The sequence below is a fragment of the Clostridium beijerinckii genome (assembly GCF_036699995.1).
GTDB classification, from domain to species: Bacteria; Bacillota; Clostridia; order Clostridiales; family Clostridiaceae; genus Clostridium; species Clostridium helianthi.
The window spans coordinates 2,083,426-2,141,096 of the sequence record NZ_CP144906.1 but is presented as its reverse complement, the minus strand read 5'-3'; the positions used below and the strand labels follow the sequence as shown (position 1 = coordinate 2,141,096).

52 protein-coding genes, 2 other RNA genes and 2 riboswitches (2 of these 56 only partly in view) are annotated in these 57,671 nt (G+C 29.7%); of the genes, 15 read left to right on the top strand and 39 right to left on the bottom strand.

The genetic code is table 11. The features are described from left to right. Window positions 1-676 carry the 3' portion of a Stk1 family PASTA domain-containing Ser/Thr kinase gene (gene pknB, locus PZA12_RS10000; protein WP_103698932.1) on the top strand. It extends 812 nt beyond the left edge of the window, so the window shows 676 of its 1,488 coding nt (coding positions 813-1,488); its start codon lies beyond the left edge, outside the window; its stop codon occupies window positions 674-676. 34 nt (window positions 677-710) lie between these two features. Here the strand turns inward: pknB and PZA12_RS09995 are convergent, their stop codons facing one another. Beyond that, window positions 711-1,817 (bottom strand): DUF3810 domain-containing protein, encoded by a 1,107-nt coding sequence (locus PZA12_RS09995; protein WP_103698933.1) that lies wholly within the window; start codon window positions 1,815-1,817, stop codon window positions 711-713. A gap of 273 nt (window positions 1,818-2,090) precedes the next feature. After that, on the bottom strand, window positions 2,091-4,085 hold the full coding sequence (locus tag PZA12_RS09990; RefSeq protein ID WP_103698934.1) for an FAD-dependent oxidoreductase: 1,995 nt from the start codon (window positions 4,083-4,085) through the stop codon (window positions 2,091-2,093). Between the two features lie 209 nt (window positions 4,086-4,294). On the opposite strand from PZA12_RS09990, the gene PZA12_RS09985 reads away from it, so the two are divergent. Both PZA12_RS09985 and PZA12_RS09980 read left to right on the top strand, forming a co-directional pair. Next, entirely contained in the window at window positions 4,295-4,840 is a 546-nt protein-coding gene (locus PZA12_RS09985) for a PadR family transcriptional regulator (protein ID WP_078117000.1), read from the top strand. Window positions 4,841-5,115: 275 nt separating this feature from the next. Beyond that, window positions 5,116-5,634 (top strand): hypothetical protein, encoded by a 519-nt coding sequence (locus PZA12_RS09980; protein ID WP_103698935.1) that lies wholly within the window; start codon window positions 5,116-5,118, stop codon window positions 5,632-5,634. A 49-nt stretch (window positions 5,635-5,683) separates the two neighbouring features. Here PZA12_RS09980 and aspD read toward each other — a convergent pair whose 3' ends face one another. Beyond that, window positions 5,684-7,321 (bottom strand): aspartate 4-decarboxylase, encoded by a 1,638-nt coding sequence (gene aspD / locus PZA12_RS09975; protein WP_103698936.1) that lies wholly within the window; start codon window positions 7,319-7,321, stop codon window positions 5,684-5,686. 230 nt (window positions 7,322-7,551) lie between these two features. Between aspD and ffs the strand changes: the two genes are divergently transcribed. After that, window positions 7,552-7,817, top strand: an RNA gene (ffs, locus tag PZA12_RS09970) — signal recognition particle sRNA large type. Window positions 7,818-8,094: 277 nt separating this feature from the next. Here the strand turns inward: ffs and PZA12_RS09960 are convergent. Then, window positions 8,095-9,300 (bottom strand): MFS transporter, encoded by a 1,206-nt coding sequence (locus PZA12_RS09960; protein ID WP_103698937.1) that lies wholly within the window; start codon window positions 9,298-9,300, stop codon window positions 8,095-8,097. Between the two features lie 332 nt (window positions 9,301-9,632). Here PZA12_RS09960 and PZA12_RS09955 point away from each other — a divergent pair, with 332 nt between their 5' ends. Next, the gene (locus tag PZA12_RS09955) at window positions 9,633-10,676 is read left to right on the top strand and encodes an agmatine deiminase family protein (protein ID WP_103698938.1); all 1,044 of its coding nucleotides are present in this window, start codon (window positions 9,633-9,635) and stop codon (window positions 10,674-10,676) included. A gap of 22 nt (window positions 10,677-10,698) precedes the next feature. Continuing rightward, on the top strand, window positions 10,699-11,577 hold the full coding sequence (aguB, locus tag PZA12_RS09950; RefSeq protein WP_077844143.1) for an N-carbamoylputrescine amidase: 879 nt from the start codon (window positions 10,699-10,701) through the stop codon (window positions 11,575-11,577). 493 nt (window positions 11,578-12,070) lie between these two features. On the opposite strand, the gene PZA12_RS09945 is transcribed toward aguB, so the two are convergent. The 4 genes from PZA12_RS09945 to murQ form a co-directional block, all read right to left on the bottom strand. Then, complete coding sequence (locus PZA12_RS09945; RefSeq protein ID WP_017209592.1) at window positions 12,071-12,916, bottom strand: MurR/RpiR family transcriptional regulator; 846 nt, start codon at window positions 12,914-12,916, stop codon at window positions 12,071-12,073. A gap of 38 nt (window positions 12,917-12,954) precedes the next feature. Beyond that, the gene (locus PZA12_RS09940) at window positions 12,955-14,028 is read right to left on the bottom strand and encodes a DUF871 domain-containing protein (RefSeq protein ID WP_103698939.1); all 1,074 of its coding nucleotides are present in this window, start codon (window positions 14,026-14,028) and stop codon (window positions 12,955-12,957) included. 144 nt (window positions 14,029-14,172) lie between these two features. After that, window positions 14,173-15,534: a PTS transporter subunit EIIC gene (locus PZA12_RS09935; RefSeq protein WP_078117005.1), complete on the bottom strand. Its 1,362-nt coding sequence runs from the start codon at window positions 15,532-15,534 to the stop codon at window positions 14,173-14,175. A 14-nt stretch (window positions 15,535-15,548) separates the two neighbouring features. After that, window positions 15,549-16,469 (bottom strand): N-acetylmuramic acid 6-phosphate etherase, encoded by a 921-nt coding sequence (murQ, locus tag PZA12_RS09930; protein WP_207716591.1) that lies wholly within the window; start codon window positions 16,467-16,469, stop codon window positions 15,549-15,551. A gap of 374 nt (window positions 16,470-16,843) precedes the next feature. Between murQ and ssrS the strand changes: the two genes are divergently transcribed. Further along, a non-coding RNA gene (gene ssrS, locus PZA12_RS09925) (6S RNA) lies at window positions 16,844-17,036 on the top strand. A 119-nt stretch (window positions 17,037-17,155) separates the two neighbouring features. On the opposite strand, the gene PZA12_RS09920 is transcribed toward ssrS, so the two are convergent. Both PZA12_RS09920 and PZA12_RS09915 read right to left on the bottom strand, forming a co-directional pair. After that, window positions 17,156-17,833 carry an SIMPL domain-containing protein gene (locus tag PZA12_RS09920; protein ID WP_078117007.1) on the bottom strand — a complete coding sequence of 226 codons (678 nt, stop codon included), beginning with the start codon at window positions 17,831-17,833 and terminating at the stop codon, window positions 17,156-17,158. Between the two features lie 164 nt (window positions 17,834-17,997). Then, on the bottom strand, window positions 17,998-18,462 hold the full coding sequence (locus PZA12_RS09915) for a hypothetical protein (protein ID WP_078117008.1): 465 nt from the start codon (window positions 18,460-18,462) through the stop codon (window positions 17,998-18,000). Between the two features lie 344 nt (window positions 18,463-18,806). Here PZA12_RS09915 and PZA12_RS09910 point away from each other — a divergent pair, with 344 nt between their 5' ends. The 3 genes from PZA12_RS09910 (at window position 18,807) to PZA12_RS09900 (ending at window position 21,773) form a co-directional block, all read left to right on the top strand. After that, window positions 18,807-20,009: an IS701 family transposase gene (locus tag PZA12_RS09910; RefSeq protein WP_078116200.1), complete on the top strand. Its 1,203-nt coding sequence runs from the start codon at window positions 18,807-18,809 to the stop codon at window positions 20,007-20,009. Between the two features lie 220 nt (window positions 20,010-20,229). Then, complete coding sequence (gene bioB / locus PZA12_RS09905; protein ID WP_103698332.1) at window positions 20,230-21,192, top strand: biotin synthase BioB; 963 nt, start codon at window positions 20,230-20,232, stop codon at window positions 21,190-21,192. Between the two features lie 35 nt (window positions 21,193-21,227). Then, complete coding sequence (locus tag PZA12_RS09900) at window positions 21,228-21,773, top strand: biotin transporter BioY (protein WP_103698331.1); 546 nt, start codon at window positions 21,228-21,230, stop codon at window positions 21,771-21,773. A gap of 92 nt (window positions 21,774-21,865) precedes the next feature. On the opposite strand, the gene PZA12_RS09895 is transcribed toward PZA12_RS09900, so the two are convergent. The 9 genes from PZA12_RS09895 to PZA12_RS09855 form a co-directional block, all read right to left on the bottom strand. After that, window positions 21,866-22,039 carry a hypothetical protein gene (locus PZA12_RS09895; protein ID WP_012058143.1) on the bottom strand — a complete coding sequence of 58 codons (174 nt, stop codon included), beginning with the start codon at window positions 22,037-22,039 and terminating at the stop codon, window positions 21,866-21,868. 211 nt (window positions 22,040-22,250) lie between these two features. After that, complete coding sequence (locus tag PZA12_RS09890) at window positions 22,251-22,454, bottom strand: hypothetical protein (protein WP_026887434.1); 204 nt, start codon at window positions 22,452-22,454, stop codon at window positions 22,251-22,253. Between the two features lie 115 nt (window positions 22,455-22,569). After that, window positions 22,570-22,653: riboswitch (cyclic di-GMP riboswitch) on the bottom strand. Between the two features lie 909 nt (window positions 22,654-23,562). Then, entirely contained in the window at window positions 23,563-24,957 is a 1,395-nt protein-coding gene (locus tag PZA12_RS09885; protein ID WP_103698330.1) for an NAD(P)/FAD-dependent oxidoreductase, read from the bottom strand. A 26-nt stretch (window positions 24,958-24,983) separates the two neighbouring features. Continuing rightward, window positions 24,984-25,088, bottom strand: a riboswitch (purine riboswitch). A 247-nt stretch (window positions 25,089-25,335) separates the two neighbouring features. Next, complete coding sequence (locus tag PZA12_RS09880) at window positions 25,336-25,947, bottom strand: ECF transporter S component (protein ID WP_103698329.1); 612 nt, start codon at window positions 25,945-25,947, stop codon at window positions 25,336-25,338. A 332-nt stretch (window positions 25,948-26,279) separates the two neighbouring features. After that, on the bottom strand, window positions 26,280-27,680 hold the full coding sequence (locus PZA12_RS09875; RefSeq protein WP_181005998.1) for a hypothetical protein: 1,401 nt from the start codon (window positions 27,678-27,680) through the stop codon (window positions 26,280-26,282). 127 nt (window positions 27,681-27,807) lie between these two features. Next, the gene (locus tag PZA12_RS09870; RefSeq protein ID WP_103698328.1) at window positions 27,808-28,107 is read right to left on the bottom strand and encodes a SoxR reducing system RseC family protein; all 300 of its coding nucleotides are present in this window, start codon (window positions 28,105-28,107) and stop codon (window positions 27,808-27,810) included. 222 nt (window positions 28,108-28,329) lie between these two features. Next, window positions 28,330-30,816 carry a CoA-disulfide reductase gene (locus tag PZA12_RS09865; protein ID WP_103698327.1) on the bottom strand — a complete coding sequence of 829 codons (2,487 nt, stop codon included), beginning with the start codon at window positions 30,814-30,816 and terminating at the stop codon, window positions 28,330-28,332. A 300-nt stretch (window positions 30,817-31,116) separates the two neighbouring features. Next, the gene (locus PZA12_RS09860; protein WP_012058137.1) at window positions 31,117-31,272 is read right to left on the bottom strand and encodes a zinc-ribbon domain-containing protein; all 156 of its coding nucleotides are present in this window, start codon (window positions 31,270-31,272) and stop codon (window positions 31,117-31,119) included. A gap of 133 nt (window positions 31,273-31,405) precedes the next feature. Further along, on the bottom strand, window positions 31,406-31,909 hold the full coding sequence (locus tag PZA12_RS09855; protein WP_103698326.1) for a CarD family transcriptional regulator: 504 nt from the start codon (window positions 31,907-31,909) through the stop codon (window positions 31,406-31,408). A gap of 342 nt (window positions 31,910-32,251) precedes the next feature. Between PZA12_RS09855 and fba the strand changes: the two genes are divergently transcribed. Continuing rightward, the gene (fba, locus tag PZA12_RS09850) at window positions 32,252-33,118 is read left to right on the top strand and encodes a class II fructose-1,6-bisphosphate aldolase (protein ID WP_103698325.1); all 867 of its coding nucleotides are present in this window, start codon (window positions 32,252-32,254) and stop codon (window positions 33,116-33,118) included. Between the two features lie 80 nt (window positions 33,119-33,198). Here the strand turns inward: fba and PZA12_RS09845 are convergent, their stop codons facing one another. Then, the gene (locus tag PZA12_RS09845; protein WP_103698324.1) at window positions 33,199-33,555 is read right to left on the bottom strand and encodes a hypothetical protein; all 357 of its coding nucleotides are present in this window, start codon (window positions 33,553-33,555) and stop codon (window positions 33,199-33,201) included. A 247-nt stretch (window positions 33,556-33,802) separates the two neighbouring features. On the opposite strand from PZA12_RS09845, the gene PZA12_RS09840 reads away from it, so the two are divergent. Next, window positions 33,803-35,152 carry a [Fe-Fe] hydrogenase large subunit C-terminal domain-containing protein gene (locus PZA12_RS09840; RefSeq protein WP_103698323.1) on the top strand — a complete coding sequence of 450 codons (1,350 nt, stop codon included), beginning with the start codon at window positions 33,803-33,805 and terminating at the stop codon, window positions 35,150-35,152. A gap of 140 nt (window positions 35,153-35,292) precedes the next feature. On the opposite strand, the gene PZA12_RS09835 is transcribed toward PZA12_RS09840, so the two are convergent. Both PZA12_RS09835 and PZA12_RS09830 read right to left on the bottom strand, forming a co-directional pair. After that, window positions 35,293-37,326, bottom strand: a complete 2,034-nt coding sequence (locus PZA12_RS09835) for a penicillin-binding transpeptidase domain-containing protein (RefSeq protein ID WP_103698322.1) — start codon at window positions 37,324-37,326, stop codon at window positions 35,293-35,295. Window positions 37,327-37,493: 167 nt separating this feature from the next. Further along, window positions 37,494-37,871 carry a VOC family protein gene (locus PZA12_RS09830; protein ID WP_012058131.1) on the bottom strand — a complete coding sequence of 126 codons (378 nt, stop codon included), beginning with the start codon at window positions 37,869-37,871 and terminating at the stop codon, window positions 37,494-37,496. A gap of 330 nt (window positions 37,872-38,201) precedes the next feature. Between PZA12_RS09830 and cax the strand changes: the two genes are divergently transcribed. After that, window positions 38,202-39,248, top strand: a complete 1,047-nt coding sequence (cax, locus tag PZA12_RS09825) for a calcium/proton exchanger (RefSeq protein WP_017209612.1) — start codon at window positions 38,202-38,204, stop codon at window positions 39,246-39,248. A 78-nt stretch (window positions 39,249-39,326) separates the two neighbouring features. On the opposite strand, the gene PZA12_RS09820 is transcribed toward cax, so the two are convergent. Beyond that, a complete protein-coding gene (locus tag PZA12_RS09820; protein WP_103698321.1) occupies window positions 39,327-40,247 on the bottom strand; it encodes a CorA family divalent cation transporter in 921 nt (306 codons plus the stop codon). A 291-nt stretch (window positions 40,248-40,538) separates the two neighbouring features. Between PZA12_RS09820 and PZA12_RS09815 the strand changes: the two genes are divergently transcribed. Then, window positions 40,539-41,105, top strand: coding sequence for a LemA family protein (locus PZA12_RS09815; protein WP_103698320.1), 567 nt, complete (start codon window positions 40,539-40,541; stop codon window positions 41,103-41,105). Further along, window positions 41,102-41,896, top strand: a complete 795-nt coding sequence (locus PZA12_RS09810) for a TPM domain-containing protein (RefSeq protein ID WP_078117019.1) — start codon at window positions 41,102-41,104, stop codon at window positions 41,894-41,896. The genes PZA12_RS09815 and PZA12_RS09810 overlap by 4 nt, the downstream gene beginning before the upstream one ends. A gap of 87 nt (window positions 41,897-41,983) precedes the next feature. On the opposite strand, the gene PZA12_RS09805 is transcribed toward PZA12_RS09810, so the two are convergent. The 16 genes from PZA12_RS09805 to PZA12_RS09730 form a co-directional block, all read right to left on the bottom strand. Next, window positions 41,984-42,253 carry a late competence development ComFB family protein gene (locus tag PZA12_RS09805; protein ID WP_012058126.1) on the bottom strand — a complete coding sequence of 90 codons (270 nt, stop codon included), beginning with the start codon at window positions 42,251-42,253 and terminating at the stop codon, window positions 41,984-41,986. A gap of 235 nt (window positions 42,254-42,488) precedes the next feature. Continuing rightward, the gene (locus PZA12_RS09800; protein WP_077843700.1) at window positions 42,489-43,448 is read right to left on the bottom strand and encodes a methyl-accepting chemotaxis protein; all 960 of its coding nucleotides are present in this window, start codon (window positions 43,446-43,448) and stop codon (window positions 42,489-42,491) included. A 15-nt stretch (window positions 43,449-43,463) separates the two neighbouring features. Beyond that, window positions 43,464-44,495 (bottom strand): FIST signal transduction protein, encoded by a 1,032-nt coding sequence (locus tag PZA12_RS09795; protein WP_103698319.1) that lies wholly within the window; start codon window positions 44,493-44,495, stop codon window positions 43,464-43,466. A gap of 265 nt (window positions 44,496-44,760) precedes the next feature. Further along, the gene (locus tag PZA12_RS09790; protein ID WP_103698318.1) at window positions 44,761-46,092 is read right to left on the bottom strand and encodes a CCA tRNA nucleotidyltransferase; all 1,332 of its coding nucleotides are present in this window, start codon (window positions 46,090-46,092) and stop codon (window positions 44,761-44,763) included. A 107-nt stretch (window positions 46,093-46,199) separates the two neighbouring features. Next, complete coding sequence (locus PZA12_RS09785) at window positions 46,200-47,096, bottom strand: MurR/RpiR family transcriptional regulator (protein WP_012058122.1); 897 nt, start codon at window positions 47,094-47,096, stop codon at window positions 46,200-46,202. 227 nt (window positions 47,097-47,323) lie between these two features. Beyond that, entirely contained in the window at window positions 47,324-48,034 is a 711-nt protein-coding gene (locus PZA12_RS09780) for a pseudouridine synthase (RefSeq protein WP_077839509.1), read from the bottom strand. Window positions 48,035-48,226: 192 nt separating this feature from the next. Next, window positions 48,227-48,481, bottom strand: a complete 255-nt coding sequence (locus tag PZA12_RS09775) for a ground-like protein (RefSeq protein ID WP_077839510.1) — start codon at window positions 48,479-48,481, stop codon at window positions 48,227-48,229. Window positions 48,482-48,651: 170 nt separating this feature from the next. After that, complete coding sequence (locus tag PZA12_RS09770; RefSeq protein WP_103698317.1) at window positions 48,652-49,716, bottom strand: hypothetical protein; 1,065 nt, start codon at window positions 49,714-49,716, stop codon at window positions 48,652-48,654. Beyond that, window positions 49,697-50,593, bottom strand: a complete 897-nt coding sequence (locus tag PZA12_RS09765; protein ID WP_103698316.1) for an ABC transporter ATP-binding protein — start codon at window positions 50,591-50,593, stop codon at window positions 49,697-49,699. Before PZA12_RS09765 ends, PZA12_RS09770 begins: the two co-directional genes overlap by 20 nt. Then, window positions 50,577-50,975, bottom strand: coding sequence for a GntR family transcriptional regulator (locus PZA12_RS09760; RefSeq protein WP_103698315.1), 399 nt, complete (start codon window positions 50,973-50,975; stop codon window positions 50,577-50,579). Before PZA12_RS09760 ends, PZA12_RS09765 begins: the two co-directional genes overlap by 17 nt. Then, window positions 50,968-51,495: a hypothetical protein gene (locus tag PZA12_RS09755; RefSeq protein WP_181005997.1), complete on the bottom strand. Its 528-nt coding sequence runs from the start codon at window positions 51,493-51,495 to the stop codon at window positions 50,968-50,970. Before PZA12_RS09755 ends, PZA12_RS09760 begins: the two co-directional genes overlap by 8 nt. Before the next feature lie 206 nt (window positions 51,496-51,701). After that, entirely contained in the window at window positions 51,702-53,198 is a 1,497-nt protein-coding gene (gene yjeM / locus PZA12_RS09750; protein WP_103698313.1) for a glutamate/gamma-aminobutyrate family transporter YjeM, read from the bottom strand. A 621-nt stretch (window positions 53,199-53,819) separates the two neighbouring features. Continuing rightward, complete coding sequence (locus tag PZA12_RS09745) at window positions 53,820-54,224, bottom strand: YmaF family protein (RefSeq protein ID WP_103698312.1); 405 nt, start codon at window positions 54,222-54,224, stop codon at window positions 53,820-53,822. Between the two features lie 247 nt (window positions 54,225-54,471). Next, window positions 54,472-55,749 (bottom strand): FAD-dependent oxidoreductase, encoded by a 1,278-nt coding sequence (locus PZA12_RS09740; protein ID WP_078117027.1) that lies wholly within the window; start codon window positions 55,747-55,749, stop codon window positions 54,472-54,474. Next, a complete protein-coding gene (locus PZA12_RS09735) occupies window positions 55,746-56,735 on the bottom strand; it encodes a sulfide/dihydroorotate dehydrogenase-like FAD/NAD-binding protein (RefSeq protein ID WP_103698311.1) in 990 nt (329 codons plus the stop codon). Before PZA12_RS09735 ends, PZA12_RS09740 begins: the two co-directional genes overlap by 4 nt. 202 nt (window positions 56,736-56,937) lie before the next feature. Further along, a protein-coding gene (locus PZA12_RS09730; protein ID WP_078117029.1) for a D-alanyl-D-alanine carboxypeptidase family protein crosses the window boundary here: on the bottom strand, window positions 56,938-57,671 show its 3' portion. 121 nt of this gene lie beyond the right edge of the window; the window shows 734 of its 855 coding nt (coding positions 122-855); its start codon lies beyond the right edge, outside the window; the stop codon is at window positions 56,938-56,940.

The window sequence follows — 57,671 nt, the reverse complement described above, 5'->3', positions numbered from 1 at the left end:
AAATCCTAACTTAAAAATAGACTTTGATAGCACATTAATAGAAGATTCAACTGTCATGATTGATACCCATAAAGAAATTGATCCCACTGTGATTATGAGCAAAGAGCCAATACAAGAAACTGTGCTATTAAAGAACGTTACTAATACTTTACATATAAACAACCTAAAAAGTAAATCCAAAAAATTTATTTTACCAATTGGGATGATTGCGTTTTGCATTGCTGCCTTTGCCTTAGGCGAATATTTCTATGGAGGATTCTCTAAAAGTACAGGATATAAAGATTCTCCTATAAATAGCAGCATCGAAGAAAATACTTTAGGAACCACTAGTAAAGAAAATAATGACAAGTTGCAACCAAGTGAAGAAAGGCAAGTACCACTATTAGTTGGAAAATCTCAAGATACTGCTGAATCTATTATAAATAGTAATGAATTTTTACTTGGAAATATAAGTTATGAATACAGCGATAATGTAGCAAATGGTCTAGTTATAAGTCAATCTCCTACTGTTGGTACCTCTTATGAAAAAAGTGGAAAGATAGATTTGATTATAAGCCAAGGACAAAAAGTTACTCAACCTGCACCAGAAACAAGAAAAAATAATAGCAATAATAATAATAATGGCAATGGTAACGGTAATGGAAAAGAAAAAGAGAAAAAGCAAAAAAATAAATGACCAAAGGAAAGTTTATCTCCTTGGTCATTTCTTATTAAAATTGAACTTTATACCCTGATATGAGTAGTTTCACGACAGCATTATAACTTTTAATTCCTTCTGTTTGACCACCAGCTTTTAATATCTTATCATATACATTATCATACAGCTTTGATATTTTACCTCTATAATTGCTCCAGTATAACGAATCATTTTTTAATTCTAATTTCACATTATCTGAAAGTTCATTATTTATTCTTTTAAAGGCTTCTTGATTGAAATAATATAAATCATTCATGCAGTAAGAATACGCCATAAGATATCCGCTATATTGATATTCATAATTTTTAGAGTTAGTGCATGCTAGAAAACTTATATAATTTGCTTCATCTTCACTATTAAAACCTCTTACATGGCTCAATTCATGACAAATTGTACTTGGAACATTCCATTTGGGCATATCATTATTATAATTAGCTTCAATGGTAAAAGTTGTTTCTCCTTCCAACAATTGATATGACATAAGTTTTGAAAAAACAACTGGCTTTGGATTTGGATAAAAACCTTGCAAAGACGGATAAATTTCTCCTATATGTTCCATACTAATTATTCCTTCTTTTTTTGCATCATAATCTAGCTTTAATAGTCCATCTTCATCTCTTTTTATCTTTCCATCTAACTCATTCAATCTAACTTTTAAATAGTCACAAAGTTCTATTAATTTTTCTTCTGAATTATCCTGCACTTTTAATCCAGTTAATTCAACAAAATTTGATCTGAATGAGTTTATCCCTAGAGTCATTATATTTAAAAATACAAATGCTGATATATATATAAGCACATTTGAAGTAGCTCTTATTATTATTTTTTTTAATGAATGTTGTTTTGAAAAGAGTAGATATGTATAATTTAATATTCTTACAAGAATATATATAAGGAAAGCATATAATATTATTTCGTATACTGAAAATGGTATTAATGACAAACATCTTGAAAGTGTATTTACCAGTGTTAAATAAATATACTTGTAATAGAAATTTGAAAATCCATATATATACCGTGCCATTGCAAATAAAATGATGCTGAATCCAAGTAGTAATCCACTTATTATAAACTTAGTTTTAATTGATATATTCTTTTTTCTTTTTAGTAAATTTCCCATTCTCAATGTTCCTTTCTTACTAAGAAACTAACCTTCTAATATTGTAAATCAGTTCCAATATCATTATAATATCACTTTTTATTTTTACATTCTATACAAAAAAAAACAGTAAATTTATAAATACAAATTCACTGCCTTTTTATAATTCCTATACATATATTACAATATTGATTTTGTAAATAAAATTTACTCCTAAAATACTATATGAAAAACCTTCTAAATATAAAGTGCCATATAAATAGCTTATATGACACTTTGCTAACATTAGATTAATTATATATGATTTGTGACCTCATATGCATCCCAGATAGCATACATAATATTCGAAACCTTACGTGCATCTCCTAATAGATAAATTTCTGGAATCTCAAATTCCAATTCTCTATATAAAGAATTTTCTTCCTTATATCCTACTGAAAGTATTACTGAATCACATTTAATTTTTTCTACTCCGTTTTCTGTTTCTATCTCAAGATTTCCATCCTTATAAGCTTTAACTTTTGAATTTACTTTTACTTCAATACCGTTAAATGGTATTAATCTTTCAAGCATTTCACTATTTGCAGAACACAAAGGACCATTTAGTGCAAGAATCTTATGCAATGCTTCTACTATAGTAACTTTCTTACCCTTCTTAGCTAGATGAAGTGCTAATTCACAGCCAACTAATCCACCACCAACTACTACAGTATTATTACCTGACTCTTTCTTTCCTAATAATACATCTGCTGCTGTAAATACTTTCTCATCATCTCCCAATGAAAATACTTTAGGAGTAGATCCTGTTGCTATTATCACAGAATCTGCCTTATAACTTAGTATTTGTTCTTTTGTAATTTCGCTATTTAAATTAACTTCTACATTTAGTTCCTTCAATGTATTTGCATACCAGTTAGCTAATGCAATATCATCTTCTTTAAAGTCTGGCGAACCTCCTGGTATAAGATTTCCACCTAATCTATCAGTCTTTTCATAAAGTACTGGTTCATGCCCTCTAAGAGCTAAAACCCTTGCTGCTTCACAACCTGCAACTCCACCACCAACTATAAGTACTTTTTTCTTTCCTAATATAGGAGTTAATGCATTGTCCTTTTCTTTACATGCTTGTGGATTTACCGCACAGTTAAGCATAGCATAATTTTGAAGACGTCCCATACATCCTTCTTGACATGATATACAAGGTCTAATTGAATTACACTTATTTGCCCTTAATTTATTTACATAATTAGGATCTGCAAGAAGTGGCCTTCCAAGACTCACAATATCACAAGTTCCATTTTCAATTGCCTCAAGAGCCATATCAGGATTATCCATTCTTCCAGCACATATTACTGGAACATCAACAGTTTCTTTCATTAATTTAGCATATGGTCTGTATAACCCCTTTTCTTGATACATTGGTGGGTGACTCCACCACCATGAATCATAAGATCCAACATCTGTATCTAATGAATCATATCCATAGGATACAAGTAACTTAGCAGCTTCAATACCTTCTTCTAAATCTCTTCCTTTTTCAATAAATTCTTCTCCTGGAAGTGCTCCATCTCTTAAATCTTTAATAAAACTCTTTGGAGAATATCTAAGAGTTACAGGGAAATCCTCTCCACATCTATCTTTAATTTCTTCTACTATTTCACGTGCAAATCTAAGTCTATTTTCTAGGCTTCCACCATATTCATCAGTTCTATGATTAAATAATGAAATAGCAAATTGATCTATTAAATAACCTTCATGTACAGCATGAATTTGTACACCATCAAATCCTGCTCTCTTTGCGTTATAAGCCCCATCTCCAAATTTTTTAACTATAGATTTAATTTCATCTATTGTAAGTTCACGACATATTTTATCAAGCCATCTATGTTGAATTGCTGATGGTGCAACTGGTGGATATTCTCCAAGATTAGTAGGAATTGTAACCCTTCCAAATCCACCTGACATTTGTAAAAATACTTTTGCATTATATGCATGTATCCTTTCAGTCATTTCTTTGCTTGTTCTAACAAAATGTACTGGGTTATGTGTAGGACATGGAGTACTTGGCATACCATGTTCTTCTACTTCATTATCCACAAAAGTAACTCCAGTGATAATTAGGCCTGTCCCACCTTTAGCTCTTTCAGTATAGTAATCAATTCCCCTTTGATTAAATCCACCTTCGCTATCAGCTAGTCCAAGTGGTCCCATTGGCGCTAATGCAAAACGATTTTTTATCTCACAGTTACCAATTTTAATAGGTTCAAATAGCTTTTTATACTTATTCATAAATTTCCTCCTATAATATTTAAACGTTTAATTATCTGATTACATTAATTTCCTTATTTAACTATATTATAATACCGAAAAAACAAACATGTCAATATTGACATGTTTAACAGTTAATATTTTTCTATTTCACTTTATATTTTACTATGCTAAAATTGTCATTGGATAAACTCAAGCAAATAAGCTACAGAAATATTAGAGGTGCATGTATGAGAACTTTAAAATATGCTATTTTAGGACTTATTAATAGAAATCCTTTAACCGGATATGATATAACAAAAGAATTTAATTCTGGTTTAGTTGAATTTTGGTATGCTAAGCATAGTCAAATATACCCCGAATTAAAAAAATTAACCGATGAAGGATTAATTTCATATGAGACTGTTATACAAGGAGAAAAGTTAGAAAAAAAGTTATATACTATAACTGAAAAAGGGCGAAAGTCATTGCAGAAATGGCTTTCAAAAGACGATCCTTTAGAGCCAACCCCAAAAGATATTTTTAAACTTAAAGCTTATTTTTGTGATGAGATGGATCACGATACTTTAATAAAGCAGTTTAAAAATACACTAACCAAACACATTGAAAGATTGGAATACCTTGAAAATTCAATGGATGAACTTTTAAAAATAAAAGACATTTCAGCAGTATCCTCTCCAGGTTTCGGGGACTATATAATATTGAATGGAGCCATTATGCGAGAGAAATCATACATAGATTGGCTGGAAGATTGTTTAAGAAAGATGCATTTATAGTTTGCAATTTTCTTGGTAAATTAATCTTTAACTGCTTATATGTAGATAACTATAAACAACTTTGAAACTAGATTTATGTGATAACTTATGGAAATCATATATATTTTGATTCAGAAAGCTATGAAAATATCGCTGAAGGTTCAAAACAGCAAGCAGGTTGTATCCTCTTTAATGAAATAAATTAAAAATTCAAGTTATTTTTATCAATAAATTAGAATTATTTTTTTAATGTGAAAAAAACTATATAATAAAATATCGCAAGGAGGATCACAAAAATGAAAAACCCTAGATCAAAAGGCTTATATATATTAGTAATAATATTGTTTATAGTACTCATATCTGCATTTTCTTTTTTCAGATATTCCAATAGTAATCCGCCCAAAGGCAATAGTGATTTATCAAATAATGAAAGCCAAGACTCTTCATATTATAAAAGTCTATATGGTACTTGGACTATTGAAAAGCATATACCTTCCAATATAAAAACTACTCTAAGTGAGTCTACTATTTCTCTATGTATAGGTCAAAAATTTACTATAGAGAAAGATAAGATTTCCTCAATTTACGGAGCTGTATCTGATCCAACTATTAATGAAGGAACAATTACAGCTACAGAATTTTATAGCACTTATAATGATACTTTCAAAAATCTTGGTATTTCAGGTGATAAAATTAAATATATAAAAATAACTGAGCCTGAAAAGACAACTCATTCTGCAACTCTTTTTATTACAGATGATGAAAAAGTCTATGCTCTATTAGGTGGAGCACTTTTTGAATTAAAGAAACAGTAAGAAAGCTAAAAAGATAACTAAATTAATACTAGTTATCTTCTTAGCTTTCTTATGACTTATTTCCTTGATTTCTCCATGAATTAACATATTCATCTAAAATTTTATGAAGTGCCTCTCCAATCCTTGAATATGCATCATCATTAAGATTAGCCAGAGATATTCTAATTGACCACTCTGGTCCTTTAAACCCTCCACCACTTAATAGAACTATAGCTGATTCCTCAGCTAATTTGTATAAAATATCTACCGGCTTATAATTAATTTGAAGATATTCACCAAATTCACTTCCATAATAGCAAGTAGCCCATTCTAATAAATCAAATTCTGTATAATATGCAGCATCATACGGATCTTCTCTTAAATCTAATCCGAGGCCATTAAACAAAAGTTTTTGTCTTCGTTTGCAAATATCTTTGGTTTGTTCTTTATATATGTTTTCTTCGTCTAATAGAGCAAACGCACAAAAGAAGGCCATTTGAACTTGCTGTGGAGTTGATAATCCTGCCGTGTGATTAAGAGCTACTTGTCGGCTGTCTGCTACAATTCTATCTATAAATTTTATATCATCTGGAGTCGTTGAAAGATCTCCATACCGCTGCCTTAACTCAACCTTTTTATCTTCTGGTAAATTCTTTAATAATTTATCAAAGACATTCTCTGAATAAAGTGATATTGTTCCAAGTCTCCATCCAGTTACTCCAAAATATTTTGAAAAAGAATAAACACCTATCGTATTATATGGCAAGTCTGCCATTAGAGATCTATAATTATTTACAAAAGTACTGTAGACATCATCTGAAATAATCATTAAATTAGGGTTATAATTTTCTACTATATTTATTAACTGCTTAACGCTCTCTGGTTTAATTGCTACAGAAGGAGGATTACTTGGATTAACAACAAATAGAGCCTTAATACTACAATCTTTAAGCTTATTAAGTTCTGATTCTGGGTATTGCCACGTATGAGTTCCATCCTCTGTAAGTTCTATCGCTTCAATATGTATAATTTCAAAGTTATAACGCGGCAAATGTGGTATTTCCAAATAAGGTGTAAAAACTGGAACCATTAGTCCTATTTTGTCTCCAGGAGCCAGCAATTCATTTGCGATTAAGCTATCGAATATATAACACATTGCTGCAGTAGCCCCTTCAACTGCAAAAATGTTAAATCTACCTACAGGCGGTTTATTGTAACAAAGCTCTGAGACAAGATACTCATGAACAATTTTTTCAATATGTATTAGCATCCGATCTGGCACCGGATAATTATCTCCTATAATAGAATCTGTAAGCTCAAATATCCATGAGTCTGCATCAAAAACTTGATTTTTAATACCATAATCGATTATTCTTCTTAAAAGCTCTATTCCTGGCATCTCTTTATTTTTGTCTAGAAAGTTATAAAATCTTTCAGCTATCCCCTCTTTTTTAGGCATGCCAGCTAAATCGCCATCATTCCAAACTCTTCTTGTTTCTTCTACTGCAAAAATTCCAAAAGTAAAAAAAGCTTCTCTAGGTGTTGCAGCAGTCCAGTTAGGATTGCCTCTTCCTGCGTTTAATAGCGTACGTGCGCTCTTTTTTCTTTGACCTTCAGCTAAATTTATTAATTCATTTTTGAATTCAAATGGACTTATTTTACCATAAACTTTTTCTATTTCTTGACGCTGAACATTTTTAATACTCATAAATAGTACTCCTTACTCAAGTTATATGAACATATTCGTTATTATTGTTCAACAAGTTAAGATAATTTATTCCTAACTGATCATACAACTTTTTATAAGAATATTTTTTCAAATACTGCAAACTTATCAAATATGAACTTAAATTCCCACGGAAATGTCTCTTGAATATAAGCTTCAAAGATGTTATTATTATTTCACGGCAAGAAAATGCTTGTCATTATAAGTAATTTTCGTGCTAGATGGGGAGCTAGCGGTGCCCTGTAACCTGCAATCCGCTATAGCAGGATTGAATTCTCATTATAGGCTTTAATCTATTTGGTCAGCCTAATACAAGTGGTGTTGAGAATCGGGTCCCATGCAGCAGAAACTCATGAATTCCGTCAGATCTGGAAGGAAGCAGCGGTAAATGATAACTTCTGAGTGCCGTGGATAAACCTAGTTTGAGCTAACTATATTAGTAGCGCAAGTATGTTAATTGTCAACAATGAGTGCACGTTTCCTTGATTATTAATTCTGAGATATTCGTTAAGCTCTTATTTTGAACCTACAAATTAAATTCGGGAGTTTAATATTTAGATGATGAAATGTACTTTTGAGTGAATCCTTTTACGGTTTTAAAAGCGATTGAGGCATCTTTGAAAACACCCACCTGTCGAGAGATAGGCGTCAAAATTGGAGTACCGATATTTTGGATCTTATTTTAGAGATTTAAAGCCAATGCTTAACAATATTAAGCATTGGCTTTTTGGTTTTTTCTAGAAACAAACCAAATTCTATCCATGATTTTCTACCTTAATAAGTTTTAAAACTGATGATAAGCCAATTAGAATAAAAAATGCAACTGCTAAAAAACATGATATCATAATAACAACGCCTTCCCATCCATATAAAGACCAAAACGTTCCTCCAGCAGTTCCACCAACGCTTGAGCCAACATAATAAAACAATAAATAAAGGGATGACGCCTGAGCCTTATCATGAGTTGCTATTTTGCCAATCCAACTACTAATTATTGAGTGTCCTGCAAAGAAACCAAATGTTAAAAGAGCTATTCCAATAATCTTTAGCAAAAGACTTACATTTAATGTAATGCTTATCCCAAATAACATTATAAAAATTGAAATGCATAACATTATATATTGTCCATGTTTATCTGCTAGACGTCCCATAAATGTTGAACTAAATGTTCCTACTATATATATTACAAAAATAAAGCTCACTAAAGTTTGGCTCAAATTGTATGGTCGTTCAATTAATTGAAAACCTATAAAATTATATAACGAAACAAAACTTCCCATAATTAAAAATCCAATACAATATAAGCAAAGAAGATTAGGATTCTTTAAATGATTAAAACTCGATTTAATTAAATTTTTAATTTCAAAGGACCTAGCCTCGAAATGCTTTGATAAAGGCAGCTTTCTCCAAAACAAAAAACTTGAAATAAGGCCTAAAATACCTATAACCGCTAAGGCTAATCTCCAGTTAAAAAAATCATTAATTACTCCTATAATAATACGTCCACTCATTCCACCTATAGAATTACCACTTATATATAATCCCATTACTAATCCTAAACTTGATTTGTCAATTTCCTCACTAATATAAGCCATAGCTATTGCAGGCAATCCCGCTAAGACAAATCCTTGCAAACATCGTATTACTAGCATACTGTTAAAATTAGGAACAATAGCCGTCAATACTGCTAGTATTGATGAAGCAAAAAGAGAAAAACACATAATTGGCTTTCTCCCAAGAACCTCTGACAATGAACCAAAAATCAACATACTAACAGCCAATGTACATGTTGTAACTGACAGCGACAAACTTGCCATTGTAGGTGATATACCAAATTCCTTAGACAAATAAGGCATTAATGGTTGTGTACAATATAAAATCGCAAATGTATTAAAACCGCCAGCAAATAAAGCAATACTAGCATGGCGAAATTCACGTGTACCTTTTTGAATATAGCTCATAATAATCACTCCATACTTTATTCTATGAAACATGGTTATAATAACCACTATAATTTTAGCACAATGAATTATACGTTTAATTTATAAAAATAGTGTAATATTTTGTATTAGGCTTATGATAACGTTTATAGATGTATATTTCTACAATTTTCATAAAAACATAAACAAGGTAAAAAATATACCTTATTCTTAAAAATGTAACCGTTAAAAATTCATCTATATTCTTCCTATAATTCAGGCCTTGACATTGATGCAATGTGGAGTTTATTATATGATAGATACTATATATAGTATTAAAAATATAAAATATAAGCATGAAAAAGAGGTATTGTATGTATCCAAAAGATTTTAATTATAAAATGCCTGCTGAATGGACTGCTCATGAGCGTACATTCATATCTTGGCCAGTAAAAGATTCAATGTGTCATCCAGATAACTATAAAGATGTTTGTGCTGGATATGCAGAATATATTCAAGCAATTGCTGAATTTGAACCAGTTTCAGTAATTGTTAATCCATATGAATTGGATAATGTAAAAAAACTTTTTAGTGAGTCTAATATAGAACTACTCCCTATTGAACATAGTGATGCATGGCTTAGAGATAATGGCCCTACATTCCTAATTGACGATGAAGGAAATAGAGCAGGTGTAAATTGGAAGTTTAATGCCTGGGGTGAAAAATATGCACCATGGGATTTAGATGATAAAGTAGCTCCGCAAATTTTAGAACATTACAATATTAAAAAATTTGATGCTCCTTTAATTATGGAAGGAGGTTCTCTTCATACTGATGGTGAGGGAACATTGATTACTACTGAGGAATGTTTGCTAAATCCTAACAGAAATCCTAACCTTACTAGAGAGCAAATTGAAACATATTTAAAACAATACTTGAACATAGAAAAAATTATTTGGCTAAAGAACGGACTAGATGGTGATGAAACTGACGGGCATGTCGATAATATAGCCTGCTTTGCTGAACCTACTAAAATAATTATTCAAACTTGTGATGATCCAAATGATGCAAATTACAAAATTACTTTGGAAAATATTGAAATCTTAAAGAATTCAACAGACGCAAAAGGCAGAAAGTTTGAAATTATCCCAATTAATCAACCACCTAGAGCTGAATACAAAGGTGAAAGGCTAACTCTAAGTTATCTAAACTTTTATTTTGTTAATGATGGTATTATCTTACCTACTTTTGGTGGAAATGCATCAGAAGCAGACAAAATGGCTGAGAAAGTATTAAGTTTAACTTTCCCAAAAAGAAGAATAAGAACTGTAGATGGAATGGCTGTTATTAAAGAAGGCGGTAATGTACATTGCACAACACAACAAATGCCATTTCCAAGAAACCTAAAAGTACTATAGAAAAATAAGATGAGGTGATAACATGAGAAAAGTTAAAGTTGCAGCTACACAAATGAGCTGTTCATGCAATATTGACGAAAATATTTCTAAAGCAGAAAAATTCGTAAGAGAAGCAGCCGGAAAAGGTGCTCAAATTATTCTACTTCAAGAATTATTTGAAACTCCATATTTTTGTCAAAAAGAGAAATCTGATTACTACGTATATGCTACCGAAGTAGCACAAAATAAAGCAATAAATCATTTTAAAGAAATTGCTAAAGAGCTTAAGGTAGTGTTACCAATCAGCTTCTATGAAAAGAAGAATTATGCTAGATATAATGCTATAGCAATAATAGATGCTAATGGTGAAGTACTTGGAACTTACAGAAAGAGTCACATTCCTGATGGTCCTGGATATGAAGAAAAATTCTACTTTAATCCTGGAGATACCGGATTTAAAGTATGGAATACACGCTACGGAAAAATCGGTGTAGGTATCTGCTGGGATCAATGGTATCCTGAAGCTGCTAGATGCATGACTTTAATGGGAGCTGAAATGATATTCTATCCTACTGCTATTGGCTCTGAGCCACAAGACGGTTCTATTGATTCAAAAGACCATTGGCAAGCTTGCATGTTAGGTCATGCTGCTGCAAATTTAGTTCCTGTAATTGCATCAAACCGTGTTGGGGTTGAAGAAGATGAAGATTCTAAAATAACATTTTATGGTTCTTCTTTTATAGCAGGTCCTCAAGGAAATAAACTTGTTGAAGCTAATCGTACAGAAGAAACAGTATTAGTTGCTGAATTTGATTTAGATCAATTGGAGACACAACGTATTGAATGGGGAATATTCAGAGATCGTCGCCCTGATTTATATAAAATAATTACATCATATGATGGAGATCTAATAATTAAATAGCTACTATTTTCATTATTAGATATTAAAATTTTTGAAAAATAATAAGAGTTAAATACTTTTTAAAGCATTTTAACTCTCTCTAAATATTTTTAAGAATTCATTAGTTCAAAAGCTATGATTATAAGATATCAAACACTCTTATAACCATAGCTTTTATTTTAATCTTATGATATTTATAATTTTTCTTCTCCTCCCTATGTCCCTCTTTATTAATATTTTCATAAGCTATTTACCACACATCTTCCGACCTATTGCATTTCATAGCCTTTTATTCTGTCATTAAAAATTGCTGCTTTCGTAGTTGCTTCTTCGATACAAATCCTCTGCATTCCCGTTCTTTCCATAAATTGTTATATTTTTAAATTGTTTTCTTGTTAAATTTGTATACTTTTTCCTTCATAAATTGTTTTCTTCATACCTTTTTAAATTATTAATTTTAAACATTTTTTACTTTTAAACGTAAATATGTTTTAATTCTTATGTAGTTTTACTTTTATAGTTCTTTAACAGCTTTCCTTGTAGAAATTAATTTCTCCTCTACTTCTTTTATGTTATTTCTAATCATCCCAATATATAACATATCTATTATTGCTAATTGAGAAATTCTCGAGCTAATTGCTCCTTCTCTTATTGATTTTTCTACAGCTGGTATACGAATTACTATATCAGAAATATCAGCTATGGTATTATTTACACTAGCCTTTGTTATTGATATAACTGGAACTTTTCTATGTCTTGCATTTTTTACACACTTAATGACTTCCTTAGTCTCTCCTGAATATGATATTGCTAGTGCTACATCTCCTTCTTCTAATAATACAGATGAAGTTATTTGAAGGTGAGTATCTGTATTACATATACATCTCTTATTCATCCTGCTTAGTTTATAATAGAAATCCTGGCCAACAAGTCCTGATACCCCTACACTAAAGATATAAATATTTTTAGCGCTTATAAGTAATTCAATTGCTTTATCTAAACATTCTTCATCTAGTAAGCTGACCGTTTGTTCCATAATTGAATCTACTGATTGTTTAATTCCATAGATAATATTTTTTGTTCCTAAATCGTTGTCTAAATATTGAAATTGTATAGCTCCTGCTTCCTCTTCTTTGCTAATATTAATAGATAATTTTAGTTTCAATTCATTTAAAGTATTAAACCCTATTTTTTTAGCAAATCTTACTACCGTTGGAGCTGAAGTTTTTGTAGCCTCAGCTATATCTCTTGCAGACATTGATATAATCCGTTCCTTAGTTTCTATTAAATAATCTGCTATTAACTTTTCTCTATCTGTAAAACTGTCATAATTTTGCTTAATATACTGTAATACATTCATAATCTCACACCTTATCGTACTTGGTTTTGCTCTTACAATTATTTTATATTAAAATAAAATCTTTTACCACCATCTATATATTTCAATAAATATAAGTAATCTTTCGTAACTGAAGCTATGACATTTGTTCTAATATCAGCTTTTTGATTTGTTTTAAGAATCTGTAATTCCCCCATATATCTCATATAATTTACATTATCCAATGTAATATCACCGAAGTTCTTGTCTATTGTATTAAATGGCTCTATAGTTTCTCCATTAAGAAGTAATCTACTTTCAGCTGCTCTTATTGCATCTCTAGCCTCATCTATTCTTTGGGTATAAGTTTCTTTTAGCAATTTTAGAGTTATATCATTATAATCTTTTAACTCTATTAGTAGCTCAACTGCATTAGGATCTAATGATGATAAATCTTCTAGTTCTTTTTTACTTGGAAGAGAATCTCCAATGAAAACGCATTGATTTCCTAATGCAAATAAATGGTTAGCAGCTTCTCTTACATTTTTCCCTCTATGATCCTCTAATGTTGGTAATCCATCTTTCAAAGGCGCTCTTCTTCTATTATTTGATTGCACAAAAGCAGAGACTTTAATCCCTCGCTCGCTCAAAATAGCATTTTTTTCTTTCATACATTCTTCAGAGATTCCAGTTCCTACCCTTGGATAAAAATTGTGAAGTGCATCTATATTCTCATAGTGTGGTGAATAATTATCTAATCTCTCAAAAAATCTCTTAGTAATTGTTGATGCATTTAATTGAATTTTAATTCCATAAGGATTTTTGCTCATTCTCGCTATTTCTTCTTCGATATACCCAAAATCTATTCTAATAGTCTTAACACCCATGTTACCTAATCCTTTTAAGTCCATGTTTTCTAATTCTAAAAACTTAAAAGTATTAGGTGATATATCACTTATTATATCCATATTATATTCTTTTGCTAACTTAAAGAATTCTATTACTTCCAACTTTAAAACATCATAATTTGCCTCTGGTATCTGAAGGGATGTAAATATCCTTGTAATATTAAGATTATGTGCATCCTTTAACAATTTTATATTTTCTTCTTTAGTATTATCCAATCCAAAATAAACAGAAAATCCATAATTCATAATAATGCCCCTTTGCTAGATTTATATGAAATTAAATAAAAGTTTTTTTATAATTCACATATAATGATAATTTATTTATATAACTACTATAATTCTATTCTCTTATTCATTAACTAAAAAGACCCTTTCGGGTCTTTTTAAACTTTATTCAATTGGGTCGTCGAAGCCTAAAATGTTAGTAAATAGATATCCACTTGCATATGAAACCAATACTCCTATTAAGAACACTCCAATTTTCCCATTTGCAATTAACAATGCTAAAGGTAGTCCTGATACCCCCATTGCAACTGCTCCTACTTTAAATATCGCCATTGCTGCGCCACCCACTGCAGCTCCTAAACAAGCTCCAATAAATGGTTTACCAAGAGGTAAAGTTATTCCATATATTAACGGTTCTCCTATTCCTAAAAATCCTGGTACTAATCCATTTTTAGCAATTTTCTTTAATCTTTCATTTTTTGTTTTTCTTAGTACAGCTATAGTTGCTCCTACCTGCGCCATTCCAGCTGTTGCTAGTATAGGCAATAATACAGTATACCCAACATTGGCTATTAAATCTGCATGTATTGGAGTTAACGCCTGATGCATTCCTGTCATAACTAATGGCAAGAATAAACCTCCTGATACAGCACCAGATATAACTGCTATAAGAATATTGTCTGATGCTATTGTTTTTGCAACTAAGAATCCTATACTATCTGAAATAGCTCCCCCAACTGGTTGAAGGATAAATAATGCCGCTAAGGCTGAAACTGAAAGTGTAACTAATGGAGTAACAAACAAATCTAATACATCTGGTACAACTTTTCTGCATGCTTTCTCAATAAAACAAGCTAATACTACTACCAATATTACTGATATAACCCCTCCACGTCCTGGAGTTAATTTTTGTCCAAAAAGAGTTATGTTTGCAAGGGTTGCTGATGAGAGAATTCCGCCTAATACTCCACCGAGCATTGGCATTTGTGAGCCAAATTCTTTTGCTGCATTTACACCAACTAAAACTGATAATATAGAAAATACTCCATTTCCTATAAGCCCTATAATTTGAGCAGCTGTTGTTTTTGTATAAGCATCTTTAAAATACACTCCTGCAATATTATTTATTGCAAGCACAAGTCCACAAGCCACAAATAATGGAATCAAAGGAATGAACACATTTCCTAGTTTTTTAAGAATATTCTTAAACTTAGTATCATTCTTTTCCTTCAATTTAGCCTTTGTTTCAGCTACTGCATCTTCTCCTATAACTACCTTTGTTCCTATTATTTTCTTTACTTCTTCAGTTACTTTATTTACCTTTCCTGGTCCATAAATAACTTGTAGTTGTTCTTTAGTCTCAACTATACCAAGAACCCCTTCTGATTTCTTAATATCTTCTACATTAGCTTTTGAAAAGTTATTTAATTCAAATCTACAGCGTGTCATACAATTAGTAACTGATTTTACGTTATCTTTACCTCCAACTAATTCTACTAATCTTATAGCAATCTCTTTATTTGTCATAAATCTCCTCTCCTTTACTTATTATCTATTTCTTGTAACGCTTTAGCTATATAACCTTTATTTTTATCTAATTTAATTCTCGCCTCATCTTTATCTAGCTTTGAAAGTATCATAAATATTGCTAGTTTGACATCATAATCTGTTTTATTTAGTGCTTCTGTTGCCTCTTCCATGTTTATACCCGTTGCTTTACAAACTATTCCTTTCGCTCTTTCAATTAGCTTTTCATTTGTAGCTCTTAAATCTACCATTAGATTTCCATATACTTTTCCAAGCTTAATCATGACACCAGTTGATATCATATTCAATACTAGCTTTTGAGCTGTCCCAGACTTTAGTCTTGTTGAACCTGTTACAACTTCCGGACCAACTACTGGCGCAATTGAAATATAAGCTTCCTTTGCAACATCTGAATTTTCATTACAAGTCACTGAAACTGTTAACGCACCTATTTGCTCAGCATACCTTAATCCTCCTATAACATAAGGGGTTCTTCCAGAAGCTGCAAGTCCTATTATTGTATCATTCTCTGTTATATTTTTACTCTTTAAATCTTTCACTGCTAATTCTTCTGAATCCTCTGCTCCCTCTTTTGCTCTAAATATAGCTTCTTTTCCCCCAGCTATAATTCCTTGCACCAATTCTTCTGAAACTCCATATGTTGGTGGACATTCTGAGGCATCTAATACGCCAAGCCTTCCTGATGTTCCTGCACCTATATAAATTAATCTTCCTCCTCTATGAATTCTTTCAGCTATCATATCTATAGCTTTTGCTATTTTAGGAATCTCTTTTTCTACAGCGTTTGCCACCTTTTTATCCTCATCGTTCATGATTTTTACCATTTCTAAAGTCGATACTTTATCTATATTTATTGTAGTTTCATTTCTGCTTTCAGTTGTTAGATTTTTTAAATTTAAACTATCCACAATCATCGCCTCCATATAAAACATTTAATTTTGACTACGTTTTCACTTGATATATACATCATAACACTTTTGAAATTTTGTTTCAATATATTTTTAAAAATATATTATTTTGTTTCTAAAACATAATTTAGTTGTATCATATTTTCTCTATACCTTTAGGTTTAACAGATTTCTTTATAAGATATTGTTATATTAATTCTAAACAACCTTAATAAAAACCGCTTAAATTCCTTGTGTAAATACTATTACAAATTATCTATAAACATTAGTCTAAATTATCATAAAAACCTCTTGCATAAGAAATTTAAATATGTTATTATATCTTCACGGCCTAAGAACAAATGATATTAAGTTGTTCAAGCAGGCTTATATATTGATTATAAATTCTGGGATATTCGTTAAGCTCTTATTTTGAACCTACACTTAAATTACGGGAGTTCAATTATCTAGATGTGGAAATGTACTTTCATATGAGTCCTTTTACGGCTTTGAAGGCGATTGAATCATCTGTGAGGGCACCCACCTATCGAAGGATAGGGGTCAAAATTAGAGTACCGGTATTTTGGATATTATATAAGACATTCTATGCCAATGCTTAATATTAAGCATTGGCTTTTTATTTTCCTAAATTAAAACTAAGGTAAATGTTTAAAAACTTAAACTAATAACTACTCTTCTTCTAATTATTTTTATTATCCTACATATGTGAATATGGCCTCTATATCTGCATTTATAATATTTTCTCCTGCTTCAATAGGGGTAGTATTACTAGTAGATTTAAGAGTCATTACTAGTGGTGTACTAGTGGTCTCATTTTGTTCATTTATTTGAATTGGTATAATATTTAGCTTTACTTTAAGTTGGTCAGCTACAACTCGAGCTTTATTTTGAGCATCTTGGAGAGCTCTTCTTAACGCTTCATAATAATACTTTGTTTCATCTGAGACAATAAAGATAATCCCCGTTAATGAATTTGCCCCATTGCTTACTGCAGTATCAATTACTACACCTACATTATTAACATTGCTAATTAAAATTTTCAAATTATTTATTACTTCATATCCTCTAAAAACCTGCTTTCCATTGATATAATCATAATTTGGACGTATGCTATAGTTTTCTGTTTGTATATTCTTAAGAGGTATTCCCAAGGCTCTTAGACTATTTATAACATCTTGAGTTATCTTAGCATTCTCCTCTTGTGCAACTTCCAATTGCAAATCTTCAGTTATAACTCCAACGACTATTTCTGCTAAATCTGGTTTTACACTTATCGTTCCTTTTCCTATAACTTTTAGCTTATTAGGTGAACATTGATCATTGTTCAAATCATTTAAGCTATATATACCTCCCTGCCCTAAAGTATGCATCTCATTTTTCCCTTCAAAAAATTAGTCATTACTTCATAATATGATGAATCATTAGAAATGTCTCTAAACTACATACATCAATGTTCGGAATTCTTTATAATTAGAAATAGGCTTAAATTTATCTAAAATTTAAGCCTTAAATATACTTTACTGAATTCAAAATCCTAAAAAGAATAATGTTTTTCCACCACTTCTCTTGTAAAGCCATAATCAATTATAACTGGCTTTCCATCAATCATTCCCCAGCTGCTTTTCCTACAAAAATCCCCCAATAACAACCTATAGTTTTTCTTTATTTCTTGCAATTCCTGAGTTTTTAAAAATTCATCTCTATTCGATACATTAAAATACTTCCATACATATAAAATATCACTTATCTTGCTTGCTTTTTGCATTATAAGTAAGCTAAAGTCACTTGAAACTTGTATAACTTTTGCAAATAACTTAGTATGATCATTATCCGAAATAATATATTCAGCTTTATTTTGTGCTATTCCAGCCTTATTTTTTGCTATCTTCAAAACATATCCATTTCCTAAATCGAATACTTTCCTGCCAGAACCTGAACCAATATATTTATAATAGCCTTGTTTTATATTAAACATAATTTTATCAAAATCAATAGTCATTCTAGCACCTACTCATAACCATATTTTAATCCATTCGAATACTCTACATATTACATTACTCTATTCTATGAAAATTTGTTCTTATTAAACTAAACTTTATTTTTATTAGTGCTATGCAATTTCTTATATAGATTAAAATACTAAATTTATATTTGAATCTATAGCAAACCAAGAGCTTAATTAAGACCATAATTATAGAAACTTAATTGAAATATATTATATACTATAATAGTGCAAAAATGCTTGAATAATTTTACAACTGAATAAAATAAAAAAACATCTATGATAAATCCTTGTTATAATTGAGTTACCACACAACAATGACAGCAAGGAGCTATACATAAATGTTTCAGAACACAATTATATCAGATGATCTATCAATATACAATTTTTTAAAACAACTAAATTTTGATTTTTACTTAACTAAGCCTCAATTAAGACATTTAGAAAATATAATGAATGCTATGATATCAAAAGGTTATAACGGTAAAATTTCCGACATAGCGGAGCTTGCTCCTTCGAAACATCGAACTAGTATTACTAGATTTTTTTCAAATAGTAATTGGAATGAAAAACTTTTAGAAAGAGCATTAAAAGCATATATCATAGAACTTATTTGGGGGAAATCAAGAGAATCCAAACAGCCAATATACTTTATTATTGATGACACTATTTCTGAAAAGACAAAGCCCTCGTCAAAGGCTAAAAATCCAATTGAAAAGTGTTCGTTTCATAATTCTCATTTAAAAGGTAAGAATGTATATGGTCATCAAGTAGTAGTTTCTTTACTATCGTGTGACGGATTAGTGCTGCCATACTCAATTGATATCTATGATAAAGAATATATGAGTAAAATAGAATTAACTAAAAAATTAATTACAACACTTCCAAAGCCTGAAAATAAAGGCTATGTGTTAGCAGATAGTTGGTATAGTTGTAAGGATATTTTTAATGCTTCTGAAAAAGCCGGCTATAGCTATATTGGTGCTTTAAAAACTAATAGGGTCATTTTTCCGTATGGCCATGAAAGACTAGGAATAAAACTTCATAAGTTTGCTACATTATTAAAGATTGAAGACTTTGACCTCGTCACCGTCAAAGATAAGCAATACTACATTTACAATTATGTTGGCAACTTAAAAGATCGAAAGAATGTCTCTATTGTTTTAAGTTATCCTAAAGATGCTTTCCAAAAAGATGGAGCATTGAAAACTTTTATTTCCTTAGAGAAATCATTAGCACCGTTAGATATTTTAACTCAATATACCGACCGATGGGCAATCGAACCATTTTTTAGAGATTGCAAAACGTACTTAGGACTAGATGGATATCAAGTAAGAAGTGGAAAAAGCATTAATAGATATCTAATCATAATGTTAGTAAATTATACTTATTGCAAAATATACTGTACTGATTCTCTTCACTTTAATACTGGATATAAAGTTGCTAAAAAAAATTTAGAAAAGTCCAAAGTAATATATATTTACAAAGCTGCCGCAAGCGGTACGCCGATAGAAAAAATTTTTGAGTCATTAAAAATAGCTTAAGAATCTGTTTTTTTATTTAACTGTAAAATTATTCAAGTAAAACTGCACTATTATAGTTATATATACTTATAAAATATTTTGTTAAACTATTTGATTTATATGCATATATTAAGCACAGCTAACATTGTTAACTCTTTTTTTATATTTAGTTGACAATATTAAATATTAATTATATACTTGTCTTGAAATTATTTAATAAATTGGGGCGTGGTAAAATTATATGGAAAAATTAGCAGAAGAAATTATTAACGGAAGACGATTAACTAGATCTGATAATTTAGAATTTTTATTAACTTGTGATTTAAAGAAAATTTGTGATGGTGCTAATAAAATTCGTAAAACACTATGCGGAGAAAACGTGGACCTTTGTACAATTATTAATGGTCGCAGTGGAAAATGCAGCGAGAACTGTAAGTTTTGTGCTCAATCAAAACACCACAAAACAGAAATTAAAGAATATGATTTTTTAGATCCTAATGCAATCTTAAAAGACTGCAAAAAAAATGAAGCTAATGGTGTACATAGATACTCTATTGTTACAGCCGGAAGAGCATTAGTTGGAAGCGATTTTGATAAAGCTGTACAAGCATACAAAATGATGAATAAAGAATGTTCTATCAACCTATGTGCATCTCACGGTTTTTTAGGTGAAGAACAATTTGTACTTTTAAAAGAAGCAGGAGTCACAATGTACCATGCAAACATCGAAACTTCTAAAAGAAACTTTCACAATATTTGTACTACTCATTCATATGATGACAAGATTAAAGAAATTAAACTAGCGCAAAATGCAGGTTTAAAAGTTTGTTCCGGTGGTATTATAGGAATGGGTGAAACTTGGTATGACAGAATTGACATGGCTATAAGCTTATCAGAACTTGGAGTTATATCTATACCAATAAATGTATTAATGCCTATCAAAGGTACTCCATTAGAGAATTTAAAAAGGATTTCTAATGATGATATCTTAAGAACGATTGCAATTTTTCGTTACATAAATCCAACAGCTTATATTCGTATGGCTGCCGGAAGAACTTATTTTGAAGATGGCGGCATAGAAATTTTTCAATCTGGAGCTAATGCAACGATAACTGGTGATATGCTGACTACTGTAGGTAACAATACATGTCAAGATAAAATAATGTTGCAAACACTCGGTTTTTCAATTAAAAAGGAATTATAGAAAAGAAATATAATATATAAAGGAGATTTAAAATTATGGAAAATATACGTAGAACTAACGCGCGTCAGTTAACAATAATCGGAATAATGAGTGCTTTTATATGTACATCTGCGCCGTTTTCAATTCCTATTGGTATAGTACCAATTACATTAACAAATTTAGCAATTTACCTTACTATATATATAATTGGAAAAAGGGAAGGAACAATTAGTTATCTTATCTATCTTCTCATAGGTGCATTGGGATTGCCAGTTTTTTCGGGATTCTCTGGGGGATTTACTAAATTAGCAGGGCCAACAGGTGGATACCTAATTGGATTCGCTTTTATGGCATTTATAAGTGGATTATTTATTGATAAATTTCCTAATAAAATTTTCATGTGCTTTTTAGGTATGCTGCTAGGTACACTAGTAACCTACATATTTGGAACAGTATGGCTAGCATATGTTGCACATCTACCATTTAATAAGGCCTTAACAATTGGTGTTCTTCCATTTATTCCTGCTGACCTCGCAAAGATGGTAATTGCATCACTAATAGGGCCTCAGATTAGAAAACGAATTAAAAGCGCTGGATTATAATAGTTAAAATATATATATTAATAAAAAATGAGTTTCTTTAAATTATAAAATTAAGGAAACTCATTTATATTATAAATCAACTAGATCCACTTCTACTTTTTTCTGACTTCTCTAAATATTCTCTCACTTATCTCTTCAACTTCTTCATTATTCAATCCTTTTCTTTTAATAGCATTAGCAAATATATTTGTCATTTGCTCCCAATCACTAATTTTCTCTGAATGTAATTTTATCTCTTCTAATAACTCATATACCTTTTTATTCATACCATTGCTCTCCTCGTAAAATCTACTATATTATTATAGCAAAAAAATAAGAATCATAAACAATATTTCTAATGTCCATGATTCTTATTAATTAAACCTCTATATGAGAAAAGTCTGTAATTATTTTATTCTCATCATCTTCTGTTTTCTTTATTTTACCTAATTTAATCTTAATAGTTAGTGTCATGTCTTTCCTCTTCCTACATATTAATTAACGTGAATAATTAATCTTTATATAAGTATTATTTATTATTTTATAATTGAACTTCGCTTTTATACTATCAATACTCGATATCTTTTCAATATAATACATATCTGCTAAAGTTAAATCTCTTAACTCTGCAACAAATTCAAATTTAGAACACTTTGCCAAATTATCATTTATAACTTTCATGATTTCATTATGTATCTTCATAGCATATCACCTCTCATATATTAACTTTAAAAACTATTTTATTTACTTTTAACTCTATTATGTTTAATTCCAAAAATATAAAAAACCAATCAAAACTAATTAAAAAAATTAATTAGTTTTGATTGGTGGGTTGCATCATTAACTCCAAATTCTCAAGATGCCCAAATACAGAGAATTCTTCACAGTTCCCAATCTTTGTATATTTATGTTGCTTTATGTCTTTCTATGTATATATTATAACAATAATATAAGAAAAATCAACATTAAATGCAATAATTACCTTACAATAATTGTTACATATTTAAAGGTAATTATTAAATGTATAAAAAATTTTATTTACTGTCCCTAAATATCATATTTAAGCTTATTTTAATATAATGTTTATATTGAATTAACATATTTGTTATAATTTTGTAATAATTATAAGCTATAATAAGAAAATAAGATAATTTCTTATTAACTATTTATCCTTCTATATAAAATCGTTTATGGGTAACTTATTTATGTATTGTAATAATAAGTTACCCTTGTTGCTTTTGCAATTCCCATATAGATAACCCAACTAAGATCTGAACTTATGCGTATGTCTCACCAAAATGAATAACATACTTTTGTTCCAGTTTCTAGGTAATTCTGATGGGTGATTCTAAGGCTATAAAGTTGCACCCAAAGTGCTAGCCTCAAAGAACAAGCGCTCATAGAGAAAGTTCTGCTTACCAAATGTAAAATTTGGAGCATCACTTTTTGAACTAGCACATTTGGAACAACTTATAGCCAAATAATCACATCCATCAAAATTACCAATGAAACATTCCATATTATGACCCTTGTGGTTACAAAAGTATATTACTCATTTCTAGTTAGAAGATATTTCATAGTTCAAATATAGTTATTATTGTGTTATCTACATATTTCTTTATACAATTTATAATCTTAACTTTAGGTTATTACTGATAACTACATCATTTAAATTAATATATCTTTTATAAAAAAACAGCATCCCCCATAATTTTCAGAAAAAATTATGTAGAATACTGTTTAATGGATGTTATCATCCCCTGAATTTATGAATACTTAATATTAATACAACTTAGTATTTTCAATATTTTTAAAGTTTTCTACCCATTATCACACCCATGGCTGATGCCATCATAAGTCCTCTAGTCCATCCACTTGAGTCACCTAAACAATGTAAGCCTTTTATATTAGTTTCGAAATTTTTATCTAAATCAATTCTATTACTGTAGAATTTTATTTCTGGACCATATAATAATGTTTCTCTGCTTGCAAATCCTGGAACTACTGTATCCATGGCTTGTATAAAGTTTAAAATATTTGTCATAGTTCTATATGGCATAGCTGATGTTAAATCTCCAGCTTCTGCGTCTGGTAATGTATGTCTAACGTTTGATTCGTACAATTCCTTTTCCCAAGTTCTTTTACCATCCAATATATCTCCATATCTTTGAACTAATATTTTTCCATTTCCCAACATATTAACAAGTTCCGCAACCTTCTGCCCATATTCAATTGGTTCATTGAAAGGAGCCGAAAAATTATGTGAACTTAAAATTGCTAAGTTTGTATTATCAGATTTCTTATCTTTATAAGAGTGGCCATTAACTATTGCTAAATTATTATCATAATTCTCTTGACTTACAAAACCACCTGGATTTTGACAGAAAGTCCTAACCTTATCTTTAAATGGTGCTGGATGCCCTATAAGTTTCGATTCATAAAGTACATTATTTACACTTTCCATTACTTCATTTCTGAGCTCAACTCTAACACCTATATCAACTGGTCCTGCACTATGATTTATCTTGTGCTCAATACACATGTCTTTTAACCAATCAGCCCCTTTTCTACCTGTTGCTACAACTACTTTATCTGAAAACATTTCTTCATCATTAGTTCTAGTTAATGAATCTGTTATTAATACCCCAGATACTTCATTGTTTCTTATCAAAAGATTTTTAACTGTTGTATCAAATTTAATTTCAACGCCATCATTTAATAGATGTTTTTGAATCTTCAAATATATCTCTTGAGCTTTTTCAGTTCCTAAATGTCTTATTGGACAATCTACTAATTTTAATCCACCTTGTATTGCTTTTCTTCTTATTTCTTTAACTGCTTCATTATTTCCTACACCTTCAACTTTAGTATCTGCTCCAAAGTCCAAATAAATTGAATCTGTATAGTCTATGTATTCTTGTATTAAATCAGCACCTGCAAGTTCAGGTAGATCTCCACCCACTTCATAGCTTAAAGATAGCTTTCCATCTGAAAACGCTCCTGCGCCAGAAAATCCAGTAGTAATATGACAATAAGGTTTGCATGACACACACTTTTTAGTTTTATCTTTTGGACAATGTCTCTTGTCAATGCTCTTCCCTGATTCAACTAAAAGGATTTTAGATTGAGGTTTTTGTTTCTTTAGTTCATATGCAGTAAATATTCCTGCTGGACCAGCACCTACTATTATTACATCATAATTCATTCTTATCTCTCCTTGACATTAAATATAATTTTTAAGTAGACACTTATAGTCCTATAGCAATTTACGGTAGCTTGGTAGAAACATCCGACCCTTATTATCAGATTTATATAAGTGAATATTATTAACTTTTTTTCAAAAATAGTTCTTATTACTAGGTAATTTTAGCTCATATATTAATAAAAATCAATAACAAATTATTTTTTTCTTCTTTTTTTTCTTACAAACACGAACATTAACCTAATCACAAAGAATAAAACTCTCATCTATATGATAATATGGTCTTATAAAAATTAAAATTTATTGTATTTTAAATTAGTAAAAACCACCAAAATCAGAAATTTTGATTTTGATGGTTTATTACATAAAAAAATAAAGTTATTATTTTACTATAGATTTTCTTTCTCCAACTGGCAATAATAATCCAGACTTTGATAAAACGGGTCTTATAGCATTATAAATAATACTTACTAATATTACTGATACTATGGCATTAACAAAGGTTGCAAATACACTTATTTTTGCCAAGGCTGCTGCCATTTGCTGTGGCTGCCCAAGAATATATTGTTTATAAAAATATCCAGCTATAGGATCAAAAACAACATTAAAAGCTAATCCTCCAATTGCAGCAATAATGGTCCATTTAGCTATATACTTTTTATCGCTACTTTCATCTATTTTTGCATATTTATGAGCAATTAAACCAGTTATCAAACCAATGCATAACTTTAAAATGAAAGTTTTAGGTGCTCCGATTGCATATGTTGGATCTAATAGATCTGATATTGTCATACCTATAGCCCCTGATAATCCACCATACCAGCCTCCTAGAAGTAATGCTGCTAATACACAAAACGCATTCCCAATGTGCAGTGAAACCGCATCTTCACCTACAGGTATTTTTATTGAAAGAAAAGTAAATGATACAAAGCATAATGCTGCAAGGACACCCGTCTGAATTACTTTTACAATTCTTGAATTCTTATTTTCCATATAATAGTCCCCCTTATTGTATTATTCTATCTTCATAGGAAAATGTTGTGATTATTATAACACTATAGGAGTTCTCTAGCAATTGTATGGGTTCATTTATATTTCACATTGCATCTTTTATTATATATTATGTTTAAATTTACAATGCACATTTCATAATTCACAATTACGGCTAGAATTCTTGCAATGTTTTTAGAAATTTAATGAAGAATTATTTTTCAATATATATGAAAAAAATAAGACTCCCTAAATCACAAATTAGTGGAGTCTTTTAATCGGAATCTTCTATTTTAATAATGATGTAGTTATTTAATTTAGCCTTATTTTACTTGTTAAATAATAATTATTGCTACTATTGTTGTAATGATTAATCCTATAACAACGGGTTTGAGATTTTTTTTGGCTAATTCAAATGCATCCACACCGCAAATAGCTGCTACTGGTATTATTGCCCATGGGATCACGGTTCCTCCACCTACCCATATTCCTGCAATTTGTCCTAAGGCTGTCAACGTTGCAACGCCACCTCCCAAAGCAGTTGAGAATATTTTGGAAATGGATCCTACCAAAGATATTCCTGAAAAGCCTGACCCATCTAATCCTGTAATTGCACCAACCACTGTAAGTGTACCAGCAGAAATAGTTGAGTTTATTGGAACGTTATTTGCAAGCGCAACACCTAAGTCATTAACTATGCCGTTTGAGCCTTCTGGAAGTATCTTTCCAAATATATCTGTAAACGCCGAGTCACCTAAATAAAAAAATGCAGCTATTGGTATAACGACTCCAAATATTTTAAAACCAAACTGAAGCCCTTTAACAAGATTATCAGTAATTTTATCTAGGGATTTTTCTTTATAAGCTAGTATCGAAATTAAACTCAGGATAAATATGGCAGTACCTCCAATAAGCGCTGTTGCATCACCACCTTGTAATTTAGCAATATACATTATAAAAATATCTAATGCAAACAATACTAGAATTAATAATGCTAAAAACCTTCTTACTTTTTTTGAAGAAATAAGCATTGAAGATCTTGAAATTGATGTTGAATCTTCTATTTCCTCGTATTGACTAGGCAGCTCTCCTGATTTAATCTCCCTTCTAAGGAAATAAAATGCAGCAACAGTTGTAACTATTCCCATTGTTAGTTCAAGTGGAATACTTGCAGATATAACCTCAGAAACCGGTATACTTGCTGCATCAGCAGTAAGTTTTGGTGCTGCCTGAATTATATAATCGCTTGATAAAGCTATACCATGTCCAAATAAATTCATTGAAATAGCTACTCCCATAGCTGGAAGTCCAGCTTTCTTAGCAATAGGTAGAAACAATGCCCCTATAAGTGCAACTGCTGGAGATGGCCAGAAAAACCACGATAAAACCATCATAAAAATTCCAATTACCCAATAAGCAATCCAATAATTTTTAATCACTTTTCTAAAAGGAGACACCATCTCATCATTTATTCCAGAGTCCATTAATGTATTACTCATTGCTGTTATTATTGATATTATAAAAATTGTTGGCATCAATTCCTTTGCTGCATAAACAAAACTATTAAATACTCCCATTACAGATTTATAAATTGATTCTGTTCCAGCCAATCCCAGAATAAAAATGCCTAGTATACATAAAAGAGAGATATCTTTCTTCTTCACCATAGCCAATATAATTATAATTATAAAAATAAGATAAATATAGTGAAGCGGTGTTAATACTAAGTTAATCATATATTTCTCCTATAAAAGTTCTTGTACTTATAAATTATGTAGGAAATATATGCTTAGTTACTATATATTAAACAATTGTCAACAAATATTTTTTATTTAGCAATTCCTCATTATCTCTATCAGTTATTTATAAATCATCCCAATAAATCTTCTCAGCCTTTTCATCTGCTTTTGAATGTTTATCAAACGCTTTGACTATTATAGCTGATAACAAAAAGCCAATTACTCCACCTACGATTTGAAAAGTTCTATTAGAAGCCACTAGCATATTTTCACCTATTATTCCACCTATAAAAGCCCCTATAAATACCAATATTATTGGCAAAATGAAAATCATGAACGCAGCTAGTATCATACTCGTATTTTTCTTTTTTGTCTTTAAATTTGAGCCCTTTTCTAAATCTCTCATAGAATTCCTCGCTTTCATATTAATATCTTTATATAAACGTTTATTAAATTGTTTTACCTGGATTATAATATTTTCAAATTAAAATATATCCCATTTTAATTATATATTTTAATTCCAATACTTGTCTTCTATAATTTTATATTATCACCAATCATTGTAAAAACAAACAATAAAAAATAGACTTGATGAAATTATTAATCACCAAGTCTATAAATTATTTATATTACAAACAATTATTAATTAAATAAATAAATTTAGTCCAGAACCTTCTGTTGATCCTAAATATGAAGCAACTCCACCAATTTCAACCCCATCAATAAATTCTTCTTTTTTAATACCCATTAACTCCATGCTCATAGAACACGCTACCACTTTAACCCCCATATCTATAGCATTTTTTATTAATGTTTCTAAGCTATCAACATTATGCTTTTTCATTATCTTCTTTATCATAACAGGCCCCATACCCATCATGTTCATTTGTGATAATGGTAATTTACCAGCATGTGCTGGGAGCATAGTATCAAACATTTTTTCCATAATATCTTTAGTTACACTAGGCTTATCTTGGCTTTTTAATATATTTAATCCCCAAAAAGTAAAGAACATAGTAACTTCTTTTCCCATAGATGCCGCTCCTGTAGCTATAATAAACGAAGCTATTGCTTTATCTAGATCCCCACTAAATACTACTAATGTAGCTCCATTTTTTTCAGCAGTTTTCGGAGATAGTGTTTTTTCTACTGATTTTAATTCTCTTCCCTTTTGAATATACGCTACAAATGCTTTTCCTTTATTATCAAATTCTGATTTTAGTAATGTATTTCCTGTTGAGTCGCACCATGATTTTATATCCTTACTAAATCCAGGGTCACTTGCTTTAACTTCTAAAACACTTCCACTTTCCATTTTCTTAACTTCTTCAAACACTCTTTTTATTGGTCCTGGACATTGAAGGCCACATGCATTCAGCTTAATATCAGCATTTACTTTGCCTAAATCTATATTTTCTTCCCTCATTGCGGCTACCTCATTATTAATTCTCTCACTCTTTTCAAACTGATTTCTAATCATTTCTTTAGCTCTCTTTACATATAGATATGTTTTCATTCCTCCATCTATATTTGTACATTTTATTCCATTTTGTTCAAGTATTCTGCAAGCAATATATCCTCTTAGACCGACTTGGCATGTAACATATATATCCTTGTTTCTTGGGATTTCATTTAATCTATCTCTTAATTTTTCTAGAGGAATATGAATAGAATTTTTTAAAGTACCTGTAACTAATTCAAATTCTTCTCTTATATCTATAATTGCTGATTTTTCTTTATCTAAGCTATCAATTTCATCCCATTGAATTGTTTTCGTTATTCCTTCCACAATATTTGATGCATAATATCCAAGCATATTAACTGGATCTTTTGCAGAATTGTATGGAGGTGCATAACACGGCTCAATATCTTGCAAATCAAAAACTGTAAGATTCCCTTTAATAGCTGTTGCTAAAACATCTATACGTTTCTCAACGCCATCAATTCCCACACCTTGTGCTCCAAATATTTTCCCTGACTTTGGATCGAACAACATCTTTAAGGATATAGGAAAAGATCCTGGGTAATATCCAGCATGAGAACCTGGGTGTATATGTATTGTTTCATATTCTATACCTAACCTTTTTAATATCTTTTCATTATTGCCTGTTGTAGCTACCGTATAATCAAATATCTTTGCAACAGATGATCCAAGAGTACCTTTATATTCAACGTTTTTTCCACATATATTATCGGCTACTATCCTACCTTGTCTGTTTGCAGGCCAAGCTAAAGGAATCATTGTTGGTTTTTTATTTACAAAGTCTATGACTTCTACTGCATCTCCCAATGCATAGATGCTTGAATCTGAAGTTTTCATAAATTTATCAACTATAATAGCGCCTCTTTCATTTAATTTAAGATTAGCTTGCCTTGCAATTGCTGTTTCTGGCCTAACTCCAATTGATAATATTATCATATCCGTTTTTATTTCTTTTCCGCTATCAAGTATAATTTTTTTTCCATTGTCTTTAAATTCAGACACTCCATTTTTTAATATTAGTTCAACATTTTTATCTATTAAATGTTCATGTAATATACTTGCCATTTCTATATCAAGAGGAGCCATAACCTGATCACTTGCTTCTATAAGTGTAACATCTATTCCCCTAGCATGAAGATTTTCTACCATCTCTAAGCCTATAAATCCTCCACCTATTACTGTTGCATGTTTTGGTTTATTATTATCCACATAAGCTTTAATTCTATCTGTATCTGGTATATTTCTAAGAGTGAATAAACTACTACATTCCTCTATTCCAGGTATTTTAGGTCTGATTGGTGCTGCTCCTGGAGATAAAACTAAAATATCATAAGTTTCATCATACTCTTCCTTTGTTCTAATATTTCTTACTCTAACTTTTTTGTTTTCCTTATCTATGCTAATAGCTTCATTTAAATTTCTTATATCTAAATTAAACTTACTACTCATTTCCTCTACAGTTTGAACTATTAGTTTCCCTCTTTCATCAATGGTCTCTCCTATATAATATGGAAGTCCACAATTAGCAAAAGATATATATTCACCTTTTTCTATCATAATAATTTCAGCATTTTCATCTAACCTTCTAAGTCTAGCTGCTGTTGAGGCACCTCCAGCAACTCCACCAATAATAATAATTTTTCTATCCATAATAGCTCTCTCCTTTTATAAATGCAATGCATTTCTTTAATTTAAGTTTAGCTAAAATGGTTGATATCTTCTGTGACTTTATCACAATGATTAAAAATTTCAGTCAATGCTATATAAAATAATCATATAGACTCCTATAAAATAAATGTGACTTAACCACACACACTTCGCGGTAATTTATTTTCCTACCTTATACTACTTACTCAATTAACATAATTAGATTTCAATATTTACTCTTTTATACCTTTATATATCAAAAAAGAGTTGTAAGAAAATCTTACAACTCTTAATAAAATAATATTATCTTCTATTATTTTGTTCCTTTTTAATTCTTCTGCAAGATATACATCTTGTAGGTTCATTAGTAAATCCTTTTTCTTGGTAGAATTCTTGTTCTCCCACAGTGAAAACAAATTCTTCTCCACAATCTCTGCATACTAAAGTCTTATCTGTCATATAAAGTTCCTCCTTTAACTAAAGATTAATATATTGATTCATATAATTCTCTAAAGGAGAAATTTACATATCTATAAAAAACCTTTTATTTACAATAACTATTATAACATACTTCAGTAAAATAGCAAACCTTTTAACTTAACTTATTTAAATTGATTGAAAGATCTAATAACTCAGAAGCTTCATTGCTTGTTAATCCTTTAGCTTGAGCTATCTCCTCTATAACAATTTTCTTTATATAATTTAACATTTGTTTTTCACTTGAATTTAAACTATGCCATTTTTTTAATTGTGTTAGATCAAAGATTAATTCAAGAAATTCATCAAATGTACCTGATTTTATTTTTATTTTGCTCACGCTTCTTCTTTCTTTATAATTAATTTTAGAAAACTTCTCTGCCTCCGCCACAAATCTATCTACATGTTTTAAGCTATTCTCCAAAGTTTTAATATCACTTATTAACCTCATATTAGATGTATTTGCTGTACTAATAGGCAAAGTTAACTTCATAGTATTATTAATTAAGTGTATTATATAGCATTTTATTTTTTCACCATTGAGTTCTTTTTCTTCTATAACATCAATTATTCCTATTCCTTGACTTGGGTATACAACTCTATCTCCTATGTTAAACAAAAAATGACCTCCTCACATGTAATAAAATTTTAACATCTTAATCATTTTTAGAATGTTTCAATTTTTCCCTTAAAAATCTTTTTCTTATACATAATCCTACATATTACCACTCTTTCATAAAATAAGTTCTTTATTATCTAAATATATATTATGTAAATTTCGTATAAAGATACATATGACTTATTAAAAGAAGCAGATTTTTCAATTTATTGTTTTCATATAGCTAATTTTAGAGTATAATAAGTTTGAAAAAGGAAAAACTGATGTGTAAAGTACATAAATCAGTTTTCTTAAGCTATTATAGTTATTATAATAAATATACAAGTATACGGAGGTCGTAAAATGTTAACATCAGCTAAAGAAATGTTAAACAAAGCTAGACAAGGAAAATACGCAGTTGGTCAATTCAACATCAACAACTTAGAATGGACTAAAGCTATATTATTAACTGCACAAGAAAATAATTCACCAGTTATCTTAGGTGTATCTGAAGGTGCTGGAAAATATATGACAGGATATAAGACTGTATCTGCAATGGTTAAAGCAATGATAGAAGAATTAAACATCACTGTACCAGTTGCTTTACATTTAGATCACGGTAGCTATGAAGGTGCAAAAAAATGTATCGAAGCTGGATTTTCATCAATCATGTTCGATGGATCTCACTATCCAATAGCTGAAAATATTGAAAAAACTAAAGAATTAGTTGCTATAACTAATGAAAAAGGACTTTCTTTAGAAGCAGAAGTTGGTTCAATTGGTGGAGAAGAAGACGGAGTTGTAGGTAAAGGTGAAGTTGCTGATCCAAATGAATGTAAACAAATCGCTGAATTAGGAGTTACTATGTTAGCTGCTGGTATTGGAAACATTCATGGAAAATACCCTGCAAACTGGGCTGGATTAGATTTTGATGCATTAGCTAAAATTGAAGAAGCTGTAGGAACTTCAATGCCATTAGTATTACATGGTGGTACTGGAATCCCTGAAGATATGATAAAGAAAGCTATATCTCTTGGAGTAGCTAAGATCAATGTTAATACTGAATGCCAATTATCATTCCAAGAAGCTACTAGAAAATATATTGAAGCTGGAAAAGATTTAGAAGGAAAAGGATTTGACCCAAGAAAGTTATTAAATCCTGGATTCGAAGCTATCAAAGCTACAGTTAAAGAAAAAATGGAATTATTCGGTTCAGTAAACAGAGCTTAATTTCATTGAATATAAGGAGCACTATATTTAGTGCTCCTTTTTATTTTAAATTAATATTTCAATCAAATCTCTTTCTGAATCTAAAACATTGCTTTCATTAACATATTTTCTAACATTGATATTGAATCTATGATTACTTTTTCTTTTTTTTTAATATAAAAATTATCATGTGCATTTTCAATTATCCAATTATAGTCATTACAAACTATAAACTTACTTAAAAGTTCAATTCTGTCATTTCTATTCAATTTATATTTATCCAAAATTGCTACAATATCTTCTATTTTACTATTAAAACTTTTAATATCAGAACCTCTTTTAATATTTGCTAACCTCGAGATATAATCTGTATCATTAATAATTTCACTGTTTGATAACTCATTAATTTTATTTTTCCGTGCCCCATCATTTAAAATATTTAATATATAAATAAACATTTCTACATCTCCCCAATAAGAACAAAATTCAATTCTAATTATACGTTTACAATTAGTAAAATTCAAGATTAACATAAAATTTATTAATTGTAATTTAAATATTTATTCTACATCTCTGTTTGTTTTTCCTTCCATTTTCTTATTTTTCTCTATTTTAATTTAACTTATGCTGAATTTTAGTATTAATATATGCAAATAAATATATAATAATATATAATAGATATTTTTGCAATTTGGAGGTGTCTTAATGAATAATAAATATAATGATTTATTCGATGAGTTAGTCAAATCATATTACAATGGTAATTTTGACGAAACTCTTAAACGTATTATGGTATGTCATAAAAAGTCTCCACAAGAAACTTTTGAAATTATTAGATCGTTGTGTGGCGTTGATATGGAGTTCGATAATAATTATGTATATAATTTAAAAAAAGCAATTACAGAATATACAGTTAATACAAGATTAATTGAAAAACTTAAAGGCTGTGATGAATCATGTCCTAGAAATGAAGATGGTAAATTTAGCTGTCAGGTTGCTTGTCCTTTTGATGCCATTCTTTATGATAAAAATGAAAAATCAACCTACATAGATAATGATAAATGCCTAAATTGTGGTGTATGCGTCGATTCATGTAAGCATGGATTAATATTAGATAAAGTTTATTTTCTTCCTGTTTTAGACTTAATACAGAACAATGAAAAAGTCTTTGCCGCAGTTGCTCCTGCTATTAGCGGTCAATTTGGTGATGAAGTTACTATGGATCAAATCAGGGCTGCCCTTATAAAAATAGGTTTTACTGATATGATCGAAGTTGCCTTTGCAGCAGATGTATTAACAATAAAAGAAGCTGTTGAGTTTGATAAGCATGTAAATGGGCCTAAGAACTTGATGATTACTTCATGTTGCTGCCCTATTTGGATAGGAATGCTTAGAAAAGTTTACAAGGAACTTGTTCCTGATTTATCCCCATCGGTTTCACCTATGGTTGCTGCTGCACGAATGATAAAAAGTCTTGATTCCGATGCAAAAGTAGTTTTTATAGGCCCATGTATTGCAAAAAAAGCGGAAGCTAAAGATAAGGATTTAAACGATGCAGTAGATTTTGTATTAACATTTCAGGAACTTGACGAAGTATTCAGAGCTTTAGACATAAAGCCTGGTAATTTGGATGGAGTGCCATCCGTTGAGTACGCTTCTAGAGGCGGAAGATTATACGCCCGTAGTGGTGGCGTTTCAATTGCTGTATCAGAAACAGTTGAAGAACTTTTCCCTGAAAAGCACAAGTATTTTAAAGCTGCAAAAGCCTCTGGAGTAAAAGATTGTAAAGAACTTCTTGAAAACGCTCTAAATAGAAATGTTGATGCAAACTTCTTAGAAGGAATGGGATGCGTTGGCGGATGTGTTGGTGGTCCTAAAGCAATAATTCCTACAGAACAAGGTAAGGAGTCAGCTGATAAATTTGCTTATGATTCCCCCATAAAGGTTCCAGTTCATAGTAAAGTACTTGATGAGGTGTTGAATAAGCTTGGTATAAACTCAATAGAAGACTTTCACGATCATGAAAAAGTGAGCATTTTTGAACGTGAGTTTTAACCTAATTTTATTTTAACTTCATAATCTATCTATAATTTCATCTGCACGCTAATTAACATAAATATTTATGATATATTTGACTAAAAATGGCTGTATAAATCTACAGCCATTTAATATATAAATTTCAATTATTAAACTTACTAATTTACAGTTTCCAGAGCTTTCTTTACCTTAGGAACTACATAGTGGCTACTACCTCTATCTTTAACATCCTCAATCATCATTACTACCAATAGATTGTTTGGAGATTTATTAGTGGTCATCCCAACGAACCATCCTAATTCTGTACCATTATTATCATCCTGAGATGCTTTTATCTCAGCCGTTCCTGTCTTTCCAGCTATAGTTAATCCATTAGTATAAGCTCCATGACCTGTTCCGCCTGAATTTTCTACTACTTGTATTAAATCTTGAAGTACTATATTAGCTGAGTCTTTTGACACAACATTTGCTTTCCATACTTTTTTATCTGAATTATCCTTTGTCACAAGATAAGGTGTTAATATATTTCCTTCATTTTGAAACATAGTATAAAGCGCTGCCAAATGCACAGGGTTTACCAAAACTTCACCTTGACCATATCCACTGTCCGCTAGTTGTACCTCAGATTTAAACTCCTTATCACTTGAATATTGTGAATTATATAATGGATATTCAAATGGGATTTTATCAAAAAATCCAAAGCTATTTAACTTATCTTTAAGTATATCCTTTCCAATATCCAACGCAGCCTGAGCAAAGTAGATATTATCAGAATAAACAAGTGCATTCAATAGATTTGACGGTCCTTTATAATCGCTTACTCTTGTAACTGAGTAATTTCCCCAACTGCTATCCTTTTTCCAACTAAGACCAGTTATATTTTTATTGGCATTAGGATCTATCTTTTTTGTATCTAAACCAATAACCGCAGTAATTGGCTTAAAGGAAGAACCTGGCACTAATGTTGCTTGAAATCTATTATACATAGGTTTCTTAGGATCATTATTCAAACTATTCCATTTATCACCTGACATACCCAAAACAAAATCATTTGGATTAAATGCTGGTGTGCTAACCAACGCTAAAACCTCTCCTGTATTAGGATTCATAGCAACTGAAGTTCCTTTATCACTACCAAGCTGACTATACAATAAACTTTGTAAATTGCCATCAATTGTTAATTTTAAATCCATACCGTTTTTAACATCTTTTGTTATAATTGATTTCTTCTTTTCGCCCTGAATACTTTGAATATATATTTCAGCCCCATCGATTCCTCTTAATGTATCTTCGTATGTTTTTTCAAGTCCTGATTTACCAATTGTAGAATTTTCAGTATACTCCTCGCCTTTGTGTTTGTCCAATTCATCAGCATTTATAGTTTGTACATATCCTGTTAGATGTGCCGCCTGCTCTCCTAAAGGATAAACTCTTGCATCTTTATCATTAATTTTAACTCCCGGAATTTTAAGAAGGCTCGGAATTCTCTCATCACCATATGGTATTGTCTTCACTGGAATGAACATATCGGGCTTAACATATGATGCATTTAGTTGACTGTTTATATAGTCAACAGTTATCCCTAATATTTTTGAAATTTCATCAATTGATTTATCTTTGTTTTCACCTAAGTTTCCTGGAACAATTCCAACGTTAGATGAAAAAGAATCTGTTGCCAGTTTAGCTCCATTTCTATCTAATATGTCTCCTCTTTTAGATTCTATTATTTTAACTCTTATTTTGTCACTATCAGCTAAGTCCGGGAATATTGTTTGAGAATTCCACATTAAAGCATAATCTTTTCCAATCTTCCTACTCATAGTTGCACTATTTAAAAATTCTAATTTTCCACATATTGTATCCATGCTGGTTTCATAGTCCACAGTAGCTTTATCACCATCTTTTTTTACATTTTTTATGTGAATTTCAATATTGCTAGCACCAATACCTTCATAAATATTTTTGTTTCTTGTAATAAAATCATCTTTGGACATCTTTTGTATGATTTCACCATCCGCCAAATCATACATTTTTTCATATTCCTTTGAATTTAATAAACTAAAGTACTCCAGTAATTTAGTTTCTGGTTTATGCGTCTTATTGTAAAAAAAGAAAGCAGTTAAACTAATAATAAATGGAATCACTACTATTCCTGCTCCAATTAATATATAAATATTTTTCTTTTTATCCATAAAATCTAACCTTCTCTATCCTAAATCTCTAAATAAATTATATCATATAAATGTATATCTTTACATCTCCAATTCCACATTATGAAAATATAAAGAGAGACTACTTTTATATTTTCGTAATCTCTCTTAATCCAATATAATTCACTTATTTTTTAAGCATAAGAGTATTATCTTCGTATAACTTCCACTTTATATCCATCTGGATCAGTCACAAAATAATATCCTGGTTTTTCTCCTGGTAATCCTTTCAAAGGTGTAACTTCGTATCCTAACTCTATATGTTTTTCTCTCATTTCTTCTAAATTTTCAACACCTATTGCAGTATGGCTAAATCCATTTCCTAAATCGTATTTTTCAACACCATAATTATAGGTAAGTTCAATTTCATATCCACCCATCTCATTTGATAAATAAACAAGAGTGAATTTATGTTCTGGAAAATCTTTTCTTCTAGTTTCTATAAGACCTAATGCATCTCTATAAAACTTTAAAGATTCCTCTAAATTTTTAACTCTAATACAAGTATGCAACATTTTTACTGACATTTCAGTTCCTCCTTAATTTAAATAATTATGCAATTTATTTGCAGCAATAGTATATATTTCTTTATACAACATTACTTTGCATTTATATACACTAATTTCTTATATTAATATACCACATAAAATGCAAATAATAAAATAATTTCCTATTCCTAAAACAAAGGTAAAACCATCTTTAACTATTTTCCTAATTAGAAAAATATAGCATAATGTAAAATTATAGTTTATAATATTATGATGTGTTCATTAAACTCTAAATTTTACTCAATTATTATTTGAATCTTCAATTAAAATTATTAAATTTATAATAATTATTCAAGGAGGCAATATTTCATGAAATTACTTAAATACATGCTTATTTTTATTCCGATAAGTTTTATAGCAGAATTTGTTATGCATGTATCTCCATCAATAATGTTTATACTTGCAGCATTATCTATAGTACCACTAGCAGGACTTATGGGTGAAGCAACTGAGGAAATTTCATTCTACTCAGGCCCTAAGATTGGCGGTTTTTTAAATGGTACTTTCGGAAATGCAACAGAACTGATAATATCTTTTTTTGCTCTTAAAGAAGGGCTTTTTGATGTTGTCAAATCTTCTATAGCTGGGTCTGTAATAGGAAATATATTATTAGTACTTGGTGCCAGTATGCTTGCTGGAGGGTTAAAACATAAAACTCAGACTTTTAACAAAAAAGTTGTTGAAGTTTCTTCAAGTATGTTACTATTTGCTGTTGTTGGCCTGTGTGTACCTGCTTTATTCACCCATACTGTGGACCCAACTCTTTTGAATACTAGGTATGAAGGATTAAGTATAATAGTTGCAATAGTAATGCTTTCTATTTACATTTTAAGTCTTATTTTTTCATTCTTCACTCACAAAGATATTTATACAGTTTCTAATCAAGAGGAAGGTAGTGCTAAATGGACATTAAAAAAAGCAATCTCTATATTAGTCATTGCTACAGTTCTAGTGGCTATAGAAAGTGAATTCTTGGTAAGTGGAATAGAATCTATAACTTCAAGCTTAGGACTTAGTGAATTTTTCGTTGGTATTATTTTAATTCCTATTATAGGAAATGCCGCTGAACATAGTACTTCTGTTGTAATGGCAATGAAGAATAAAATGGATGTTGCTTTGGAAATAGCTATTGGCTCAAGCTTGCAAATTATATTATTTGTAGCACCAGTATTAATATTCTTAAGTTTATTATTCACTCCTATGAGTATTGTTTTCAATGAATTTGAACTGATTGGCCTTATAGTTGCTGTATTAATAGCTAATAGAGTTTCCAACGATGGAGAATCAAATTGGTTAGAAGGAGTTCAACTCCTTGCTGTATATTTAATAGTTGCAGCATCATTCTTTATTTTGTAAAATTCAAAAAATAATCTAATTCCATTTTAATGCTAATACCTCATAATTTCTTATTTATAAAATTATGAGGTATTATTTTTATAACCACTTATTTTTCTTAAACCACACGCCACATAACACAACTACGCTGATACTTATTGAAATCACAAATGGATATCCATAACTCCAGCCATATTCCGGCATATTAAAATTCATTCCATACCATCCTACTATAAGAGTAAGTGGCAAAAATATAGTCGTGACCACTGTGAATAACTTCATTAATTGATTTTGATTTATGTCAACTTGAGCTTGATATGCTTCCCTTACTTGGGTAACATAATCTCTAAGATTATTCACATTCTGATATAGTCTATTAATACGATTAGTGAACATTCTAAAGTATCTTATTATTTTTTTATCAATTAATCCATTATCATTTTCTTCTATAGATTCTGCAATATTTAATAATCTTTCATAATACCTCTTTAATTTTAATAATTTCTTTCTCAACATAATAATCTTCTTTAAGTAATTATCATTCTTTGAAGTTATTAAGCCTTCTTCAAGTGCTGCAATTTCATATTCAAGTTCTTCAATATGATAAGTGTCCTCAAATGTAAGTTTATCAAAAAATGTATATAAAAGCTTACTAAGATTCAAGCCTTTAATCTCACCCGTTTTACTCTTAGAAATTACCTCTTCTATAATATCATTTCCATCACTTATAAATACGAGTACGTTTTTCTGAAGAAACATACTTACTTTTTTTGATTGTTTTAATACATTATTAATTAAAGGAATCTTTAAAGATATGTAATCTAGACCTTCATAACTTTCAAATTTAGATGTTCTTCCATTTATACAATCATATAATAATTTTTCGTTTATATTGAGGATATCCGAAACTGATTTAAGTTCATCAAATTTGATGACAGCAACAAATAATTTATTATTATTTGTTATTATATTTTCAATTTTATCACTTTGTAATACGTCATTCTCTAAAACATAGACCATTTTTAATCTCCTAATTATAAATTTATTATATTTTAACATATTAGCATAATTATTTCACCATATCCTTAAACTTCATAATGATTCGTTAATTAAAATAAATTCGTTTATCGTTATGATACTTAAATTTTAGAATCATAAGCATTCTCCTTATTTAATTCAAAATTTCAACTAATAATCCAAAGCTACCTGTAATTTTGAATTATTAGTTGAAATTTTGTTATATGGTTAGTTTACTATATAAAATTTATATTTCTGCACATAATATAATTAATTTAGAAGGGAGGCTTTTTAATGCGAAAAAGTACAAAAATAGCAATAATTGTGGTAATAATCTTGATAGTCGTAGGTATTCCTATAAGTAGTTATAATAATCTAGTTTCTTTAGAACAGACTGCCAATTCTGCATCTTCAAATATTGACACTCAATTGCAAAGAAGATCAGATTTAATTCCTAATTTGGTTAATACAGTTAAAGGTTATGCTACACAAGAGAAATCCATATTTACTGATATCGCCAATTCAAGAAGCAGGTTATCTGGGGCAACAAATATACAGGAACAAGCAGATGCTGACAATCAACTTTCTGGTTCTCTTTCAAGATTATTGGCTATAGTGGAAAATTATCCTGAACTAAAGTCTAATCAGAATTTCAGAGATCTATCAGTCCAGTTGGAAGGAACAGAAAATAGAATTGCAATAGCGAGGCAAGATTATAATACTGCTGTAACAAATTATAATACTAAAAGAAGAAGTTTTCCAAGTAATATAGTATCTTCATTATTTGGTTTCCAAGAAAAACCACTCTATAAAGCTAGCGAAGGTTCAAAAGAGGTTCCTTCAGTAGATTTTGCAAAATGATAGAAAAATTAATACATAAATCTTTAAATTCATTATTAAGCTTTCTTCTTTTAGTTGTTTCTTCAATTTTCCTCCTTTCAGCAAGCGCTGAAATTAAATTTCCTTCTCCTACATCTTACAAATATTTAAATGATTATGTACATATAATTAGCGAGACTGAGATGAATGGTTTACTCTCTATAGGAAAGGAATTAGAAGACAAAACTGGCGCGCAAGCTGTTGTAGTTATTATAAATTCAACTAATAATGTACCTATTGAAGATTATGCTAATACTCTTTTTAGGTCATGGGGCATCGGAGAAAAAGGTAAAGATAACGGCTTATTGATTCTTTTAGCACTAAATGATAGGGCGTGGAGAGTTGAAGTTGGCCGTGGACTTGAAGGTGCTATTCCAGACGTTTTAAGCAGCAGAATTATGGAATCAGTTGCCAAACCTAGTTTTATAGAAGGAAAATATGGTGAAGGATTACTTAATTCTTATAGTACTTTCTGCGATCATATAGCAAAAGAATATAATGTTACTCTAGATAAATCACTAAACATCTCGGAAAAAAATACAAATACTATTAAGTCTAATACAGGAACTAAAGTGTTTGGAAGTATAATGCTAGGCCTGCTATTGCTAGATATTATCTTTAATAGAGGTAGGATTTCTTTTTCATTACTTCAGATTATTTTCTGGAATAATATTTTTAGAGGCCATGGTCCCAGAGGTGGATCATCTGGCGGAGGTTTTGGTGGCTTCGGCGGTGGTTCTTCTGGTGGTGGTGGCTCTAGTGGAAACTGGTAGAACCACCAAAACCATAAAATAAAGTTGTTCTTCTAAACGATATTTTATGGTCTTCTGAATATCAGTAGTAATATTTTCCTGAAACGTTTATCTATCATGATTAGGGTTATTACTAACCTTATTTATCGCTGTTGTAACTTGTACTATTATATCAGTTTCAACTTGTTGTTTAGTACTTTCTATTTTGGCCATTATCTTTCCTAAAGGTGTTGCCACATAGTAAGGTTTTAAATTGTTAAGAGAAAGTGTGAAGATGTCCCTTTTACATTTATCGCATTTACATCCATCTGTTTTGGCTAACAAGATTTCCATATACTCCTTAACCCATATTTCCATATAATTAATAACATTCTCCATTATGTTTTCTCCTTAATATTAAAGTCTTAAGCATTATCTAATCTTTACCACTGATAATGATATTGTACCACAATTTTCTAACAGAACAATTATATCACTAATCTTTGAATATTTTAACCCTTATAAAATCATTTATATGTATTTAAAATAATAAAAGATGAGTTCTACTAAACTCATCTTTTATTGCTTTATACTCGTTAGTTTACTCACTATGTAAAAATATTTTATACAGCATTTATCCCTTTTTAAGGATTTTAATTTGGTTTATATAATTAAGTATGTCTAGATAACAATCACCTTTTTTCTGTATGCTATATACTAGGTTTTGTAATTGCTGATTTTCAGTTCTTGATTTCTCAACTAAATTAGTTAAATTTACTGATATCTCCTTTATTCCATGTAAATTATTCTTTTGAGAGTCCTGAACCCCTTGTACATGTTTATATACTTCCGATTCAGCATCTACTATTTTATCTAGTATAGAAGAAGACCCTTCTATAATGTTAGTTGTTTTATTTATAACTTCAGTTCCTTCGTTAGATTTACTAGATAATTGCTCCATTGATTTTGTCAAATCATCTAAAGAATTCATAATATCTTTAGCATTTTTCTGAGTATCAACAGAAAGTTTTTTTATTTCATTAGCTACAACAGTAAACCCTTTTCCAGCTTCACCAACTCTAGCTGCCTCAATAGCTGCATTCAATGATAATAAATTTGTTTGCTGGGCAATTCCATTTATAATATTAGCAAACCCTTGAATACTGTTATACTGATTCTGTATCTCTGAAATTAAACTGATAAATTCATCAAAAACCTTAGAAACTGTGCCCACCTGATTGATTAATTCATTAAAATCATTTCTTGCATTATCTATTTCTTTTTGAGAATTATCAAGACTAAGAAAAACATCCTGAACAAGATTTTCTGTCTTATCACTATTGTTAGATAAGACTTGTAAATAGTCATTAACATTTTCTGTTTGTTTAGTCGTATATTCAGTTCCTTTAAGAAGTTTATCAAGACCATACGTCATATTTCCTTCTTCATTAATAACTGTTTTTATATTATTTTCTATTATAGATGTTAACTCCATAACTTCATTCACATATAGGAAGCATTCTTCTTTCTCATTACGGTTAACTTCATTTTGACTTTGTATAGTGCTTATTTCTTTACTTTTAAATTTAAACATATTAATATTCCCCCTTTATTCAACTGCTAATATTACCATAGTTTGATTTACATGTTTTTTATAAAATTGCTCTCCATAGCTTACAAATCCAGCAGTATTAGGGCAGAATGAAAGTAGTTCTTTATCTATTGCTTTCCAAATATTATCTTCTTGAAACTTCAAGCTTCTTAATATACAGTTTATTGACAACATAAAACTAGGTTTAAATCCAATCTTCTCAACTGTATTTCTTATTTGGCTTATTGGATCAACCGGTTTTAGAACCTCAACAAAGGTATTTGACATAACCTGACAATAAAATGTAATTGATTTGTCTGAATTTACTTTCATAGGAGAAGATATAAAAATTTCATTTTCATACATTTTTCCTAGAGGATTATTCATAAAATAATTAGGAAGATCACTTTCTTTTACATTTAAAACTCTTGCATATTCAGTGCTAGCTGGAACTTTATTAAATGTCTTTATCGTCCTACTTATAGGGTCTGCTTCAGTTACTAATAGTCTTTGTCCCATTGGTATGTATATATTTTCTTTTATTATAGTAGTTCTTTTTTTTGTATTAAAGAAAATCATTACACTATGAACACGCTTTGTACCTATAAATATGAATGTTTCTTTAAACTTAAGATTATCTCCAGCACTTCCACCTATGACTTTAAAATTATCATCTACAAAATAGAGGGTACCTATAATACTTTCTTCCATTCCGGTTAGACCATCACATAATAAAAGTGAAAAAGCATTCTTATTATTTTTAATCTTTTCATAAGCCCCTTTTAAATTATTCACACTTTTTATTGGTGGATAAAGTATCTCTACAACTTCACCATCACAAACATCATATTGAAATCCAGAAATAACTCCATCTTCATAACCATTTCTTCCATACTCTCCAGACGTAGAACAAAGTATAACATTTGAAGATACTAATGTTGATAATTCTGTAACATTTTCTACATTTGAAAATATAACAAATCCCATATTAGAATTATTATTTATAAAATTTGACGCTTCTTGTACGTTTGAAAACATTAACTCTCTCATAATCTTATCCCCACCCTTAATTTTTTCCTAAATGTAAAAATTTTCTCAATTTTTACTATAATTATATCCAATTTTTCTACAAAATACAATCACACAAATATTCTGTCATTAATTAAATTTATTATATAGATATAATCAAATAAAAACTTAAATATTTATATATACAAATTAAAAGACCTAAAATAAAAGGTATAAATTCAAAATGAGCAGCGCTTAATTTGAATCTATACCTTTTGATTATTAACATATTCTATATTAATAAATTTTATCTCCATCGTTTCATAACTAATTTAACTAGTTCCCGTTTCTCATTTAATTTAGGATTTTCAATTACAATATCCAACAAATAATTTAGCATTTCACCAATTTCTTTTCCTTTGTTAAATCCTAAAGACAATAAATCTCCACCATTTATTTTCAAATTCTTTAAATTAAAACATTCATCGTTATCAATTATCTCATTAAGAATATTTTCGGCCTCATCTAAATTTATTAAATGCTTTTCAGAGTATTTAGAATCCTGAGTAAGTATATCCGCTCGCTGAATTTTAATTAGATCTTTAAAAAGATCTATACCTATTTCTCTCAGTAGTTTTTTTATAGATACTTTATTATCAATTCTATAATCATGATACTGTATAAGAAGTGTAACTTTATTAATTATATTATTGTCATATTTCAAATATTTCAATATTTCATTGGCTATTCTTGAGGATTCTTTTGAATAAGAACTGTAATGCAAATTGTCATTTTCATGAGTTCTTATTGTGCAAGCTTTTCCAAAATCGTGAAATAGCATACTCAATCTCAAATATATTTGGGATTCTACAGTTTCAGTTGCTATAATGGTATGATTATATAAATCATGTGAATGGCAAGAATTGTTTTTATTAAAATTATAGATTTTGCTTATTCCCGGAACTATGTATTCTAAAATTCCACATTCCCTCAATATTTCTATTTTTCTTGGATTATTAAGTAATATCTTATTAAACTCTTCTCTAACTCTCTCTTTTGATATATTTCTTATATTATCTTTAAGTTCTTTTATTGAATTTAGTGTTAACCTATCAATAGTAAAATCTAGTTGGGCAGAAAACCTAATTGCCCTAAGCATTCTTAGGGCATCCTCATCAAATCTTTTTCTAGGGTCACCTACAGTTCTTATTATCTTTTTACCTAAATCCTCTACCCCATTAAAATAATCTACTAATCCACTTATATCATTATATGCCATTGAATTAATTGTAAAATCTCTTCTCGCCAAATCTTCCTTTAAAGAACTCACAAACTTAACTTCTTTAGGATGTCTATTATCTTCATATTCACCATCTGACCTATAAGTTGTAATTTCATAACTCTCTTTATTTAGCATTACTGTAACTGTTCCATGCTTTAATCCAGTTAATATAACTTTATCAAATAATTCCACTACTTCTAGTGGCTTAGCATTAGTTGTTATATCCCAGTCTTTAGGTTCTTTTCCTAGAATACAATCTCTAACACATCCTCCAACCATATAAGCCTCATATCCATTTTCTAATAACCTATCAATGATTAATGTAACATTTTTAGGCATCTCTATATTTTTATTCAATATTTCACCTCTAAACTTATCATTCTCATTAAAATAAATTTATCTTTATTTAATAAAAACAAGCTGCCCTCATAATCATTCTGAGAACAGCTCTATTTACTAGAATTTTAGTCATCTGCAACATTTCTATTATTATAAGAATAAACATTATATGTCTGCCATATTTGTTCTAAATTACCAAAAATATCAGATATGTTTTCCTTCTCTCGCATTCCTACTGCAATAATTAGTGCATTTATTACTGACATAGGTGCAACTAAAGAATCTACAAATGATGCCATATTACTTTGTGCAATTAATGTGTGATCAGCTTTAGACGCAAGAGGTGATAGTAAACTATCCGTGAGCGCAACCACTTTGGCTCCTCTATCTTGTGAAAATTCTAATGCATCAATAGTTTTAGCAGCATATCTAGGAAAACCAATTCCTATAACTAAATCTCCATCTCCTACATTTATCATTTGTTCAAATACATCTGAAATTCCATAACTTACAATTTTAACATTTTGCAGTATTATATTTAGATAAAACCCTAAAAACTCCGCAAGAGCAGTAGAACTTCTAAGACCAATTATGTATATTCTATTTGCCTCAAAAATCCCCTTTACTACATCTTCAAACGTATTTTGATTAATTTTTTCAAGAGTTGCACGTATGTTTTCCATATCAGCTTTTAGTACACCTTTTAATGCATCTCCATCAGAAAAATAATCATTTCTAAGCTCTAATCTCTGTACAGTTGTTAGCTTATTCTTTATAAGTTCTTGTAGTGCTTTTTGCAATTTAGGATATCCTGAAAAGCCAAGCTCAATCGCAAATCTTACAACTGTTGATTCAGAAACTCCAACAGATATTCCTAGTTTGGCTGCCGTCATAAATGCTGCTTTATCATAATTTTTTAATATGTACTCAGCTATTAATTTTTGACCTTTACTTAACCTTATAAATTTCCCCTGAATTAATCTCATTAAATCTTTACTATTTTCGTTATTTACTTCATCCATCTTTTGCCTTCCTGTTACAACATTGAATAATATTATCTTAATTCTATCATCTTATTTCTAAATATTCAACAAATAACTTGTTTTTCACAGCGCATATTAAAAATTTGCAATATTTTATCAAGCTACTTTCATTACGCATTATATTATTAAAATCAATATCTTGCTTTAATTTATTAATGATGTATGATCAACTTTCTTTCATCTGTTCTTTATAATTTAATTATTATCTATAAACTATTGATATAATCTAGTTCTTCTTTGTTTAACTTTCTATATTCCCCTCTTTTTAAATATCCTAGTTTTATTTCTCCTATAGATATTCTTTTTAAAGATAATACATCATGGTGTATAGCAGCACACATTTTTCTTATTTGTCTATTCTTTCCCTCATGAATACCAATCTCAATAGTCGAAACACCTTTATCATAACTGATAACTTTAAGCTCAGCTGGAGCAGTAATATATCCTCCAATATCTATACCTATTTCAAACTTCATCTTATCTTTATCAGTTACCTCGCCCTTAACTACTGCCACATACCTTTTTATTATTTCTACCCTTGGATGAATTATTTTATTATAAATTTCTCCATCATTTGTTAATAACAATAATCCCGAGCTATCATAATCTAATCTTCCAATTGGATAGATTCTCTCATTCACCTTAACTATATCCAAAATAGTAGCTCTGCCTTTTTCGTCTTTAACCGAGCTAATATACCCCTCAGGCTTATTAAGCATTATATAAACTTTATCTTCTTTCTTTTTTATTTCCTTTCCATTATATTCTATCATATCTTTTAATGGATCTATTTTTATTCCTACTTCATTAACTATAACCCCATTTACTTTAACTTTACCTGAAATTATTAATTCCTCACATTTTCTTCTTGAAGCCACTCCACAATTTGCGAGATATTTCTGCAATCTTTCTTCCATAATTTAAATCACTCCATTTAGCATATAAATACATTTATACTTTTACATTTTAGATTATATCTTTTTCACTTATATAATACAACTTTCTAATTATTTTTATTTGAATATAAAATAATAGAAACGCTGTCACCAGCGTTTCTATCATCTAATTATAAGGCTACTTTTAAATTGTACTCCTTATGATTAATCAAATTACCAGAGAAATCCTCCGCAACCTGCTCCGCCACCAAGGAATAAAATTAATAAAATCCAAAGCCAGCTTCCGCAGCCACCAAAGCCACATCCGCCTCCAAAGCCGCCGTAGCCTCCGAAGCCGCCGCCATATCCACCGTAACCACCGTATCCTCCGCAGCCGCCGCCGCATCCGCAAACGTTACAGCAACTAGGTTTGCAAGAGCAACAAGAATTACATTTACAGCAGCAACAATCATTAGAATGTTTAGACATGTTGATCATCTCCTATTCTTTTGTTAATATATTCTATTCGATACATATATTTTTTGTTCTTTATGATTTAAATAAAATATGAGAACCATCTACAAGTATACTTACTGCATATGGTTCTCACTAAACTAAAATCTATAAATATTTTGTTTATCAAAAATTATTTTTATCGCCTAAACTATATTTTTTAATATTCTTTTCATTACCTTGTAGGCTATAAATCCAATTAAAAATATGCATATTATATCTAGTCCAAGACCCTTGACTAAGTCTGACCCTATTAATGCTCTAGAACTTCCATTCTTTAGCTGCAAACTATGAATAAAACTTTCAGTCAAAAATAATGATGCAAATGATCCAACTGCTGTTGATACTAGTGTTACTAAAATCTTTTCGTTATTTTGTGATGAAAAGATCTTATTAGCATTCTCTAGTTTATATTTATTTTGAACTACACTGTAAACAATAATCATAATTATAATGATAAATAAAATACTTACCATCTCACTCCATAAATGTCTGATTATTATATCTTTAACGCTAATTCTATTAAATACAATCTCACAAAAACCTCTTAATTTAACGTTATAATCTAACCCTTCTATTTTATCTAACAAACTATAATCTTTATTAACTCCAAAATACTCAAGTATGGAAATAACCTTAGCTATTATTATAGAAATAGATACAGGTATTACAGAAATCATGCTAATAAATCCTATTACTGAATTAGAAAACATCAAATCTATTATTAACATAAACATTATACCAATAATTCCAAGTAAAATTATTTTTGAAGTTTCTACAGTAACTATATTCCAATATCCCTCAACAACTGATATAAATTCAGCATTACCGAAATATGATACTATTGCTATATAAACATACGTTATTACAAAAAGTATTAATGTAATCAAAAGACATATGAATTCATTATATCTAATCTGCTTTTTTGTGTATGGTCCACTGCATAAGAACATTTCAGTATTTCTCTTATTAATTCCCTTTGCTATAAAATATATAGCTACAAATATAATTGCTAGCATGAAATATTCGTGCCAAACATTCGTATAATAGTAGTTATCAAAATTGTTTGCAAGTCCATTTCTGACATCATTTAAATTGTTCTTTATGATTTCATATGCTACAGCCCCCCATATTAATAATCCTATAAAGATGGCTGCCTTAGCAGAATTAAACCATGCATATAACAATCCTTTATTTAAATATTTTTTCATCATTATCCTCCTTATCAACTTTATAGATAAAGATATCTTCCAAGCTTAGATCTATTTCTTCAATAAATAACGGTTTGAATTTTTCTAAGCTTTTTATAAATTCCCCGTCATATTCATCAGTTATTATGTTAAATACTCTCCCAACTCTACTAATTTTAAATATTCCCTTAAGTTTTAAATCTTCTTCATAAACAGACTCATCAAAAGCCACTTGTATCTTTTTTATCTTATTCTTCATATTTTCCACAGAATTTTCATATGTAACTACGCCTTTATCTAAAATAGCTACATCATCACAAATTCTCTCAAGTTCATTTAAATGATGAGAACTTATTATTATAGTTGTACCATTTTCAAAAACTTCATCTGCAAATATCTTTAATAATTTATTCTTTAGTATTGCATCTAGTCCTGATGTTGGCTCATCCAATATTAAATATTCAGCATGAATAGAAAAAGCTAGCATTATGGAAAGTCTCATTTTCATCCCTTTGGATAATTGGAATATATACTTATTAGTTTGAATTTTAAAAATTTTATTTAATTCATTAAATTTTTTTTCATCAAAATTTTTATATGAATATTTATAGTACTTCAGTATTTCGCTAACTTTAAAATTTGTTTGCATGATATTCTCATCTGCTACATATCCAATCTTATTTTTAACATCTATATTATCATAAACATCTCGCCCATCATAAAGTACATTTCCTGATGTTCCTTTATAAATTCCTGTTAAGCATCTTAAAAGTGTAGTTTTCCCAACACCATTTGGCCCTATAATTCCAAATATTTTATTTTTATCTATTCTGATATTTATATTTTCCAAAATCTGCTTTCCATCAATCTCGAATGATAAATTATTCACTTCTATCATTATCATCCACCCCTAACTCAGAAAATATTTGAAGCGCTAACCTTATAAATTCTTCTTTACTAACGCCCCCATAACTTGCCTCAAGTATAATTTTTTTTAATTCATTTGAAATGTGCTCCATTTTTTTATGATCCCCCTTACCTTCATAATTAGATGTTATAAAAGTTCCTTTTCCCCTTAAAGTTTCAATTATACCTTCTCTTTCGAGTTCACCATAGGCTTTGCTTATTGTATTAGGGTTTATCATAAGTATTGATGCCAACTCTCTAACTGATGGTAATTTCTCACCCATCTTTAAAGCTCCTTTTAGAATAAGTTCCTTTATCCCAAGTTCTATTTGTTCATAAATAGGAGTACTACTCCTAGGATCAACTCTAAGCATTGTCTTTACCTTCTACATAAGAATGATACGTAATATAATCAATTACTAAACCTTCTCCCTCATCTACAAGGACCAAGTTAACTTTTAGCTTTTGTGGCCTATCATTTTTTCCCTCTGGATATCTGTAATTATCTGCATCAACAATTAAACTTATTGGTTCTTCTCTTGTTATTGGACGTCTTTTAGAAAAATTATTTCTAAATCCATCATATTCACTTAACATTTCATTTTTATCTTTTTCGCTAAGATCATATACTTTTTCTATTTTTACCTTTGAGAAATTAAAATCAATATTAGTTATCCTTTTTCGTTCTGAAAAACATTCTTTAAACTCATTTGTTTCAGTGAACTTTCCAGTTTCATCAATTGCTTTTAATGGCTTACCATTTAGTTGATCTAGAACTTCATTTATTGTTTCAAAATGCTTCTGCTTTTGATAGATTTTATTATTATCCATCCCAAGAAAAGCAGTAATTATAATGACAATTCCAATCATAATAATTATCGTTGATTTTTTCATAAACTTCCCTCCTAATTGTATTAAGTGTACTAATTCATATAGTACACTTGAATTATAAAACTCATTTCTTGATTTTTCAATTAATAATTGTTTAACATTTCTTATTTTTTCCTTAATATATATAATGTAATCGTAAATTATTTGTACAAATAAAAATAACTAGAGATTATAACCCCTAGTTATTTTTATTATGTACAAACAATTTTCTAAATATCTTTTTTCTTCTCTCCGTTAGCATAGATTAATAATGCTGCTACAGCAAAAACTACAGGTCCCGCAATCATAGCAATTGTAGATTTGTAATCACCATGAATTGCTGGCTCGATAATTGTAAAGAAATTTGCGAATCCAACCACTGCCGTAACTATAATTCCTATAAATATAGCAGATGATTTACTTTTCAATATTATAAAAGGCTTCTCTATATTATCCTTTTTTCTAAATGATATATATGCACTTGATAAAAATAAATATGGTATAGTCATTGCAACATTAGTCATTAATACTAACATTGTGAAAAATAATTTTGCACTGCTTCCTCCCATAGAAACAAATAGCACCATAACTGCTACTATAATGGTTTGAATAAACATTGCATTTATTGGCATCTCGTTTTCATCAATAACAGCCATCTTTCCTGGCCAAAGTTTTGCTGGTGTTCCCTCTATTAACTGTTTAAGCGGAGAATATGATAGTGTGAAAAATGCCCCTGTTAATGCCAAAAACATTGATAATCCAACGAACCTAGCTACCCAATTTCCAACTTGTATAGATAACGAATTACTTAATCCCATTGAGCTGCCCAAGGTATATCCTAAATTATTCATAACAACATATGCAACGTTTGCCATATTGATGTTTTCACCCGAAAGAGTGCCTGCCCAGTTTGTAAATATTCCAATCAAGAAAATTCCAAGAGAATAACCAACAGAAATTATAGCTGCTGCTATTAAAATCCCCTTAGGAAATGTCTTCTCTGGATTTTCAGTTTGATCAACAAGACCACTCACAGCTTCGATACCACCATATGCAAATAAAGCAAAAACCAGGAATGATAAAACTGAACTAATATTCTGATAAGCTGGATTTGGTGAATTAACAAAAGACATTGTAGATGAAATTTCCTCTTTAAATTGTCCCTTGTTTAATATAGATATTATAATTGCGCCCACTATTAAAACTATGTTTAGAAGCGCTACTGCTATTCCTCCAACTGATGTAATCTTAGTTATTTTACTTATTCCTCTTTTTGATATAAAATATGTTGCAGACACCCATATAACACCAAGTACACCTAAAATTTGAGTTGAATTCAATCCAAGTATTCCCCAGCTTGATGTAGTATCTATTCCAAATATTGTATTTGATAACGGAATCCAAATAGTAGAACATATATTTATCATCCATACTACGTAAGAAGAATACCACATGAAAACTCCTACAAATGCAAACTTAGGACCTACAGACTTCTCCATCCATGAGTATATACCACCTTTTTCATCTTTAAATGCAGATCCATATTCCGCCATCATGAATGCAAATGGTATAAAATATGTTATCCCTCCTAATATAAACCAAGGAATTGCCCCATAACCCATAAGATAAAAAGATCTTGGCATATTAGCAAATCCGAAAACTGATGTAAAGATCATCAGAATAAGTGTAATTAATGTTAATTTCTTTTGTTTGTTATTCTTTGCCATTTTTATTACTCCTTAATTTTAAATACTTAGCATATTCAAATAGAATGAATAGTATTTTTATTTATTATTTGCAATTTTGATATACTTTTATGCTATATTTAAATATTAAAATATATTTATGTCATATAAAACATATTCTTGTCTATAATATAATCATTCTTTTGACAATTCAAATCAATATTTTAAAATTAATTTAATATTTAAGTCAATTTTATTGACAATTTATTAAAACTTTTTTCTGCTTCCATATAATTTTAAAATATTATAAATATCCTTCTGATTTATTATCAAAAAATATAACTTTTACTTAACAAATTTGATATGAATCTCCTCTATTTTGCCTAAGAGTAAGATTGCAAGAAACTTTGGTTAAATTCCATATTGTACTTCGCACTCTTTTTATATAAGTTCCGTATTGTGCTTCGCACTCTTTTTATATAAGTTCCGTATTGTGCTTCGCACTCTTTTTATATGTGTAGATTTTTTTACGTATCTGTCTTTTCGAAAAAATAAGAAAACTAATTAACCACACCCTATTTATGCTAGAGTGTGGCTAATAGCTATGAAGATTCATATTGTTTAGGCAATAATACCTGCAAACAAAAACAGCTTAATTTATGGTTAATTTCTATCTGGTACATTAGATGGATCATCAATTAGAGTCGTAAAAAAATAATCGTGATCATGCCCATCATTGAATGATGTTTGCCCTTGAACTATATGAATATGCTTATTTCGTGAAATATAAATCGCTGGACCAGTTGTAATGCAAATTCTATGATTATGATCATTAAATGTGTCTGTGACTTCTTCAATTCTATGAACATGAGATAGTCCAACCCTTATTGCTGGACCAGTAGTCCCAGCAATACGATGGTTGTGTTCTTCACACTTCTCATCTTCTGCATAATTTGTGCTTGATACAAATTCATGATTATGATCCCTATACCTATAATAATTATCACCAAGTTGGTTTCCTCTATAATGACGACCATAAGCAATATCGCAATTATTATTGTTGCTCATCTCTAATTCCTCCTCAGTTTTTATATACTATATGTTATGTACAATCATATGATTGGTGTTAAAAAGCCAAACTTATTTCATTTATCTTTCTAATTAATTAAAATTTAATTAATATCAGCTTATAGCATAAATTTTCCTAACTTATTTAATTAATGCTTAATGTAAGTTTCTTTGTAAAAATAAAAGACATGATTTTAAATACCATGTCTTTTAAATCTTCATAACCTCTTCTTAGTTATAATAATTATTATAATAATTTTTGACTAAAAATATTATCTAAATTTACTTTTTTGATTCTTTTTGTAATTTCATCTACATCTATTGTATATAACCCCAATTCTTTCATCCTATTAAAATATACGGAACCTGCGAAAGTATATCTATCTTTTCTTCCTTCTCTAGTACTAGCCTTTTCATTTGCATAAGTTATTATATCTCCGATTGCTATAGATGAAGGAAGTATCAAAAGCGGCATTCCCATAGCTAATCTTACCGCATTGTGCCCAGCTAAAGTACCAGTACACATTGCTTCTGTATGCCCTACAAATAACCCACATTTCTCACCTGCGCAGAATAAATTATCTACACCAATTACCTTTAAGTCATTAGTTCTTGGTGCAACTGATAAATACCTAATGGAGTTTCCTTTACTTCCTGCGTATGGATCAACATATTTAGCATTTTCCAATCCTTTTATTTTCCTTAGTTTATGCAACGGATAGTAAGTTGTCATTAGCTTTGCATGTCCAGTATCCAAAAGTATGATATTCTCAGCAAATTCTTTGAGAGCATATTGTTGGCATACTTTTGTACTTAATTTATCATAATTTATATCTTCATTAGGAACTTTTAAAATTACAACACCTTTAGAATCTAACTCATTTCTTATTTCATCTGACAAACTTTCTTTAGCCAATTTACAAGAACCAGAGAACGCTCCTAAGATATCATCTCCTCTTTCACCCTGAATATCGGAAACTCCACATCTCTCACTAATACTGATTCTAGGCCCAAAAGCAGGGCACCTTAAAACACACATCGAGCAGCCATTTCCATAACGCAAGCAATTTCCCATAGGCCCAGTAGTTCCTGTTGTTTCTATAAATACGTCACCTTCTATATAAGTTCCATCGCTAAGGTAAACACCTTTTATTTTTTGTCCATCAAAATTGATATCATTAACTCTACTCTCCATCATTAGGTTTATATCTAATGATTTCAAATATTTGCTAACAACTCCCTCTATTAAATTGACATTATAAAGTGTAGCATGTTTATGTCCAGGAAAATCTATATTTTTATGAGTTGAAATCTCATCTGTGATTTTAACCAGATCTCCTCCACCAAGAGCTATTAATTCTTCTGCAGCAGTATATCTACCATTATTACGCATTATTCCACCTACATTACCAAGTCCAAGTAACAAATCTGTCTTTTCGATGATAGTAACATCTGCTCCAGCTTTTTTACTTGAAATTGCTGCCGCGCATCCAGACCAACCTCCGCCAACAATAATAACCTTCATATAAATCTTCTCCCTTCAAAAATACTTCTCGGGTCAGCCTGTTCTTTGCAGAATCTTTTTACTCTGTGACCTGAAAATCTTGATGTACATGCTCCACAAATTCCTTCACCACAGCACATCTTAAAATTATTACAACATGAAAGTGAGACATCATTTCTATTAATGTCGCTTAAATAGTTAATAACACCATAAGTCAAAATATCGGCCCCTGCTACATGAATATAATTAGTTCCATTTTTAAGTGAATCCTTAATCAACACTTTTGCATGGTCTGAGAGCTTGCCCTTATCCAATAGTGAGCACTCTGATACCTCTATTTTATATTCAGATAAAATTTCTTCAGAAAAATTTTCTTCAAATGGATCTTTATCAATTATTATTTGTACATCATTACTTTGTGAAATTAATTTTTTTACTACAGGTATCATAGGAGCTAATCCAATACCTCTTGCAAGTACTAATGCTTTATTATTCTTTTGGGCCAATATATTTTTAATTCCAAAAACACCATTCCAGTAAGGTCCACGTATTACTATGTTCCCGCCTGTTTTTATATCTAATAACTTAGCAGTTTTAACCCCCCTGATTTCAACAGCAACCATTATAGTGTCATTCTCTATATCTGAATTCATTATAGATATTGGAACATCAAAATAATTATTTCCATCAGTTCTTATAAATACATAGCTTCCAGGTTTCACCAAATCTATAACTAATTTATGAGGAGCTTTAAATTTAATTATCACTAATTTATCATTATAATTTTGTACCTCTACCACGCTACATTCAAAAGTTTTACGACCTTCTTTTGCTTTATTTCCATTATTATGGAGTTCTTGATATATACAAACCCCCTTCCAATTTAAACAATCGCAAAAAACTTCGCCTTGACATTGGGAGCAGGTCAAACACTGCCCATACTCTGCAAGTTTACATGGACAATACTCCGTTCCCGCATCTATACAATCAATAGCCTCTTTTACCATTTTTTCTCCTTTAGATAAAATTGCTTCTAATATAAATTATTTTAAAATATCTAATTTGACACAAATATAATTGTTTAAAATTATTTATTTTGCAATATTTTAATCTATATTTTAATACTCAGATTACTTGTCTTTGATTCTCTGAAATGCTTTATTTAATAAAAAAAGTAGATAGTAATAAAAAACTATCTACTATTGCTTACTAAACCAATTCTTTAACTGTATGATTTCCAAATGCTACTTTTTCTAATACATAATTATATATTTTTTCTGTAACATTCCATCTATCTGGACAATTTAAAACCACAATGATAACATCTTTGCCATTATTATTAATTGATGAAACTAAACACTTACCTGCTTGGCCTGTATATCCTGTTTTGACACCATTAGCTCCTGGAATTCTCCACAATATTTTATTTATGTTATTATAATCTCTAGTAAAATTATACTTTTCCTTTGAGATTTGTTTACTTCCTACTACTTCTCTAAATAGATCGTAATCCATACCCTTAGCAGTAAGTATCGCTAAATCATATGCTGAAGAATAATGTTTACTACTATCCAATCCATGAGGAGACTCAAAATGTGAATCTAATATTCCTATACCCCTAGCATAATGATTCATTATTTCTGCAAATCCTTCTATTGATCCCCCTAATTCCTCGGCAATAGCTATTGCTGCATCATTTCCTGACTTAAACATTAGCCCAAAAACTAGCTCTCTTAAAGTAATTTCTTCGTTTTCTTTATAACCAACTGTAGATCCTCTTATACTAGCTGCTTTTTTGCTTATTACTACTTTTTTATCTAAATTACCTTGTTCAATAGCTATTAAAGAAGTAAGTATCTTTGTTGTACTTGCCATTGGAACTATCTCATAAGCATTTTGTTCAAATAAAACTGCATGACTTTCCTTATCCAATGCAATCGCAG

Excerpts from the sequence above, each read along its gene's own strand:
- PZA12_RS09870 (WP_103698328.1), bottom strand. The coding sequence starts at position 28,107 with ATGAAAGCGAGGAATTCTATGAGAGATTTAGAAAAGGGCTCAAATTTA.
- cax (WP_017209612.1), top strand. The coding sequence starts at position 38,202 with ATGAAATTACTTAAATACATGCTTATTTTTATTCCGATAAGTTTTATA.
- PZA12_RS09810 (WP_078117019.1), top strand. The coding sequence starts at position 41,102 with ATGATAGAAAAATTAATACATAAATCTTTAAATTCATTATTAAGCTTT.
- aspD (WP_103698936.1), bottom strand. The coding sequence starts at position 7,321 with ATGAGTATTAAAAATGTTCAGCGTCAAGAAATAGAAAAAGTTTATGGT.
- PZA12_RS09775 (WP_077839510.1), bottom strand. The coding sequence starts at position 48,481 with ATGTCTAAACATTCTAATGATTGTTGCTGCTGTAAATGTAATTCTTGT.
- PZA12_RS09805 (WP_012058126.1), bottom strand. The coding sequence starts at position 42,253 with ATGGAGAATGTTATTAATTATATGGAAATATGGGTTAAGGAGTATATG.
- PZA12_RS09900 (WP_103698331.1), top strand. The coding sequence starts at position 21,228 with ATGGAAAATATACGTAGAACTAACGCGCGTCAGTTAACAATAATCGGA.
- PZA12_RS09990 (WP_103698934.1), bottom strand. The coding sequence starts at position 4,085 with ATGAATAAGTATAAAAAGCTATTTGAACCTATTAAAATTGGTAACTGT.
- PZA12_RS09920 (WP_078117007.1), bottom strand. The coding sequence starts at position 17,833 with ATGCATACTTTAGGGCAGGGAGGTATATATAGCTTAAATGATTTGAAC.
- PZA12_RS09885 (WP_103698330.1), bottom strand. The coding sequence starts at position 24,957 with ATGAATTATGATGTAATAATAGTAGGTGCTGGTCCAGCAGGAATATTT.
- PZA12_RS09895 (WP_012058143.1), bottom strand. The coding sequence starts at position 22,039 with ATGAATAAAAAGGTATATGAGTTATTAGAAGAGATAAAATTACATTCA.
- PZA12_RS09910 (WP_078116200.1), top strand. The coding sequence starts at position 18,807 with ATGTTTCAGAACACAATTATATCAGATGATCTATCAATATACAATTTT.
- PZA12_RS09820 (WP_103698321.1), bottom strand. The coding sequence starts at position 40,247 with ATGGTCTATGTTTTAGAGAATGACGTATTACAAAGTGATAAAATTGAA.
- PZA12_RS09760 (WP_103698315.1), bottom strand. The coding sequence starts at position 50,975 with ATGCTTAGAGTTGATCCTAGGAGTAGTACTCCTATTTATGAACAAATA.
- PZA12_RS09890 (WP_026887434.1), bottom strand. The coding sequence starts at position 22,454 with ATGAAGATACATAATGAAATCATGAAAGTTATAAATGATAATTTGGCA.
- PZA12_RS09860 (WP_012058137.1), bottom strand. The coding sequence starts at position 31,272 with ATGACAGATAAGACTTTAGTATGCAGAGATTGTGGAGAAGAATTTGTT.
- PZA12_RS09945 (WP_017209592.1), bottom strand. The coding sequence starts at position 12,916 with ATGAATGTATTACAGTATATTAAGCAAAATTATGACAGTTTTACAGAT.
- PZA12_RS09995 (WP_103698933.1), bottom strand. The coding sequence starts at position 1,817 with ATGGGAAATTTACTAAAAAGAAAAAAGAATATATCAATTAAAACTAAG.
- PZA12_RS09840 (WP_103698323.1), top strand. The coding sequence starts at position 33,803 with ATGAATAATAAATATAATGATTTATTCGATGAGTTAGTCAAATCATAT.
- PZA12_RS09815 (WP_103698320.1), top strand. The coding sequence starts at position 40,539 with ATGCGAAAAAGTACAAAAATAGCAATAATTGTGGTAATAATCTTGATA.
- PZA12_RS09875 (WP_181005998.1), bottom strand. The coding sequence starts at position 27,680 with ATGATTAACTTAGTATTAACACCGCTTCACTATATTTATCTTATTTTT.
- PZA12_RS09785 (WP_012058122.1), bottom strand. The coding sequence starts at position 47,096 with ATGGATGAAGTAAATAACGAAAATAGTAAAGATTTAATGAGATTAATT.
- PZA12_RS09770 (WP_103698317.1), bottom strand. The coding sequence starts at position 49,716 with ATGAAAAAATATTTAAATAAAGGATTGTTATATGCATGGTTTAATTCT.
- PZA12_RS09830 (WP_012058131.1), bottom strand. The coding sequence starts at position 37,871 with ATGTCAGTAAAAATGTTGCATACTTGTATTAGAGTTAAAAATTTAGAG.
- PZA12_RS09765 (WP_103698316.1), bottom strand. The coding sequence starts at position 50,593 with ATGATAGAAGTGAATAATTTATCATTCGAGATTGATGGAAAGCAGATT.
- PZA12_RS09780 (WP_077839509.1), bottom strand. The coding sequence starts at position 48,034 with ATGGAAGAAAGATTGCAGAAATATCTCGCAAATTGTGGAGTGGCTTCA.
- PZA12_RS09960 (WP_103698937.1), bottom strand. The coding sequence starts at position 9,300 with ATGAGCTATATTCAAAAAGGTACACGTGAATTTCGCCATGCTAGTATT.
- murQ (WP_207716591.1), bottom strand. The coding sequence starts at position 16,469 with ATGATTGTGGATAGTTTAAATTTAAAAAATCTAACAACTGAAAGCAGA.
- PZA12_RS09915 (WP_078117008.1), bottom strand. The coding sequence starts at position 18,462 with ATGACTATTGATTTTGATAAAATTATGTTTAATATAAAACAAGGCTAT.
- PZA12_RS09940 (WP_103698939.1), bottom strand. The coding sequence starts at position 14,028 with ATGAATTATGGATTTTCTGTTTATTTTGGATTGGATAATACTAAAGAA.
- PZA12_RS09735 (WP_103698311.1), bottom strand. The coding sequence starts at position 56,735 with ATGGTAAAAGAGGCTATTGATTGTATAGATGCGGGAACGGAGTATTGT.
- PZA12_RS09935 (WP_078117005.1), bottom strand. The coding sequence starts at position 15,534 with ATGACAAATAAAGAGATTGCTATAAGATTAGTAGAATTAGTTGGAGGT.
- PZA12_RS09745 (WP_103698312.1), bottom strand. The coding sequence starts at position 54,224 with ATGAGCAACAATAATAATTGCGATATTGCTTATGGTCGTCATTATAGA.
- yjeM (WP_103698313.1), bottom strand. The coding sequence starts at position 53,198 with ATGGCAAAGAATAACAAACAAAAGAAATTAACATTAATTACACTTATT.
- fba (WP_103698325.1), top strand. The coding sequence starts at position 32,252 with ATGTTAACATCAGCTAAAGAAATGTTAAACAAAGCTAGACAAGGAAAA.
- PZA12_RS09980 (WP_103698935.1), top strand. The coding sequence starts at position 5,116 with ATGAAAAACCCTAGATCAAAAGGCTTATATATATTAGTAATAATATTG.
- PZA12_RS09955 (WP_103698938.1), top strand. The coding sequence starts at position 9,633 with ATGTATCCAAAAGATTTTAATTATAAAATGCCTGCTGAATGGACTGCT.
- PZA12_RS09835 (WP_103698322.1), bottom strand. The coding sequence starts at position 37,326 with ATGGATAAAAAGAAAAATATTTATATATTAATTGGAGCAGGAATAGTA.
- PZA12_RS09865 (WP_103698327.1), bottom strand. The coding sequence starts at position 30,816 with ATGGATAGAAAAATTATTATTATTGGTGGAGTTGCTGGAGGTGCCTCA.
- PZA12_RS09880 (WP_103698329.1), bottom strand. The coding sequence starts at position 25,947 with ATGGAAAATAAGAATTCAAGAATTGTAAAAGTAATTCAGACGGGTGTC.
- aguB (WP_077844143.1), top strand. The coding sequence starts at position 10,699 with ATGAGAAAAGTTAAAGTTGCAGCTACACAAATGAGCTGTTCATGCAAT.
- PZA12_RS09985 (WP_078117000.1), top strand. The coding sequence starts at position 4,295 with ATGAGAACTTTAAAATATGCTATTTTAGGACTTATTAATAGAAATCCT.
- PZA12_RS09800 (WP_077843700.1), bottom strand. The coding sequence starts at position 43,448 with ATGTTTAAATTTAAAAGTAAAGAAATAAGCACTATACAAAGTCAAAAT.
- PZA12_RS09755 (WP_181005997.1), bottom strand. The coding sequence starts at position 51,495 with ATGAAAAAATCAACGATAATTATTATGATTGGAATTGTCATTATAATT.
- PZA12_RS09845 (WP_103698324.1), bottom strand. The coding sequence starts at position 33,555 with ATGTTTATTTATATATTAAATATTTTAAATGATGGGGCACGGAAAAAT.
- PZA12_RS09795 (WP_103698319.1), bottom strand. The coding sequence starts at position 44,495 with ATGAGAGAGTTAATGTTTTCAAACGTACAAGAAGCGTCAAATTTTATA.
- PZA12_RS09740 (WP_078117027.1), bottom strand. The coding sequence starts at position 55,749 with ATGAAGGTTATTATTGTTGGCGGAGGTTGGTCTGGATGCGCGGCAGCA.
- bioB (WP_103698332.1), top strand. The coding sequence starts at position 20,230 with ATGGAAAAATTAGCAGAAGAAATTATTAACGGAAGACGATTAACTAGA.